Origin of the sequence: Collinsella sp. OM08-14AT, from assembly GCF_003438115.1 — a bacterium.
Lineage (GTDB): Bacteria > Actinomycetota > Coriobacteriia > Coriobacteriales > Coriobacteriaceae > Collinsella.
Genome location: NZ_QSTE01000007.1, coordinates 1 through 56,629 on the forward strand (window position 1 = coordinate 1; position 56,629 = coordinate 56,629).

Annotated in this window: 55 protein-coding genes and 6 tRNA genes (1 of these 61 cut by a window edge); 45 read left to right on the forward strand and 16 right to left on the reverse strand. The window is 58.4% G+C overall.

Annotated elements, in window-relative coordinates; translation table 11 throughout:
* The first annotated feature begins 331 nt into the window (after positions 1-331).
* The 14 genes from DXC18_RS05060 to folB all read left to right on the forward strand — a co-directional run bounded on the left by DXC18_RS05060 (position 332) and on the right by folB (position 12,082).
* Positions 332-421 (forward strand) — tRNA-Leu (locus tag DXC18_RS05060).
* A gap of 59 nt (positions 422-480) precedes the next feature.
* Positions 481-2,826, forward strand: a complete 2,346-nt coding sequence (locus tag DXC18_RS05065) for a GAF domain-containing SpoIIE family protein phosphatase (protein ID WP_117716535.1) — start codon at positions 481-483, stop codon at positions 2,824-2,826.
* Positions 2,827-2,904: 78 nt separating this feature from the next.
* Entirely contained in the window at positions 2,905-3,651 is a 747-nt protein-coding gene (locus DXC18_RS05070; RefSeq protein ID WP_117641081.1) for an anti-sigma factor antagonist, read from the forward strand.
* A gap of 105 nt (positions 3,652-3,756) precedes the next feature.
* Positions 3,757-3,832 (forward strand) — tRNA-Gly (locus DXC18_RS05075).
* 34 nt (positions 3,833-3,866) lie between these two features.
* Positions 3,867-3,940, forward strand: a tRNA-Cys gene (locus tag DXC18_RS05080).
* Between the two features lie 42 nt (positions 3,941-3,982).
* Positions 3,983-4,058 (forward strand) — tRNA-Gly (locus tag DXC18_RS05085).
* A gap of 335 nt (positions 4,059-4,393) precedes the next feature.
* Positions 4,394-6,127: a glycoside hydrolase family 13 protein gene (locus DXC18_RS05090; RefSeq protein WP_233509014.1), complete on the forward strand. Its 1,734-nt coding sequence runs from the start codon at positions 4,394-4,396 to the stop codon at positions 6,125-6,127.
* Positions 6,128-6,268: 141 nt separating this feature from the next.
* Positions 6,269-6,344: transfer RNA gene (locus DXC18_RS05095), tRNA-Gly, on the forward strand.
* 3 nt (positions 6,345-6,347) lie between these two features.
* A tRNA-Val gene (locus DXC18_RS05100) sits at positions 6,348-6,422 on the forward strand.
* A 692-nt stretch (positions 6,423-7,114) separates the two neighbouring features.
* Positions 7,115-9,337, forward strand: coding sequence for an anaerobic ribonucleoside-triphosphate reductase (nrdD, locus tag DXC18_RS05105; protein WP_117583876.1), 2,223 nt, complete (start codon positions 7,115-7,117; stop codon positions 9,335-9,337).
* Between the two features lie 426 nt (positions 9,338-9,763).
* The gene (gene nrdG / locus DXC18_RS05110; protein ID WP_117635452.1) at positions 9,764-10,345 is read left to right on the forward strand and encodes an anaerobic ribonucleoside-triphosphate reductase activating protein; all 582 of its coding nucleotides are present in this window, start codon (positions 9,764-9,766) and stop codon (positions 10,343-10,345) included.
* A gap of 66 nt (positions 10,346-10,411) precedes the next feature.
* Complete coding sequence (folE, locus tag DXC18_RS05115) at positions 10,412-10,969, forward strand: GTP cyclohydrolase I FolE (protein ID WP_022094399.1); 558 nt, start codon at positions 10,412-10,414, stop codon at positions 10,967-10,969.
* 2 nt (positions 10,970-10,971) lie between these two features.
* Positions 10,972-11,553, forward strand: coding sequence for an HD domain-containing protein (locus DXC18_RS05120; RefSeq protein ID WP_172622418.1), 582 nt, complete (start codon positions 10,972-10,974; stop codon positions 11,551-11,553).
* A gap of 43 nt (positions 11,554-11,596) precedes the next feature.
* Positions 11,597-12,082, forward strand: coding sequence for a dihydroneopterin aldolase (gene folB, locus DXC18_RS05125; RefSeq protein WP_055251396.1), 486 nt, complete (start codon positions 11,597-11,599; stop codon positions 12,080-12,082).
* A 6-nt stretch (positions 12,083-12,088) separates the two neighbouring features.
* Here folB and DXC18_RS05130 read toward each other — a convergent pair whose 3' ends face one another.
* Positions 12,089-12,865 (reverse strand): M48 family metallopeptidase, encoded by a 777-nt coding sequence (locus DXC18_RS05130; RefSeq protein ID WP_158551976.1) that lies wholly within the window; start codon positions 12,863-12,865, stop codon positions 12,089-12,091.
* An 86-nt stretch (positions 12,866-12,951) separates the two neighbouring features.
* Positions 12,952-13,965 (reverse strand): dipeptidase, encoded by a 1,014-nt coding sequence (locus DXC18_RS05135; protein ID WP_117716537.1) that lies wholly within the window; start codon positions 13,963-13,965, stop codon positions 12,952-12,954.
* Between the two features lie 120 nt (positions 13,966-14,085).
* Between DXC18_RS05135 and DXC18_RS05140 the strand changes: the two genes are divergently transcribed.
* The 3 genes from DXC18_RS05140 to DXC18_RS05150 all read left to right on the forward strand — a co-directional run bounded on the left by DXC18_RS05140 (position 14,086) and on the right by DXC18_RS05150 (position 15,977).
* Positions 14,086-14,514, forward strand: a complete 429-nt coding sequence (locus tag DXC18_RS05140) for a peptidylprolyl isomerase (RefSeq protein WP_035138874.1) — start codon at positions 14,086-14,088, stop codon at positions 14,512-14,514.
* A 3-nt stretch (positions 14,515-14,517) separates the two neighbouring features.
* A complete protein-coding gene (locus DXC18_RS05145; RefSeq protein WP_117716538.1) occupies positions 14,518-15,096 on the forward strand; it encodes an urease accessory protein UreE in 579 nt (192 codons plus the stop codon).
* 83 nt (positions 15,097-15,179) lie between these two features.
* A complete protein-coding gene (locus tag DXC18_RS05150) occupies positions 15,180-15,977 on the forward strand; it encodes an HAD-IIB family hydrolase (protein WP_118094503.1) in 798 nt (265 codons plus the stop codon).
* 15 nt (positions 15,978-15,992) lie between these two features.
* Here the strand turns inward: DXC18_RS05150 and DXC18_RS05155 are convergent, their stop codons facing one another.
* From DXC18_RS05155 to DXC18_RS05175, 5 genes are all read right to left on the reverse strand, one after another.
* Positions 15,993-16,373, reverse strand: a complete 381-nt coding sequence (locus DXC18_RS05155) for a Fur family transcriptional regulator (protein ID WP_199407998.1) — start codon at positions 16,371-16,373, stop codon at positions 15,993-15,995.
* 61 nt (positions 16,374-16,434) lie between these two features.
* Entirely contained in the window at positions 16,435-16,845 is a 411-nt protein-coding gene (locus tag DXC18_RS05160; RefSeq protein ID WP_117716540.1) for an acylphosphatase, read from the reverse strand.
* 2 nt (positions 16,846-16,847) lie between these two features.
* Positions 16,848-17,954 (reverse strand): Gfo/Idh/MocA family protein, encoded by a 1,107-nt coding sequence (locus tag DXC18_RS05165; protein WP_117716541.1) that lies wholly within the window; start codon positions 17,952-17,954, stop codon positions 16,848-16,850.
* A gap of 74 nt (positions 17,955-18,028) precedes the next feature.
* Positions 18,029-18,514 (reverse strand): ribonuclease HI, encoded by a 486-nt coding sequence (gene rnhA / locus DXC18_RS05170; RefSeq protein WP_117564440.1) that lies wholly within the window; start codon positions 18,512-18,514, stop codon positions 18,029-18,031.
* A gap of 99 nt (positions 18,515-18,613) precedes the next feature.
* A complete protein-coding gene (locus DXC18_RS05175; RefSeq protein WP_117716542.1) occupies positions 18,614-19,516 on the reverse strand; it encodes a LysR family transcriptional regulator in 903 nt (300 codons plus the stop codon).
* A gap of 273 nt (positions 19,517-19,789) precedes the next feature.
* Between DXC18_RS05175 and DXC18_RS05180 the strand changes: the two genes are divergently transcribed.
* From DXC18_RS05180 to DXC18_RS05190, 3 genes are all read left to right on the forward strand, one after another.
* On the forward strand, positions 19,790-21,100 hold the full coding sequence (locus DXC18_RS05180) for an O-acetylhomoserine aminocarboxypropyltransferase/cysteine synthase family protein (protein WP_117716543.1): 1,311 nt from the start codon (positions 19,790-19,792) through the stop codon (positions 21,098-21,100).
* A gap of 312 nt (positions 21,101-21,412) precedes the next feature.
* Positions 21,413-22,189 carry a hypothetical protein gene (locus DXC18_RS05185; protein WP_117716544.1) on the forward strand — a complete coding sequence of 259 codons (777 nt, stop codon included), beginning with the start codon at positions 21,413-21,415 and terminating at the stop codon, positions 22,187-22,189.
* 187 nt (positions 22,190-22,376) lie between these two features.
* A complete protein-coding gene (locus DXC18_RS05190; RefSeq protein WP_117716545.1) occupies positions 22,377-22,583 on the forward strand; it encodes a hypothetical protein in 207 nt (68 codons plus the stop codon).
* A 107-nt stretch (positions 22,584-22,690) separates the two neighbouring features.
* Here DXC18_RS05190 and DXC18_RS05195 read toward each other — a convergent pair whose 3' ends face one another.
* Positions 22,691-23,605, reverse strand: a complete 915-nt coding sequence (locus DXC18_RS05195) for a ketopantoate reductase family protein (RefSeq protein ID WP_233509015.1) — start codon at positions 23,603-23,605, stop codon at positions 22,691-22,693.
* A gap of 261 nt (positions 23,606-23,866) precedes the next feature.
* Between DXC18_RS05195 and DXC18_RS05200 the strand changes: the two genes are divergently transcribed.
* The 5 genes from DXC18_RS05200 to DXC18_RS05220 all read left to right on the forward strand — a co-directional run bounded on the left by DXC18_RS05200 (position 23,867) and on the right by DXC18_RS05220 (position 29,269).
* On the forward strand, positions 23,867-25,054 hold the full coding sequence (locus DXC18_RS05200; RefSeq protein WP_117716547.1) for an aldo/keto reductase: 1,188 nt from the start codon (positions 23,867-23,869) through the stop codon (positions 25,052-25,054).
* A gap of 97 nt (positions 25,055-25,151) precedes the next feature.
* The gene (locus DXC18_RS05205; RefSeq protein ID WP_117716548.1) at positions 25,152-26,018 is read left to right on the forward strand and encodes a deoxyribonuclease IV; all 867 of its coding nucleotides are present in this window, start codon (positions 25,152-25,154) and stop codon (positions 26,016-26,018) included.
* A 147-nt stretch (positions 26,019-26,165) separates the two neighbouring features.
* Complete coding sequence (locus DXC18_RS05210; RefSeq protein ID WP_117716549.1) at positions 26,166-27,026, forward strand: ABC transporter substrate-binding protein; 861 nt, start codon at positions 26,166-26,168, stop codon at positions 27,024-27,026.
* A 116-nt stretch (positions 27,027-27,142) separates the two neighbouring features.
* Positions 27,143-28,504, forward strand: a complete 1,362-nt coding sequence (locus DXC18_RS05215) for an ABC transporter permease subunit (protein WP_233509016.1) — start codon at positions 27,143-27,145, stop codon at positions 28,502-28,504.
* 12 nt (positions 28,505-28,516) lie between these two features.
* Positions 28,517-29,269: an amino acid ABC transporter ATP-binding protein gene (locus DXC18_RS05220; protein WP_055251428.1), complete on the forward strand. Its 753-nt coding sequence runs from the start codon at positions 28,517-28,519 to the stop codon at positions 29,267-29,269.
* A gap of 114 nt (positions 29,270-29,383) precedes the next feature.
* On the opposite strand, the gene DXC18_RS05225 is transcribed toward DXC18_RS05220, so the two are convergent.
* Together DXC18_RS05225 and DXC18_RS05230 are read right to left on the reverse strand one after the other, a co-directional pair.
* Entirely contained in the window at positions 29,384-29,803 is a 420-nt protein-coding gene (locus tag DXC18_RS05225) for a flavodoxin (protein WP_117716550.1), read from the reverse strand.
* A gap of 46 nt (positions 29,804-29,849) precedes the next feature.
* Positions 29,850-30,554, reverse strand: a complete 705-nt coding sequence (locus DXC18_RS05230; RefSeq protein ID WP_117716551.1) for a DUF3793 family protein — start codon at positions 30,552-30,554, stop codon at positions 29,850-29,852.
* A gap of 174 nt (positions 30,555-30,728) precedes the next feature.
* Between DXC18_RS05230 and DXC18_RS05235 the strand changes: the two genes are divergently transcribed.
* A complete protein-coding gene (locus tag DXC18_RS05235) occupies positions 30,729-31,112 on the forward strand; it encodes a heavy-metal-associated domain-containing protein (RefSeq protein WP_117716552.1) in 384 nt (127 codons plus the stop codon).
* Positions 31,113-31,138: 26 nt separating this feature from the next.
* Here the strand turns inward: DXC18_RS05235 and DXC18_RS05240 are convergent, their stop codons facing one another.
* Together DXC18_RS05240 and DXC18_RS05245 are read right to left on the reverse strand one after the other, a co-directional pair.
* Positions 31,139-31,561 (reverse strand): hypothetical protein, encoded by a 423-nt coding sequence (locus DXC18_RS05240; RefSeq protein WP_233509017.1) that lies wholly within the window; start codon positions 31,559-31,561, stop codon positions 31,139-31,141.
* Positions 31,554-33,071 carry a DNA repair protein gene (locus DXC18_RS05245; protein WP_233509018.1) on the reverse strand — a complete coding sequence of 506 codons (1,518 nt, stop codon included), beginning with the start codon at positions 33,069-33,071 and terminating at the stop codon, positions 31,554-31,556. Before DXC18_RS05245 ends, DXC18_RS05240 begins: the two co-directional genes overlap by 8 nt.
* 172 nt (positions 33,072-33,243) lie before the next feature.
* Between DXC18_RS05245 and DXC18_RS05250 the strand changes: the two genes are divergently transcribed.
* The 15 genes from DXC18_RS05250 (at position 33,244) to DXC18_RS05320 (ending at position 49,055) form a co-directional block, all read left to right on the forward strand.
* Positions 33,244-33,819: an iron-containing alcohol dehydrogenase gene (locus tag DXC18_RS05250; RefSeq protein ID WP_117640802.1), complete on the forward strand. Its 576-nt coding sequence runs from the start codon at positions 33,244-33,246 to the stop codon at positions 33,817-33,819.
* Between the two features lie 199 nt (positions 33,820-34,018).
* The gene (gene pgi / locus DXC18_RS05255) at positions 34,019-35,713 is read left to right on the forward strand and encodes a glucose-6-phosphate isomerase (protein ID WP_117716555.1); all 1,695 of its coding nucleotides are present in this window, start codon (positions 34,019-34,021) and stop codon (positions 35,711-35,713) included.
* A 237-nt stretch (positions 35,714-35,950) separates the two neighbouring features.
* A complete protein-coding gene (locus tag DXC18_RS05260) occupies positions 35,951-36,793 on the forward strand; it encodes a Cof-type HAD-IIB family hydrolase (RefSeq protein WP_187361818.1) in 843 nt (280 codons plus the stop codon).
* Positions 36,794-36,856: 63 nt separating this feature from the next.
* A complete protein-coding gene (locus DXC18_RS05265) occupies positions 36,857-37,516 on the forward strand; it encodes an HAD family phosphatase (RefSeq protein WP_316242585.1) in 660 nt (219 codons plus the stop codon).
* 150 nt (positions 37,517-37,666) lie between these two features.
* Positions 37,667-38,410 (forward strand): GntR family transcriptional regulator, encoded by a 744-nt coding sequence (locus DXC18_RS05270; protein ID WP_117716558.1) that lies wholly within the window; start codon positions 37,667-37,669, stop codon positions 38,408-38,410.
* 218 nt (positions 38,411-38,628) lie between these two features.
* Entirely contained in the window at positions 38,629-40,092 is a 1,464-nt protein-coding gene (locus tag DXC18_RS05275; RefSeq protein WP_117716559.1) for a YfcC family protein, read from the forward strand.
* A gap of 9 nt (positions 40,093-40,101) precedes the next feature.
* Positions 40,102-41,685: an amidohydrolase gene (locus DXC18_RS05280; protein WP_117716560.1), complete on the forward strand. Its 1,584-nt coding sequence runs from the start codon at positions 40,102-40,104 to the stop codon at positions 41,683-41,685.
* A 1-nt stretch (position 41,686) separates the two neighbouring features.
* A complete protein-coding gene (locus DXC18_RS05285; protein WP_117716561.1) occupies positions 41,687-42,538 on the forward strand; it encodes a sugar phosphate isomerase/epimerase in 852 nt (283 codons plus the stop codon).
* Positions 42,539-42,600: 62 nt separating this feature from the next.
* On the forward strand, positions 42,601-43,569 hold the full coding sequence (locus DXC18_RS05290) for an SIS domain-containing protein (protein ID WP_022094440.1): 969 nt from the start codon (positions 42,601-42,603) through the stop codon (positions 43,567-43,569).
* 14 nt (positions 43,570-43,583) lie between these two features.
* Positions 43,584-44,447 (forward strand): PfkB family carbohydrate kinase, encoded by an 864-nt coding sequence (locus DXC18_RS05295; protein ID WP_117716562.1) that lies wholly within the window; start codon positions 43,584-43,586, stop codon positions 44,445-44,447.
* A gap of 121 nt (positions 44,448-44,568) precedes the next feature.
* Positions 44,569-45,369 (forward strand): fructoselysine 6-kinase, encoded by an 801-nt coding sequence (frlD, locus tag DXC18_RS05300; RefSeq protein ID WP_117637477.1) that lies wholly within the window; start codon positions 44,569-44,571, stop codon positions 45,367-45,369.
* Positions 45,370-45,396: 27 nt separating this feature from the next.
* Positions 45,397-46,257 carry an amidohydrolase family protein gene (locus tag DXC18_RS05305; RefSeq protein ID WP_233508867.1) on the forward strand — a complete coding sequence of 287 codons (861 nt, stop codon included), beginning with the start codon at positions 45,397-45,399 and terminating at the stop codon, positions 46,255-46,257.
* Between the two features lie 2 nt (positions 46,258-46,259).
* Positions 46,260-46,688 carry a secondary thiamine-phosphate synthase enzyme YjbQ gene (locus tag DXC18_RS05310; protein ID WP_006234356.1) on the forward strand — a complete coding sequence of 143 codons (429 nt, stop codon included), beginning with the start codon at positions 46,260-46,262 and terminating at the stop codon, positions 46,686-46,688.
* A gap of 33 nt (positions 46,689-46,721) precedes the next feature.
* Positions 46,722-47,531, forward strand: coding sequence for a BtpA/SgcQ family protein (locus DXC18_RS05315; RefSeq protein ID WP_233504093.1), 810 nt, complete (start codon positions 46,722-46,724; stop codon positions 47,529-47,531).
* 6 nt (positions 47,532-47,537) lie between these two features.
* The gene (locus tag DXC18_RS05320; protein ID WP_117716565.1) at positions 47,538-49,055 is read left to right on the forward strand and encodes an FGGY-family carbohydrate kinase; all 1,518 of its coding nucleotides are present in this window, start codon (positions 47,538-47,540) and stop codon (positions 49,053-49,055) included.
* 81 nt (positions 49,056-49,136) lie between these two features.
* Here DXC18_RS05320 and DXC18_RS05325 read toward each other — a convergent pair whose 3' ends face one another.
* Both DXC18_RS05325 and DXC18_RS05330 read right to left on the reverse strand, forming a co-directional pair.
* Complete coding sequence (locus tag DXC18_RS05325) at positions 49,137-49,919, reverse strand: TatD family hydrolase (RefSeq protein ID WP_117716566.1); 783 nt, start codon at positions 49,917-49,919, stop codon at positions 49,137-49,139.
* Positions 49,920-49,933: 14 nt separating this feature from the next.
* Positions 49,934-50,731, reverse strand: a complete 798-nt coding sequence (locus DXC18_RS05330; RefSeq protein WP_117716567.1) for a ThiF family adenylyltransferase — start codon at positions 50,729-50,731, stop codon at positions 49,934-49,936.
* A 299-nt stretch (positions 50,732-51,030) separates the two neighbouring features.
* Between DXC18_RS05330 and DXC18_RS05335 the strand changes: the two genes are divergently transcribed.
* The 3 genes from DXC18_RS05335 to ettA all read left to right on the forward strand — a co-directional run bounded on the left by DXC18_RS05335 (position 51,031) and on the right by ettA (position 53,870).
* On the forward strand, positions 51,031-51,309 hold the full coding sequence (locus DXC18_RS05335) for an autorepressor SdpR family transcription factor (protein ID WP_117776433.1): 279 nt from the start codon (positions 51,031-51,033) through the stop codon (positions 51,307-51,309).
* A complete protein-coding gene (locus tag DXC18_RS05340) occupies positions 51,302-52,006 on the forward strand; it encodes an SdpI family protein (RefSeq protein WP_117716569.1) in 705 nt (234 codons plus the stop codon). The genes DXC18_RS05335 and DXC18_RS05340 overlap by 8 nt, the downstream gene beginning before the upstream one ends.
* Positions 52,007-52,190: 184 nt before the next feature.
* Positions 52,191-53,870 (forward strand): energy-dependent translational throttle protein EttA, encoded by a 1,680-nt coding sequence (gene ettA, locus DXC18_RS05345; RefSeq protein WP_055251458.1) that lies wholly within the window; start codon positions 52,191-52,193, stop codon positions 53,868-53,870.
* A gap of 103 nt (positions 53,871-53,973) precedes the next feature.
* Here the strand turns inward: ettA and DXC18_RS05350 are convergent, their stop codons facing one another.
* Both DXC18_RS05350 and DXC18_RS05355 read right to left on the reverse strand, forming a co-directional pair.
* Positions 53,974-55,269 (reverse strand): hypothetical protein, encoded by a 1,296-nt coding sequence (locus DXC18_RS05350; protein WP_117716570.1) that lies wholly within the window; start codon positions 55,267-55,269, stop codon positions 53,974-53,976.
* 136 nt (positions 55,270-55,405) lie between these two features.
* Positions 55,406-56,359, reverse strand: a complete 954-nt coding sequence (locus tag DXC18_RS05355) for a hypothetical protein (protein ID WP_117716571.1) — start codon at positions 56,357-56,359, stop codon at positions 55,406-55,408.
* A gap of 171 nt (positions 56,360-56,530) precedes the next feature.
* Here DXC18_RS05355 and DXC18_RS05360 point away from each other — a divergent pair, with 171 nt between their 5' ends.
* Positions 56,531-56,629: the 5' end (the start) of a hypothetical protein gene (locus tag DXC18_RS05360; protein WP_055251482.1), read on the forward strand. 123 nt of this gene lie beyond the right edge of the window; the window shows 99 of its 222 coding nt (coding positions 1-99); it begins with the start codon at positions 56,531-56,533; its stop codon lies beyond the right edge, outside the window.

Genomic DNA, 56,629 nt, shown 5'->3' on the forward strand with positions numbered 1-56,629 from the left:
CCACTAAATTCTTATCAGCCCCAGAATATGTTTAGGAACTTTGCCTGGAGCATGTTAACGTAGGTTCGGAATGGGGGCAGCTTCCCAGCGCATTCCGCAGGGGGCGGTACATTTTGTAGCGCGAAGCGCGGATCAAAATGTACCGCATGCCCGAGGACGCGCTGGGAAGCTGCCCACATTCCGAACCGGATATACAGATCTACCTGCGCATTTACAAATTCGTAAACTTTTTTCAAAAAAGTGCTTGCACAGTTCTCGAATCATAGGTTATTATCTTCCTCGTTGAACGCGCGGGTCCAACAAAACGAACCGCGAATCAACAACATAGCATGTCGGAGTGGCGGAATTGGCAGACGCGCTAGCTTGAGGTGCTAGTGACCGCTTTTTGGTCATGCGGGTTCAAGTCCCGCCTCCGACACCATCGCATTTGAGAAGCCTCTTCGGAGGCTTTTTTGTTACCGATAGACGGTGAGGTCCACGATGGAAACGCTTGAACGCAACGAGTGGGCAGACGTTGCCCAACTAGTCGAGATCACGAGCGATGCTGTCATCATCTGCGAGCTCGACGGAACCATTCTGCATGTGAATAATCGCTTACTTGGTTTGATGTGCGAGGAACGCGCCGACGTCATCGGCGGAGATGTTAAAGACGTCCTGTACTCGTCCGCTTTTGAACGTGCGACGGAACATCGTCTGCCATTTGAAACTGATGGCTCCGAGAACGAACTGATGCTCAAGCTGAGTGACGGCTCTTTTATTCCCGTCTTGGTTCGTGCGGGCTCCGTAACGCCTCCACACATCTTTGGGCGCCGCGCACCACGTGTCCTGGTGGCGCTTCACAGTATCGAGGAACAGTATTCTCACGACCGGCAACTCAAGCGTGCGCTTTCGGAGCTTAGAGTGGCGAACAAGCGCCTCTCTGGCACGCTCTCGGTCATTATGAGTACCGTGGGCTCCGATGAGCTGCCCAGCCTACTTGATACCGTTTTGAACCAGCTTGTAGGAACGCTCGATGCTTCGGGTGCCGCTATCTATTTTTCTGAGAGCGGTGGTTTTAAACTTCGCGGTGTTTCCAAGGAGCTGTACGACAGCTACCTGCCTGAGTTTTTGCCGTATGGCGCTGGCATTCCGACGTATGTTCTTCGTGAGTCGCGTGCCTGTCGCTTGTCGATTCAACAGGACCTTGAGGGTGATAAGGTCGCCTCCGGTATGTTCATGGATCTGGACAATCGTTCTAAGCACCTGTTGCGCATGCAGGATATGCCTCCGTACCGCAGCGAGATCTGTCTTCCCGTTTTTTACGGTACGCAGATCCTTGGCGTGCTGGAAGTTGGTTGGAAACGCCCTCAGGCACCGCTCGCCTATGACGTTAATGTGCTCGAGGTCATTTGCGATTACCTGTCTATCCAGCTGGTCGGCATGGCATCGAGCCTTCGCTCCCGTCGCACGGCCGAGCTTGGCCGCTCGCTCAATGTCTTGCGTGACGAGTTGTTTACCTTTCTAGACGATTCCGCCGCGGCTACCCAGGCGGTATCGTCCGAGATCTGCAATATGCTCAACTGCCATTTTTGCCCTATTGAGTATGACGCCAGTCTGGATTCCTACGTCATAGATTTTGAAGGCGGCAGTCGCGTTGCTTTGCCGGACGATCCCGAGAAGCTTTTCTTTTCCACGACGGCGCCAGCGGCACGTCTGGGGGCTGCCCCTGATGGCTTTGAGGCATCTGTTTTGGGCGGCACGAGTGCCGAGGACCTTAAACACGTCCGTATAACTCGCGTTGACGAATCGATGCCTATGGGAGGCTGGCTTAGAGCGCATGGCCTGCCTTGCCAGGGTCTCTACGTCGACGCCGGCATCGAGGCGGGGCGCCCACGCCCTGAGGGCGATGGCAAGCACAGTAACGACGCAATCGTTCCTGCTTCTGTTGCGAAGGGGCCGACGACGCGTGCGCTGCTGCTTCGTGATGGTAGCCAAGAGCCGATTGATGACCTTGAATATGACTACTTGGTGCACTTGGCTCATGACTTTGAACTGATCTATGAAGGCGAATCTCAAAAGCGTGAGGAGCGCCATATCGCTCAGACCCTCCAGATTGGCATGAGAAATTCACTGGGGGATGTTCCGGGAATCGCCGCCGATTCGGTGTACCTGTCGGCCACGAACTCGGCGTTGGTCGGCGGCGATTTCTATACGCTCATCCGTCTTCCCGACGATTGCGCCGTCATGATTCTGGGCGATGTGTCTGGCAAAGGCATTGAGGCTGCATCGATGTCCGCACTCGTCAAGACGGCCCTGACGGCATATGCCTGGGAGGGCGCTGGACCGGCCCGCATGGCACGCTCCCTTAACAGCATGCTTATGGGCTTTTCGAGGGTCGAGACGTTCGTGACGGCCTTTATCGCCAAGATTGACCTTAAAGCCGGACGCGCAACGTATTGTTCGGCGGGCCATCCTCCGACCATGGTCATCAGGCCAGAGTCGATGCCGCTGGGTGGCGGCGAGGCTCGTGGGGGAGAGGTCGAGCTGCTTGGATGCCAATCGGGGGTAATCGGTGCCTTTGAGAGCATGGTGTACGAGACAGGCGTGTTTACGTTCGCTCCTGGTGACATGCTATTTATGTACACCGACGGAACAATCGAAGCGCGTGACCGCTCGGGTGCTTTCTTTGGCGAGCAGCGCCTTCGCGACCTTCTGCTCTCTGTCTCGGGTGAGGGCGTGTCGGGCATTTGCGGCAAGGTCTTGGGCGAGCTTGACCGATTTACCGAATCGGCGCTGGACGATGACATTGCATTGGTGTCCCTTGAGTTTTTACGGGGTCGTTCATAGACGACGCTGGTCGGGCTGAATCCGTACGGTTGGGGAAACGAATGCATCGAGTGGGCTTTTTTGGGGAACCATGGTCGTATGAATGAGTGGAATGACATAGCGGTTTTGACGCCACCAGGCGATATCGACATCGCCACGGTGCCTGCGCTGCGTCGGCGGTTGGATGCTTTGATTGGCCGCGGCGTGCGTCGTGTCGTCATCAACTGTCAGGCTGTTAGCTTTATCGATTCGACGGGCTTGGCATTCCTGCTTACGCGCGCTCGTGAGCTCATGAGGCGAGAAGGCCTGCTTTCGCTCGTCAATGCATCGGGTGAAGTTGTTCGCTTTTTGGAGATTGCTCGTCTTGTCGATATTCTTCATGTCGCGGGGCCGACACGGGAGTCTATTCCCGCCATTCCGGTGGGGGAGCTGCCTCGCTGGAGTAAGAGCGTCGAGGTCCGTCAGGGTATCGAGAATCTTCCATACTACCGACATCGCATCGCCGAACTCCTTGAATCGCTTCCGTTGCGCCGTGACGAGCGCTACGATGTCGCATTGGCGTCGGGGGAGGCGCTGGGTAATGCCTATGACCATGCGGGCGGTATCGGGTGCGTCCTGACGGTTCAGGCCTATAGCGATCGCGTTGTGGTTGAGGTGCTTGATCGAGGTGCCGGCTATTCTATCGATGAAACGAGCGAACCGGTCGCATCAGAGGAGCGCGGCCGTGGTATCAAGCTTATGCGTATGCTCGTCGATAACGTGGAGGTTGCTCGTCGTACGGACGGCGCCGGCACGCGCGTGCAGATGGTGAAGCTGTTTAGCGGAGCGCTGGAATCGTGTGCCTAGCCAATCGCTTTAGCGCGTTTAGCTACTAAGAACATGCGGCAGACAAGTTTTTTGAAAAAAGTACTTGCGTCTTTTGGACAACTCGCGTAAATTAATAACCCGCAAGCGGACATGGCTCAGTTGGTAGAGCACAACCTTGCCAAGGTTGGGGTCGCGGGTTCGAGCCCCGTTGTCCGCTCCATTGCATTTCCGGACCGTTTAGGCGGTCCTTTTTCGGCGAAGTGGCCAAGTGGTAAGGCAGAGGCCTGCAAAGCCTTTACCCCCGGTTCGAATCCGGGCTTCGCCTCCAGGCAACATCCGGGCGCTCCGGCGCCCGTTTTGTTTTACATATGCGGACATGGCTCAGTTGGTAGAGCACAACCTTGCCAAGGTTGGGGTCGCGGGTTCGAGCCCCGTTGTCCGCTCCAACTATCTTACGCGGTTCTAACGAACCGCGTTTTTTGTTGACGCTGCGCGGGCCCCGGGCACCCCATCTTGCCCCTCAATCGTCGGTCGCGTACATAAAGTACGCTTCCCTCCTCTTTCGCGGCAACCTGGGGCACCCGGAGCCCGCTCGCTGTCGTGGCCGGGGGAGTAAGTCTTCCGTTCTTTTCACTAATCGATCGATTCGTCCCAGGAGGCTCGAGCCCGAGAGGGGGCGAGCGTTTGGGGCGTGGCTGCGGCGTTGTTTGCCGTGAATGTCAGCTTTGGGCGTATCATCGTGGGCATCTCGCAAAACCTCGTTGCAAGGGAGATTCATCCCATGGCTACAGAAAAGTCCTCTTCGCGCTCATGGATGTCCGATGCCGCGATTTATCAGATCTACCCGCGCTCGTTTAAGGATTCGACTGGTTCGGGTCTGGGCGATATCGCGGGCATTACCCAGCAGATGGACTATCTTGAGCAGCTGGGCATCGAGGCTATCTGGCTGAGCCCGTTTTACCCATCGCCTCTTGTCGATGGCGGCTATGATGTGGCGGACTACTGCGATGTCGACCCACGTCTCGGCTCGCTTGACGACTTCGATGACATGATCGCTGCGGCTCATGCGCACGGCATCAAGGTTATCGTCGACATCGTGCCCAACCATTCGTCCAACCAGCACCCCTGGTTCAAAGCCGCTCTTGCCGCCGGCCCCGGATCACCCGAGCGCGCCCGTTATATCTTCCGCGATGGTCGCGGCGAGCACGGCGAGCTGCCTCCCACCAATTGGAATGCCAACTTTGGCGGCCCCGCCTGGACGCGCGTCGCGGACGGTCAGTGGTATCTGCACATGTTTACGCCCGAGCAGCCGGACTTTGACTGGTCGTGTCCCGAGGTTCATGCGTTCTTTTGCGACGTCCTGGCGTTTTGGAGCGATCGAGGCGTCGATGGCTTTCGCATTGATGTGGCGCACGGTCTCGCCAAGGATCTCGACCGCGATGACCTCGACCGGTGGCATCTCGCCGAGGGCGATGACATGGTTGAGGACGGCACCCATCCGCTGTGGGACCGCAACGAGGTCCATGAGATCTATCGCGAGTGGCGCCGCGTGTTCGACCGTTATGATCCGCCGCGCAGCGCCGTTGCCGAGGCGTGGGTTCTGCCCGAGCGCCAGTATCTCTACGCACGCCCCAGCGAGCTTGGCCAGACATTCAACTTTGAGTTCGCCAAGGCCACTTGGACCTATGATGACATGCACGCTGCAATCGAGAAGGGCTTGAAGGCGGCCATCGAATCCGATTCCGCCTCGACCTGGGTACTCTCCAACCACGACGTGCCGCGCGTGGCGACACGCTATGCCCTGCCGCAAATCAAGGCGACGCGCTACCATCAGATTGCGCTCGACTGGCTCTTACGCGACGGGTCGTCTTATGACGAGGACCGTGAACTCGGCGAGCGCCGCGCGCGGGCAGCCCTTTTGCTTGAGTTGGCGCTTCCGGGCTCGGCATACGTGTATCAGGGTGAGGAGCTCGGCCTTTTTGAGGTGGCTGACATCCCGTGGGCTGCACTCGAAGATCCCACTGCGACCAATACGCACGGACCGAAGCGCGAGAAGGGGCGCGACGGCTGTCGTGTGCCCCTGCCGTGGGTGGCAGCGGACGATCCCGCGCAGGGCGGATCGTTTGGGTTTTCACCGGCGGACGCCGATGCGGCGCCCCATCTGCCACAGCCTGCATGGTTTTCCGATTACGCTGCCGATAGGGAAGAAGCGGACCCGGCATCGATGCTTGCGTTCTATCGCGACGCCCTCTGGCTGCGGCGCAAGCTGCGCGGGTGCGCCAACGATCTTGCGTGGCTCGATCTTGACGGGCGCACCGGCCTTGCGGATGGCGCCGAGGGCGCTGAGGGCGGCGTCATCGCCTATCGCCGCGACAACGGCTGGGCGTGTGTGACGAACTTCGGTGCAGCACCCGTGGAGCTGCCGGCGGGTAGGGTCCTGCTCACCTCATCACCGCTTGTAGACGGTAGGCTCGCGCAGGACAGCTCTGCCTGGATCATGCTCGGTGAGATGTAAGGGCCTCTTGTGGCGAGCTTGCGTTTGCCTACACCTTCCGTGGCGGCTGATGTCTTCGCGAGGTTCGCGAGGGCGTCGCAAAACTTTTCAAAAAAAGTTCTTGCATAGGATGCGGGCATCACGTAAGATTAATCCTCGTAAGCGGACATGGCTCAGTTGGTAGAGCACAACCTTGCCAAGGTTGGGGTCGCGGGTTCGAGCCCCGTTGTCCGCTCCATTTGGGCGTTTAGCTCAGGGGGAGAGCGCTTCCCTGACACGGAAGAGGTCAGAAGTTCAAATCTTCTAACGCCCACCAAATGTTCGCAGTTCAGAGGCTTAGCCTCTGGGCTGTTTTGTTTTGGTCGCCAAATGGGTCGCCAAATACGTCACCAAATATCGAGTTTTAATATCGAGTTTTTGATCTTCCGGGATGCTTCTCAGTAGTCATCCGAGGAAACTCTCATCTTCTCCGTTTGCATACACATATCTTTCAAGGATTCGTGCCGCGGTTGCATGAGGCTCAGCAAGGCACGACCGCTACATGTTGGTCAAGCATAATCTTTTGGATTCTTTTGGCGTGAGCGGCTTGGTTTTGGTAGGATTTGTCAGCGGCTTGACTAAGGGGGTTTTATAACTGCCATGCAGGTAGCCGTGTTGGTAACGTTTTACCGACTTACCAAGAACCCCTCATAATTAATGCGTCTGCAAAATGACCAATTGCTTTGACCTGCTGAAACACTATATGTTGTGTTTGAACTAAAAAAAGAATACAGGATATAGATGCCTCTTTGTCGTATGATAGATGGCGGACAGAGAACGAGGACCTTATTTGCCCCATTTGGATAGATCTTTGAGCCGCTTGATCGGCCGCGAGGATTGTCCGCATGAGGACCTATGGTTTATCGAGAACACAGATTGCGCGACGGCGCCGCAAGACAGGGGCAAGCCCTGCCGGGCATCGTTTGGCTCTGAAGCGCAATGAGACTACGACGCGAAAGAGGCAAGAGGATGAAGATCATCAAGCGCAGCGGCACCGAGGTTGTCTTTGACATCGATAAGATCGTCAATGCGATTCGCGCCGCAAACTTGGAGGTCGAGGAGAGCTCTCGTCTAACCGACCGCCAGGTGGTTTATGCGGCGCAAAACGTCGCCGAGGCATGCGAGAACGCGGGCCACACCGTTTCGGTCGAGGAGATCCAGGATTTGGTCGAGGACGAGATCATGCGTCTCGACTGCTACGAGGTCGCCCGCCACTACATCATCTATCGCTATGTTCAGAGCCTGAAGCGCCAGAAGAACACGACCGATGACAAGATCCTGTCGTTGATCGAGTGCAATAACGAAGAGGTCAAGCAGGAGAACTCTAACAAGAACCCGACCGTCAACTCCGTTCAGCGCGACTACATGGCCGGCGAGATTTCCAAGGACCTGACTCAGCGCGTGCTGCTGCCCCAGGAGATCGTGGATGCCCACAACGAGGGCCTGATCCACTTCCACGATTCCGACTACTTTGCCCAGCACATGCATAACTGCGACCTGGTGAACCTGGAGGATATGCTCCAGAACGGCACCGTTATCTCGGGCACGCTGATCGAGAAGCCGCATAGCTTCTCGACTGCCTGCAACATCGCGACGCAGATTATCGCCCAGGTTGCTTCTTCCCAGTACGGCGGCCAGTCTATTTCGCTGACCCATCTCGCCCCCTTTGTTGAGGTGAGCCGTCAAAAGATTCGCGGCGAGGTTGCCCGCGAGCTCGAGGAGCTCGGTGTTTCGGCATCTGCCGAAAAGGTCCGTGAGGTCGTTGAGGACCGTCTGCGTGACGAGATCCGTCGCGGCGTCCAGACGATTCAGTATCAGGTCGTGACCCTTATGACCACCAATGGCCAGGCGCCGTTCGTGACGGTCTTTATGTATCTCAATGAGGCCCGTACGCCCCAGGAGAAGCACGACCTTGCCATGATCGTGGAGGAGACGCTTCGTCAACGCTATGAGGGCGTTAAGAACGAAGCCGGTGTGTGGATTACCCCGGCATTCCCCAAGCTTATCTATGTACTCGAGGACGATAACGTTCACGAGAATTCCCCGTACTTCTACCTGACCCAGCTGGCTGCCAAGTGTACCGCCAAGCGCATGGTGCCCGATTACATCTCCGAGAAGAAGATGCGCGAGCTCAAGCTGTCGAAGGGCGAGACCGCCGGCAACGGCGATTGCTACACCTGCATGGGTTGTCGCAGTTTCCTGACGCCCGACCGCTCGGGCAACGGCTTTAACAATGTCGCCAACGCGCTGAACTATGACCCGACCAAACCCAAGTACTATGGCCGCTTTAACCAGGGTGTTGTGACCATCAACCTGCCCGATGTCGCGCTGAGCTCGCATCAGGACATGGACAAGTTCTGGAAGATCTTCGACGAGCGCCTTGAGCTGTGCCACCGTGCTCTGCTGTGCCGTCATGAGCGCCTGATGGGCACGCTTTCGGATGCCGCGCCGATTCTTTGGCAGTACGGTGCCCTAGCGCGTCTGAAGAAGGGCGAGACGATCGATAAGTTGCTCGTGGGCGGATACTCTACCATCAGCCTTGGCTATGCCGGCCTGTATGAGTGCGTCAAGTACATGACGGGCCACAGCCACACCGAGAAGGAAGGCACGCCGTTTGCCATGGCCGTCATGCAGCGCATGAACGACAAGTGCGCGGAGTGGAAGGCCGAAAGCGATATCGATTTCTCGCTGTACGGTACGCCGTTGGAGTCGACGACCTACAAGTTCGCCAAGTGCCTGCAGCGCCGTTTTGGTATTATCCCGGGCGTGACGGACAAGGGCTACATTACCAACAGCTATCACGTCCACGTGTCCGAGGAGATCGATGCCTTCGATAAGCTTAAGTTTGAGGGCATGTTCCAGCAGCTTTCGCCGGGCGGTGCTATCTCTTACGTTGAGGTTCCCAACATGCAGGACAACCTCAAGGCTGTCATTCGCGTGATGCAGTACATCTACGACAACATCATGTACGCCGAGCTCAACACCAAGAGCGACTACTGCCAGGTGTGCGGCTACGATGGCGAGATCAAGATTGTTGAGGACGATGGCAAGCTGGTGTGGGAGTGCCCCAACTGCGGCAACCGCGACCAGGAGAAAATGAACGTCGCTCGTCGTACGTGCGGCTACATCGGTACCCAGTTCTGGAACCAGGGCCGAACCGAGGAGATCCGCGACCGCGTGCTGCATCTCTAATAACCATCCCAGGCTGCCCTGTAGCGAGGCCCCGGACCTTTACTCGCTATTTCGGACAGTCCTGGCTCACGACGGAGGCGCCACTGGCGCCTCCTGTTCGTGCGGAACTCATATCGAGCAAAGGTCCGGGGCCTCGCTACAGGGCAGCCAAGTTGATGTAGCTGAGATGCAGCGCGCAGTCTGCTCACTCCTCGAAGTTCTTAGCGGAAATAAGTCGAGTTGCAGCTGCGATTTACTTGCGATGGTGGTTGAGCCGCAACCCAGTTTTTATTGGACCTCGAACCCTATGCTCGATGTTCGCTTCGTTCATTGAGTTACCCTTTGCATGAGGCCGGGACATATCGTCCCGCCCGCAGTTTCGCAGGCCGCAGGCCGAGAATGTTTGAGGACGGGATGATATGTCCCGGCCTCCCGGGAGAGTTACCTATGAACTACGCGAACATTAAGTATTTCGACATTGCTGATGGAGAAGGCGTTCGTACTTCTCTGTTTGTAAGCGGGTGCCGTCGTGGGTGCAAGAATTGCTTTAACTCTGTTGCGTGGGACTTTGCTGCGGGTGAGCCGTTCGATCGTGCCGTCGAGGACAAGATTATCGAGAGTCTCGATCATCCCTTTATCGATGGTCTGACGATTCTGGGCGGCGAGCCCATGGAGCCCGAGAATCAGGCGGGGCTCGTTGAGTTTGTCGAGCGTGTTCGCGCGGCCTATCCAGTGGGGTCGGGAAAGACCATTTGGTGCTTTACTGGCGACGTACTCGAGGAGCTTATGCCGGGCGGTCGTCATCATACCGAGGTGACGGACCGCATCCTTGCCTGCCTTGACATGCTGGTGGACGGCCCGTTTGTTCAGGACCTGTACGATATCTCGCTGCGCTTTAGGGGTTCGAGCAACCAGCGCGTGATCGATATGAACGCTACGCGCGCCCGTGCTGAGCGCGAGGGCGTTGCGCTTTGTGATGCGGTTGAACTTTGGCGTGATGATCCGGTCTATTCGACCCATACTATGTAGCTTGTGGTCGATGCCGGAGGGCGTGGTACCATAGCGCGAACGTGAAATCGGAAAAGTGAGGCCCAGATGGTCGATCAGGAAAAAGTCGAGGCCGCCATTAAGCTGTTGCTTGAGGGCATAGGCGAGGACCCAACTCGTGAGGGCCTGCTGGAGACCCCGGCGCGCGTTGCCCGTATGTATGGTGAGATCGCCGGCGGTATGGACCAGAGTGCCGAGGAACACCTGTCCAAAACCTTTGCCGTCGCTTCGAACGATTTGGTTATCGAGCGCGACATCACGTTCTACTCGCTGTGCGAACATCATCTGCTGCCGTTTTATGGCAAGGCCGCCATTGGTTATATCCCTAACGGTCGGGTGGCTGGGCTTTCCAAGCTCGCCCGCACGGTTGAGGTTTATGCCCGCCGTCTTCAGCTGCAGGAGCAACTGTGCGCACAGGTTGCCGATGCCCTCATGGATTATCTCGCTCCCCAGGGAGCGATTGTGTTGATGGAGGCCGAGCATATGTGCATGACGATGCGTGGCGTGCAAAAGCCCGGCACCAAGACCGTGACGCTTGCTCGCCGCGGCGTCTTTGAGACCGATCCCGCGCTCGAGGAGCGTTTCTTTAGGATGCTGGGCCGCTAACCATGAGAGTCGTCAACGACTTTACATCGAAGACCGATGAGGGGACGTCGCGTCGCGGCTTTATGGCTTCGGGCCTGGCCCCCTTTGGTGCCATGCCTCGCATTGATTACATTTGTGCCAACGGGCTGTTCCGGCGGCACCTGGGCAACATCGTACAGTTGGAATCGGGGCGCATCTTCTGCCGCCACGGTATTGACCATCTGCTCGATGTCGCGCGCATTATGTGGATCAAGAATCTCGAGGAGCAGCTCGAATTTGACCGCGAGGTCATCTACGCCACAGCACTTCTTCACGATATCGGCAAAGATGAACAGTATGAATCGGGTATATCCCATGATGTTGCAAGCGAACGCGTCGCTGATGCGATTCTCGGCGGCATGCCCGATGACGTGGCGTTTGAGCCGGCCGATGCCGCAGCCATTAAGACGGCCATTCTGGGCCATCGAAAGCTGCGCGTGAACAGCCAACCGCTTGAGCGTCTGCTCTATGCAGCCGACAAAGCGTCGCGTGCCTGCTTTGCATGCCCCGCGCGCAACGCTTGCAACTGGAGCGATGATAAAAAGAACCTGTCGATTCGCGTGTAGTTAGTTTGCGCGGTCGGGGTTCTAAACGAAGGAGACGATCGCGTTGAGTAACAAGAAACTGCCCGAGAATGCAACCAAGACCGAAGGCGCCGAGCTCGCCCGCCGTGGAAGGGGCGAAATATCCACCGCAACGGCGGTGCCTCACGTGAGCTATGACGATTTGCGCCATGCCGATCGTATTGTCATTGACGGCCTGGAGGTTTTTGCCAACCATGGCGTGTATCCCGAGGAGAACGCGCTGGGTCAGAAGTTCATCGTTTCTCTGGTGCTCTATGCCGACCTGCGCGCGGCGGGGGAGCACGATAACCTGGACGCCTCGATTGACTACGGCTCGGTGTGCCACGATGTCGATGGCTATCTGCGCGAGCATACGTTTAAGCTCATCGAGGCGGCAGCCGAGGGGACAGCCCAGATGCTGCTGCGCCGTTATCCCTCGCTGCTTGGTGTGCGCATAAAGCTCGATAAGCCGTGGGCTCCTGTTGGCCTGCCCCTGGCAAGCTGCGGCGTCGAGATCGAGCGCGTGCGCTAGTCGACGCTAGAGCTTGTTGAGGGGTGGCTGCTTGAGCCGCTGAGACAGTGCTCTATTGTTGGGACAGTACGTGTCGAGCAGGGCGTGAAAGCGCTGATTGTGGCTCGGCTCGAGCAGATGGACGAGCTCGTGGGCGACAACCATGTCGAGGCATTCGACAGGGTAGGCGGCGAGCTCGCGCGCGATGCGAATGGCGCCGGTTTTGGGTGTGCAGGAGCCCCAACGCGTTTTCATGCTGCGCACGGAGACGCGGGCCACGGTGACGCCCATTGCGATTTCGTACGCGTGCACGATGTCGCGTAGCGCTGCGGTGACCTCGGACGCGTAGAGCTGGTCGATGTGGGCTTGGAGCTCGTCGGACGTTAGGCCGTCGAGGATTGCGCGCCGCTTGGCCTGTGGGCTTTCGTCCGATTCGTCGGTACCCATAAAACTTGCGAAGGTGGCCTGCTTGGGTCGCGGTGCGGGCGATGCAAAGTTGTGATCGAGTGCGTCCTGTACCGTGATGGGCTTGCCCCAAAGTGCAATGATGGACGAGGGGCTGAGCGGCTCTCGCGCTGTCGCCTGACGTTGCTCACGTTGGGCAAGTCGGCTGATAATCCAGGCGCTGTTGCGCTTCACAAACGCTTCGATGCGCTCGTGGCTGGCGCCGAGCGGTGCGCTGGCGTGGACCTCGCCGCTCGATGTGACGCGTAGGTTAAAGTTCTTGACGCGCTTTTTGGTAACGACGACGGGGATGAGCGTTCCATCCGGTCGGGGTACGGAAATCGTAAATTGCTGCGTCAAATGTGATCCTTCAGATTGGGGACGGGCCGGCATGTCGACCGCTCGGCATGCCGGCCCGCTCAAGGGATGCGAAATTAATTGCGCTCTTAATAGCGCTCGAAGAAGGCGAGCGCGTTGTCGCTGCAGAGCTTCTGCATCACGGTCTTGCCAAAGTGCTTGGAGAGCATGTTCTGGAATTCGGGCATCTTGCTGGCATCAGAGAGGAAGTCGGGTACCTTGGCGCCGTCCCAGTCGCCGCCGAGTGCGATGACATCTTCGCCGCCCAGGTCGAGCCAGTGCTCGATATGTGCCGCCAGCTGGTCGAAGGTGACGTCTGCGGCGGTTTCGTCGGTTGCGTCGTTGGAAAGGAACTCGCTGCAGTAGTTGAGGCCGACGATGCCACCCATGTCGCGAATGGTGCGGAACTGGTCGTCGGTAAGGTTGCGTTTGACGCCGCAAACCGCACGGGAGTTGGAGTGGCTGGCGACGAAGGGACGCGTGGCGTGGGCGACAACCTCGTCAAAGCACTCATCGTTGAGGTGGGAGACATCAAGTACCATGCCGGCGTGCTCCATCTGCGTAAGTGCCTCGATGCCGGCGGCGGTGAGACCGGCGTGGGTGTCGTGGCCGCTCGCGAGCGGTCCCTGCGCGTTCCAGCTGAGTGATGACATGAGTACGCCCAGGCTCTTGAGCACCTCGATCAGCGCGGGGTCCTCGGCAAAGAACGTGGCGTTTTCGATGGTGTGGATGCAGGCGACCTTGCCGTCTTTGAGCGCGGGGCGAATGTCTGCGGCGTTGCGTACGTTGACCATGCGGTCGTGGTTGAGCATTGCTTGGCCGCTCATGTGTGCCATGATCTGCGCCTGGAAGCGCGCGGCGTGGGCGGTGGGAATCTCGTCGGGGACAAACGTGGCGAAGCACTGTGCCCACGGCGTGTTGCCGATCTTTGCGAGCGAGATGGCACAGGCGTTACCCTCGATGAGGTCGAAATCTTGCGGATGCGTTTCGTCGCCGGGGAAATAACCGTCGGTGCCGGCGGTAAAGCGCAGGTCGAGATCGAGCGTGGCCCAGCCGATGCGGTCGGCAGTGTCGCAGTGTAGGTCAAATACAGGATATGCCATGGTTCCTCCGGTTGCAGCGTTTCTTTGCAAACTGTCATTGAATTGTATGACTAGGGTATAGTTAGCGCCATATGTTCACGGCGGCCCGCGTTGTGCGCCGCCCTTATCACGGAGGTTACCATGTCCAACCAGGGCAAGAAGGTCAAGACCCATTATCGTGGCACGCTCGACGATGGCACGCAGTTCGATAGCTCCTACGATCGCGGCGAGCCGCTGGAGTTCACCTGCGGCGCCGGCCAGATGATCAAGGGCTTCGACGCCGCTGTTGTCGACATGCAGGTGGGCGAGAAGAAGACCGTGCACATTCCTGCTGCCGATGCCTACGGCGAGCACAATCCCGAGATGGTTCTGACCTTCCCGGCCGAGCAGGTTCCCAACATCGAGCAGATCGAGAAGGGCATGAAGCTCTTCCTGTCCACGCCGAGCGGCATGCCCGTTCCCGCCGTCGTCATTGACGTGACGCCCGAGGCTGTGACGCTCGACGCCAACCACGAGTTGGCCGGCAAGGACCTCAACTTTGATATCGAGCTCGTTGAGGTCGAGGGTTAGAGTATGCCTGAACGCCTGGTTTCGACGACATGCTTGGGAAATCTCAACGATCCGTCCTATGAACTCCTGCTTCGCCGGAAGTTGGGCGGCGTCTTTGAAGTTGACGAGCTGCTGCTCGATTGGGACCAGGCCGATGTATGCGCGTTTGTGGGCGTGACGGAGCTGGGACGCACGATTGATGTTCGGCTGGATGCTACCGACGGCGGTCGTCTTGCCGATGGCGACGTGCTCGCCATTGACCGTTCGGGCATGGTGCCCGTGGCGGTTGTCGTGCGCCTGCGCAGCGCCGAGGTTTATTTGGTCGAAGTCGACCGCATGGATCCGATTGCGCTCGCGCATGCGTGCTGGGAGATCGGCAACATGCATGCGCCGCTCTTCCGGGGCGACTCGGACGAGCATACCGTGCGCATGTATACGCCGGTGCAGCCTGTTTTGGGCCGTATGCTCCGGGGTGTCGAGAGTGTTCGGCTCTCGGTGGTTACCCGCGAACTCGATGCGGACCGACGCTTTGCATCGAGCGCGGCGGATGTCGTCGTGAGCATGGCTCCCGACTTTACCATCGTAAAAAAGACGCGCGGCTAAGCGCGCGTATGCGCAAGACGGGCTTTGAGGGGCGACCAATCAAAGTCCGTCTTGCTGTTGATAGGAGGCTTTGGGGGAAGCATATGGGTCTTGAGGGAATCAAGCTGATTGCATGCGATTTGGACGGCACGTTGCTGCATCCGGGGGAGCGCGAGCCGCGTTCCGAGGCCTTTGAGCTCATTGATGAGCTGCATCGTCGCGGTATCGTGTTTATGCCGGCGAGCGGCCGTCAATATGCGAGCTTGCGCTACCTGTTTGCCCCGGTGGCCGATGAACTCGCCTATGTATGCGAAAACGGAGCCCTGGTGATGAGCGAGGGGCGTGCCGTTGTCAAGCGTTCCATGGAGCGTAGCCTTGCTATGGATATCGCGAATGCCGTGGTTGCGTATCCCCATGCCGACGTGACCCTTTCGTGTGAGGGGCACCTCTACACCATGGGCGGCAACGATGCGTTTGTTGACCACCTGCGTTATGAGGTCCACTGCGATGTGGCGGTAGTCGACCGTCCCGAAGACATCGACGAGGACGTCATTAAGATTGCCTTCCAGACGCCCGAGGCGGAGCAGCAGGCGGCGCTGGAGTATTTCGAGCGCCACTTTAGCGATCGAGTCGATGTCATGACATCGGGAACCGAATGGACGGACTTTATCGGTTTCGATTCGGGCAAGGGCTCCGCGCTTGCCGATTACGGTCACGCCCTGGGGATTTCGCCCGATGAGATGATGGCGTTTGGCGACAATGAGAACGATCGTGACATGCTCAACGTGGTGGGCCATCCCTATCTGATGGAGAGCTGCAACCCCAGCATGCGCGGCATCAACGACCGCGTCCGCTACGCGCGCACGGTCGAAGAAGAACTGCGTCGTCTACTTGCTGTGTAGGCATGTCCCAAACATCTACCGGCAGTTGGGGCAGAGGCCCTCGAAGATGGTGTAGTGCGAGGTGACGTCCCAGCCGATTTGCTCGGACGCCTTGTCGTCGAGTTGGGCATCGAAGGGGAGCGGCACGTCGATGACGCGGCTGCACGAGGTGCAGATGATATGTGCGTGCGGCTCGATGGTGCGATCGAAGCGGCTGCCGCCCGGCGTCTTAATAGAGAGAATCTCCCCTGCGTCGGCTAAGAGATTGAGGTTGCGGTAGACCGTGCCGCGGCTGATCTTGTCATCCTGTTCGCGTACGGCGTTGTAGATTTCGTCGGCGGTGGGATGGTTATAGCTTTGGCGCACAGCGTCAAGAACCAGCTTTCGCTGCTTGGTATTCCTTCTTTGCACCGCCATGCGTCTCGCCTCTTTTCTATCAACGGTCGTAGGTAAATGATACCGTATTTAGCACACAATACTAATAACGAGGAATGAAACCGTCTTCATTGGCAAGTGGGGCTCGGGTCTGGGCGTCTACGAGGCGAAAACGCGTTCCCATGCGCTCATAGGAGGCATGAAGCGCCTCGAGATGAGACAGGATGTTTGCCGGAGCTCCCTGTATCTCCATCTCGACTGACCCGTCTTCCATGTTACTCACCCAGCCGGTGAGTGCGCGTGCCTGTGCGAGGTTGGTGTTGGTAAAGCGAAAACCAACGCCTTGGACTTGCCCCTCCCAGCGTAGGAAATAGCGCAGGGGAGTGTCTTGAGTGGCCTCGTCGCTTGCGAGCACAGTAAGCCTGCGGCGCAGCTCGAGCTCGACGTTTGATGGTTTTTGAGGCTCTCGACTGCCGACGGTGACGCTGGAGAAGAACGTATCGAAGAAGCCCATCGCTAGGCCTGCTTGACTGAATCAGCGGGGAAGGTAATGCCGGCCTGCTGGCGCACGGCATCCATGATACGCAGCGAGACAAGCGTGACATCGCGATAGTGGCCAAGCTCATGGCGCCCGGCAGGCGTTTCCCAGATCTCGTCCTTAATGCTATCGATGCCGACGATGGCGGTGATAAAGTCGGCGAGCTCGTACTCCATGGTGTTGCTCGATTTGGGAAGGTCGAGCGCGCGTCCGTTGTCGCCTTGCTCGCGCGGCGCCTCGGTCGCCGATCCGCGCACGACGTCGCCGCGATAATCGATGCGTACGTTGCGGGGCGTGGACAGATGGTCAATCTGGATGGTGCCACGCTCGCCTTCGATCTGCGAGGGCAGCAGGTCATTCGTAATTTTGGAGTGCGCGAGCTCGACGGAGATACGGCCACCGCCGTAGCTGGCGAGGACGGAACCGCAGCCGTCGATGGGGCCGTGCGTGAGCTGTCGCGTGGTGGGGTCGAGCAGGGTAGTCATGCTCGTAAGGCCGGAGGGCATGCCGAAAATCTCGACCATGGGCTCGACGGTGTAGACGCCAATGTCCATGAGGGAACCCGATGCCATATTGCAGTCGAAGATATTGGTGGCGCGTCCCGCGAGAATCTCGTTGTAGCGCGAGGAATATTTGCCAAAGCGCAATGAGGCGCGGCGGATGGGGGCAATCTCGCCCAGGGCGTCCTCGATGGCGTGGAAGGCGGGATCGTGGAGGGGACGCATGGCCTCGAGGGCTACGACACCTGCTGCCTCGGCAGCGCGGAAGACTTCCAGCGCCTGCGCTTCGGTGGCGCAGAAGGGCTTCTCGACGATGACGTGCTTGCTACCGGCGATGCAGGCAAGGGCCTGTTCGTAGTGAAGTGCGTTAGGGCTGCCGATATAGACGGCGTCGACGTCGGCGGCTGCCGCGAGCTCATCGAGTGAAGTAAAGTTTCGCTCGCCACCGCGCTCGGCGGTAAAGGCAGCACCGCGATTGGCGTCGCGTGAAAGCGTGCCCACAAACGCGGCTTGGTCGTTGGCGTTGACGACTTGGATAAAGTCGTCGGTAATCATGGATGTGCCGATGGTCGCTATACGCAGCATGTATCCCCCTCGTACCGTTCGGTTTACAGGATGAGTGTAGCGCGAGGGGAACGCAAAAGCGTGCGAAAACGCCGCTACAGGTCGCTCTCGTTAAAGCCGGTATCGATATCGAGGTTGCTGCCGTCGGCCGCCGTGGTGGCGAGCTCATCGCAGCGCTCATTGAGCTCGTGACCGGCGTGGCCCTTAACCCAGATGAATTCAACCTTGTGCTTGCTTTTGGCGGTGAGCAGGCGCTCCCACAGGTCGCGGTTCTTGACGGGCTGCTTGTTGGCGGTCTTCCACCCGCGCTTTTTCCAGCCGTCGATCCAGTGCTTGTTAAAGGCGTTGACGACGTACTGCGAATCGGAATGGACTTCGACCTCGCAGGGGCGGTTGAGTGCCTCGAGTGCCACGATGACGGCCATGAGCTCCATGCGGTTGTTGGTGGTCTTAGCGTAGCCGCGCGAGAGCTCGGAGGTGAAGGTCTTGCCGGCGGGGTTGGTATATTTGAGTACGGCGCCGTAGCCGCCGCGTCCCGGATTTGATCGGGCCGAGCCGTCGGTATAGATGATGACCTTCACGGGCTTCCTTTCGTTGAGTGCGTTTCATGTGAGTGACCATTGTAGCGCCATGCCCGCCGGGGGCTAGCAATCTATGATTTCTACCCTGTCTTCCGACGGCTAGTTGGCATGGATGATGCGGTTGAGCTCATCGAGGTATTGCTGCAAGAGGGGAGAGGGCTTGCGCTCGTCGTGCATGATGTAGCCCACGCGCATCGTCGGGGCGTCTGCCAGCGGGATCGATGCCATACCCCACTGCATTTCATTGGAGAGGACACCGGTCGACAGGGTGTAGCCGTTCGACGTGATAAGCAAGTTAGTGAGCGTTCCGCGGTCCGAGATTCGTATGTTGCGGTCGCAGGGGATATAGCTAAAAGGTTCCTCGGCGTAATAGAAGGAGTTTGAGGTTCCCTGCTCAAAGCTGTAGCGCGTATAGGGCGTGAGGTCGGCAAGGGACAGCTGAGGGCGGCGTGCGAGCGGGTGGCGCTCGCTCACGAAGACGTGGACCGTCGCGTCGAAGAGGGGATGGAAGCTTGCGCGGGCATCGGTGAAGGCCTTCTGCAGAACGCGGGCGTTAAAGTCATCCAGATACAGAATGCCGATATCGCTGCGAAACGCACGGACGTCATCGATGATCTGCGCTGTGGTGGTCTCGCGCATGATGAACTCGAACTTGCTGTCGCGGCAGCGCTCGACCACGTTGACAAAGGCCTCGACCGAAAAGGCGTAGTGCTGGGCGGAAATGGCGAGGCGGGCTTGCGGGGTGCCGCCGTCCTCGTAGCGCGCCTCGAGCATGTCGGCCTGCTCTACGACCTGGCGCGCATAGCCCAAAAGCTCGGTGCCGTCGTTGGTGAGCGTGACGCCGCGGCTGGAGCGCGTAAAGATCTCCAGATGGAGCTCCTGTTCCAGGCTTTTGACGGCGTTTGAGATATTGGACTGTGCCGTATAGAGGCGCTGGGCTGCGGCGTTGATCGATCCGGACTCTGCCACGGCGATCAAAAAGCGAAGCTGCTGGAGGGTCATTGGCGCCCGTCCTTTCGATAGCTATCTAAAAAACCGATAACAGGTTAGCGCTTTTAAGTGATTGACCCGGGGAGACGATGTTCGTACTATTCAAAACACACAAAGGCGGTAGGTAATTAAGCCGACCACGGAACCGGGATGTCAAAAGGAGGACCGCATATGAATTGCTTGCTAAGACGAATGCCGGGCTCCTGTTTGCGCCCGTCGGCGTGATCAGGAGACAGCGACTTACTTCTCTCTATTTTTTACTTTCGTTCGATCAAGGAGATCATCATGAGCCAGTTCATCAACAACCCCGAGCACACCTTTGGTTTCGATACCCTGCAGCTGCACGTTGGCCAGGAGAGCGCCGATCCCGCATCCGACTCCCGCGCCGTGCCTATCTACCAGACCACGAGCTATGTGTTTCGCAACTCCCAGCACGCCGCCGACCGCTTTGGTCTTGCCGACGCCGGTAACATCTACGGCCGTCTGACCAACTCCACCCAGGGTGTCTTCGAGGACCGTATCGCCGCACTCGAGGGTGGCGTGGCAGGTCTTGCCGTCGCCTCCGGCGCTGCTGCCATCACCTATACCCTGCAGGCGCTCGCTCAGGCCGGTGACCACGTGGTGGCTCAGAAGACCATCTACGGTGGCTCCTACAACCTGCTGGAGCATACGCTCTCCCAGTTTGGCGTCGAGACCACGTTTGTCGATGCCCATAACCTGGAAGAGGTTGAGGGTGCCATCAAGGATAACACCACGGTCATCTACCTCGAGACGCTCGGCAACCCCAACTCCGATATCCCCAACATCGACGCGATCTCCGAGATCGCCAAGAAGCACGGTCTGCCGGTTGTTGTCGACAACACCTTCGGCACCCCGTATCTGTTCCGTCCGCTGGAGCATGGTGCCAACATCGTCGTTCATTCCGCAACCAAGTTCATCGGCGGCCACGGCACCTCGCTGGGCGGCGTGATCGTCGACGGCGGTAACTTCGATTGGAAGGCGAGCGGAAAGTACGCGCAGATCGCCGAGCCCAACCCCTCCTACCATGGCGTCTCGTTTGCCGAGGCTGCCGGTCCCGCCGCCTTCGCGACCTATGTCCGCGCCATCCTACTGCGTGACGAGGGTGCCTGCATCAGCCCGTTCAACGCCTGGGTCCTGCTCCAGGGCACCGAGACTCTGTCGCTGCGCGTCGACCGCCATGTCGAGAACACCAAGAAGGTCGTTGAGTTCCTTGCCGGCGACAGCCACGTTGCCAAGGTGAATCACCCGAGCCTGCCTGAGCACCCCGATCACGAGCTCTATCAGAAGTACTTCCCCCGTGGCGGCGCCTCGATCTTTACCTTTGAGATCAAGGGCGGCCAGGAGGCTGCATGGAAGTTCATCGATCACTTGCAGGTGTTCTCGCTGCTCGCCAACGTGGCCGACGTCAAGTCGCTCGTCGTACACCCGGCTACCACCACGCACTCCCAGCTCTCTGCTGAGGAGCTCGCCGAGCAGAACATCACACCCTCCACGATCCGTCTTTCTATCGGTACCGAGAACGCCGAGGACATCATTTGGGACCTGAAGCAGGCCTTTGCCGCACTGGACGAGTAGGGCGACTTGTGCAAGGACCTCTTTCGACTCGATAGGTATAACTGCATAAAATGCCTGCTCAAGGCGTCTGCGCAAGCAATGGTTGCACAGACGCCTTTTTTGCATAGAGAGGGTGCAAAAACAGGGTTTTTGACACGCTTTATGCATTCGAGTTATGGAAAACTCCTGTTGAGAGGATGTGAGTTTTACGCAATTGACGTGCACCTTTTGAGAAAAACCGCAGGTCGCGATTTGCTCGGGGTACTATGCAGCGCGATCGAATCACACGCAGCTTAAACGCAGCAAAAACGTACTACGGAGGTTTCCAGCTACATGAGGATCGATTCACGAAAACCGAAAGCCGCCGCCCTTTCCGCCGCTCTGACCGTGGCACTTTTGGCGGGCGCCGGCGCAACTGATGCCCACGCGACGACACTATCCGATACGGTCGGATCTACGTCGTCCGAGGCGACGCTGGTGCAGCCCGTCGACTACCGCGGCGACGGTTATGGCTCTATGCAGGAGTGGAACGCCTCGATGGGGGCAAAGCGCGATTCCCTGGAGATGCGCGCTCAGATCATTATGAACATGTACGGTGACTATGCCACCGATGACGAGCGCGCTGTACTACAGGGTTGCATCGACGGTGCGGGCAGTCTTTTGACGATGGATGAGGTCGACGCCAAGTCGACCGAGCTCGACGAGCTTCGCTCCACGCTTGAGGATGCCAAGCGCGAGGCGCTCGAGGCTGCCGCAGCCGAAGCCGAGGCCGCTGAGGCCGTTCAGGCTTCGTATTACAACGCCGGCTCCGGCTCGTCTTACACGTCTGCTGCGTATTGCGCGAACGGCTCGGGTCTGACGCGCTCGAGCGGCGTCAATAACTATAACGGCCGCCGCGAGACTTATTACAGCAGCAACGTGTTGTATCACCACCGCACGGGCGAATGGACGCAGGATTCCGAGGGCTTTTGGCGCGATTCCGATGGCTACTACGTCGTTGCCGCGGGCGATAAGGCCCAGGGCTCGACTTTTACGGGCTCTAAGGGCGAGTGCAAGGTCTATGACTCCGGCTGTGCTGCCGGAACCACCGACTACTATACCGGTTGGTAATCTGCCATAAGCCAATAGGACATGACGGGCGGGCGTCTTTACCGAGCCTTTGGGCAACGTAAGGGCGTCCGTTTTTTGTGCGTGCTTGAGTTAACAGAGCGCTTACCGTGGCCGTACGCCGCGCATATGGGCGCGGGGCACACTAAGTCACGAGAAACAAAGTCGTTCTCGTGGAGGAAGTGGTCTTGTGAACGCTCGAGATATCGCCGTTGCCGCCGTTGCATTGACGCTTGGCTGCCTTGGTCCTACGGCCGCGCTCATTGCGGGCGTGCAGGGGTCATGCGGGGCTGCTCCAATCGTGGTCGGCGCGCTGATTGCGGCCGCGCTGCTGGGAAGTGCGGGTGTAGTCCTTTGTCGCGACGATGAGGGCCAGGCCTCGGAGTCGCAGCTCTGACCGTCGGGACATCGACTACTGGTTATAGATGAAGATGAAAGCCGCCGTAAGGGGAGTGCCCTTGCGGCGGCTTTGCTGTTGAGTCTGTTGACGTGGTGAGTCGGGCGCTACCAGCTTGCCTCGATATCGCGAATGCGCTGATAGAGCCATTCGTTCTGCGGTGCCTGGATATCGTGCTTGGCCGCCAGACGGCAGATGATGCCGGCGAACTCCTCGACCTCGGTTTTGCGCCGCGCGACGCGGTCTTGCGCCATCGAGGGCATGCCGGCGGGATCGATTCCTTCGATGAGGTGCACCATCTGCGTCAGGTCTGCCTCGGTCAGCTCAACGCCCTCGGCGTTGGCGACCGCAAGCGTTTCGCGCATGGCGGAAACAAGGCAGCGACGCTGCTCGGAGCCCGGCTCTGTGGCACTTCCGTACGTGCCGCCGTAGGCCATGCAGGTCTGGTTGATGCCGTCGTTGAGCATGAGTTTGGCCCACATGCGGTGCGCAATGTCGCTCTCGACGGTGTGTGCGATGCCGCAGCGCGTGTAGAGCTCGTCGATTGCGGTGATGGCTGCGGGATCCGTACCGGCCGCCGCGCCAAAGCGGATTTCGCCCGTGTTGGTAAAGGTGAGCTCTCCGTTGAGAAACACAGCGTCCATGCCCTGGCAAATACCAAGAACGGTATGCTCCCAGCCAAAGCGCTCGGCAATCTTTTGCTCGCTCGTGATGCCGTTGCACAGCGAGGCGATGAGCGTATTGGGTCCCACGACGCGCTCCATAGTCTTGAGTGCTTGGTCGAGACCGGTGGTCTTGACCGTCAGGATGACCAGATCGGCGGGCGTTGCCTTGCTGGCGCGGACGGACTTGAGCGCACAGGGCTTGCCGTTGACGGTGAGCGCATCGTTTGCGTGACGCTCAAAACGGGCGTCATCCATAACGTATTCGACGGCGTCATTGCCGAGGGCCTTGGCAATCATGCTGCCGTAGAGCAGGCCGACGCCGCCCTTGCCGATAAAGGCGATCTTGTTGATCTGCATGCGAATCATCTCCCCATATAAAAGGCGCCCGCGTAAGGGGCGCCTGATGGATTGTATGCCGCCGGACCATGCTGCGTGCACCGGATGGCCGTATTTGTTTGTTGCTCCTTTCATCGGGCTTTTTGCTGATGTTAAAGCGGTGTCGTGACGGCTCGATTTCTGCTGCGTTACGATACGTTCTCGATTGCGATTCCACGATGTTTCGGTCGCGTGACCATTGTGTTTCGTCTTGCCGGGGCGCTGATGGCGAAAGGAGGGGCCGTGCAATACCGCGTTGACCCCAAAAGTGGTAACCGAATATCTGCTCTGGGTCTGGGCTGCATGAGATTTCCCGGTGCGCCGGGACACCCCGATGCGAAGACGGCCGATGCCATCATTTCCCGTGCGGTGGAACAGGGGATTAATTATCTGGATACTGCGTATCTTTATCCCGGTAACGAGGTGTGCGTGGGCGCCTCAATTGAGCGCTTGGGGCTGCATGACCGGGTGTTGCTGGCGACTAAGTTGCCGCACGCTTCGTGCAAATGTGCGGAGGATTTCGACCGCTTTTTTGACGAGCAACTGCACCGTTTGCGGACCGACCATATCGACTACTACCTTATGCACAACATCACCTCGCCCGCCCAGTGGGAGCGCGTGGTGGCGTTGGGCATCGAGGACTGGATTGCGCACCAAAAGGCTGCGGGGCGTATTCGCAAGATAGGTTTTTCGTATCACGGCAGTGCGGCGGACTTCCTCACGATGCTTGACGCGTATGACTGGGATTTTTGCCAGATCCAGTACAACTACGCTGGAGAGCGCTACCAAGCGGGGACGGCGGGACTCATGGCGGCTGCGGAGCGCGGGCTCGCGGTGTTTGTGATGGAGCCGCTGCTGGGCGGGCGTTTAGCGGGCAAGCTGCCGCCGCGGGCCCGCGCTGTGCTCGATGGCGCCCCTGACCCGCATTTGCGCACTCCTGCCGCCTGGGGCCTTTCGTGGGTGTGGAACCATCCTCAAGTCACGATGCTGCTTTCGGGCATGACCGATACCACGCAGGTGGACGAGAACGCGGCATTGGCGGATCGCGCACTGCCGAATTCGATGACGACAGAGCAGCTCGATACCATCGCGCGTGTGCTGGGAGAGTTTGAGAAATCGAATCGCGTGCCCTGTACGGGCTGCGGCTACTGCATGCCGTGTCCCAAAGGCATCAATATCCCTGGGTGTTTCGCCGCCTACAACGCAAGCTATGCGCACAGCTGGTTTACGGGCCTGTCGCAGTATTTTACGGCGAGCGCGGTGCGGACGAGTGAGCCCAAGTTGGTGAGCAATTGCGTCAAATGCGGCAAATGCGCACGTCACTGCCCGCAGCACATCGATATTCCTGAGCGTCTCGACGATGTGCGCCGACGTTTCCAGCCTGGCCCCGTAACGGCCGCGCTTAAAGCCTTTTGCAAAACGCGTTCCTGATGCCCCTTTATAAGTTGCGGTGGAATAGTTCCTGTTTGCGGCAGAATAGGGCATCGACAGGAACTATTTCACCGCAACTGATGAGGGGGAGCTGGAGATGCTGACGATTGGGTGTCATCTTTCGACGACGAAGGGCTATCGGGCGATGGGGGAGACGGCGCTATCCATTGGCGCCAACACCTTTGCATTCTTCACGCGCAACCCGCGCGGCGGCAAGGCGAAAGATCTTGACATGGATGACGTGGCGGCCCTGCGCGAGCTTATGGAGAAAAACGACTTTGGCCCGCTTGTGGCTCATGCCCCCTATACCTACAACCCCTGTTCTGCCAAAGAGCGGGCACGCGAGTTTGCCTTGGAGGCAATGGCCGAGGACTTGCAGCGTCTGGAAGCGCTGCCCGGCAACTACTACAACTTCCACCCCGGCGCGCATGTGGGGCAGGGGACTGATGCCGGCATTCAGATGATCGTCGACACCTTGTGTCAGGTGATGTTTGAGGGGCAGCAGACGACGGTGCTGCTCGAGACCATGGCGGGAAAGGGTACCGAGGTGGGCCGTAGCTTTGAAGAGCTGGCGCGCATTATCGAGGGTGCTGCCGCCAGGCGTCCAGAGCTATCGGACAAGCTGGGCGTGTGTCTGGACACCTGCCATGTGAGCGATGCCGGCTACGACATCATCCATGATCTGGACGGCGTACTCGACGAGTTCGACCGCGTGGTGGGTATCGACCGCTTGCGTGCCGTACACATCAACGATTCGAAGAACCCCAGTGGTGCCCATAAAGATCGTCACGAGTGCATCGGCAAGGGCTACCTTGGCAGCGAGGAGTTTGGCGGCGGTATGCAGGTTATGCAGAATATTGTATCGAATGGCCGCTTGCGCGCATTGCCATTCATTTTGGAGACACCGAACGAACTTGCAGGTTATGCGGCTGAAATCAAACTGTTAAGGTCATTGCAGCAGTAATAACTGTCATAAAGTGGAGTGTTCCATTCACGTTATGGGTTTGTTTCAATCAGTTTTCTAATTGCGGATTCTTCCAAACGGGCGCATAATATCCAACAGTTTTTGCAGACCTCTGAATCAAACGGGGTCACCGGAAGGAGACTGATTATGAAGCTGAAGAAGCTTGGCGCATTTGCCGCCACGGGCGCCATGGCACTCGCCCTCGCACTGACGGGCTGCGGCTCGTCCAACGCCACCTCTGGTTTTGATGCCGGTTCCAGCAGCTCTGACGACGCTAAGGTCGAGAAGGTCGACGGCTCCAAGGAGTACGCGCTCGTCAAGGACGGTACGCTGACCGTCGGCACCTCTGCCGAGTACGCTCCGTTTGAGTACAAGGATGACAACGGCGATTATCAGGGCTTTGACCTTGAGCTTATCAAGGCTATCGGCGACAAGCTGGGCCTGGATGTCGAGTACGTCAACAATGACTTTGACACGCTGGTTCCGGGTGTCGCTTCGGGCGCCAAGTATGACGTTTCCATCGCGGCTATCACCGACACGCCCGAGCGTGAGAAGGAAGTCACTTTCTCCGATTCCTACTACATGGACGATCAGGCTATCGTGACCAAGGTCGATAACACCGACATCACGGCCGACAACTACAGCGAGAAGCTCAACAACGCCGACGCTACCATCATCGTCCAGTCTGGATCGACCGCCGAGGCCTTTGCTCAGGAAAACTTCCCCAAGGCTAAGATCGTTCCCTACAAGGACGCCACCGAGTGCTTCAGCGCCCTGCAGTCCGATAAGGGCGATGCCGTAGTCACCAACCGCTCCGTTGCCAGCCAGCTGACCGCCGAGCAGTTCAACACCTGCCAGACCATCAAGCAGGTCAGCACCGGCGAGGAGTACGCCATCGCCATCAACCAGGGCAACACCAAGCTCAAGGACGACATCAACCAGGCCATCAAGGACCTGACCGACGACGGTACCGTTGACGCCCTCATGGCTAAGTACAACATCAAGTAAATTAATGCTTGATTACGCGCGGGCCCTTTCCGTTTTGCGGAGAGGGCCTTTGCGCCTCTCTTGACGGAGAGCGTTTCCGTCTCGTTTTGTCGGCAACTTCTACGATAGGAGCCACCTTGTCTCGACTGAACAAAGGGGCCACGGAGCAGCGTTTTTCACTGCCCGCCTTGCTCCAAAAGCTATCCTGCGTCATGGCCGTGGCGCTCGCGCTGGTGTGCGCGGGGGCATATGCGCCCACGACCGCCCAGGCGCTTGAGACCGCAAAGATTACTGCCCGACCCAACACCGGTTCGGGCAGCGCTGTGGTCGGCGGCACCGAGACGCGCATTACCTGGGAAGTTCAGGCCGATGCCGACGAGGAGCTGAGCGGTCTTTCGCTGACGTTTGTCGACGGCACGACGTTTGGTACCGATGACACGCGATTGACGATGCTCTCGGGCGAGGACCTCATGGATCGTACGCCCATGAAGCCCACGTGCAAGGCTGACGGCCAGACGCTCAAGATCGACTTTGGCGAGACGGCGCCTGCCGGAGGCTTTTTCCGTGTCGAGGTTTACGGCGTGACGTTTCCCGTCGAGGGCGGCGATGAGGCCTTCAGCGGCACCTATACGCTCGCCGACGATTCGACCAAGAAGATTTCTAAGATTCCTTCCGTCGAGATTAAGGGCGTGACGGCATTCGATAACTTCCTGGCCGACCTTAAGGAGCAGCCGTGGGTCGAGGCATGGAATTCCAACATGTTCCTTCGCCTGTTCCTGAACCCGGTCATTTTGGTCCAGAGCCTGCCGATCGTCTTCAAAGGCTTCCTCATGTCGCTCTCGATCGTGCTCGTGGCGTTTCCGCTGGCAATTCCCTTTGGCTTTGCCTTGTCGCTCATGCGCATCTCCAAGTCGCGCATCCTGCGTTGCCTTGCCGGCATCTATGTGAATATCATCCGCGGTACGCCGGCGTTCCTGCAGATCTACATCGCGTTCTTCTGTCTGCCGCTGGCCGGCGTCAAGGTTGACGACTATGTGCTGGGCGTCATCGTCATGGCCATGAACTCGTCCGCCTACCTGTGCGAGATCTTCCGCGCCGGTATTCAGTCGATCCCCAAGGGCCAGAACGAGGCCGCGCGCTCGCTGGGCATGAACGCCTTCCAGACGCTGCTCTACGTTATGATTCCGCAGACGTTCCGCAATGTCCTGCCTACGCTGACCAGTGAGTTCATCCTGCTTTACAAGGATACGTCGCTGCTCGCGGCCGTGGGCGTGGTCGAGATCGTCATGAACGCCCGTACCATCGTGGCCACGACGGGTTCCATTACGCCGTATGTGGTTGCCGCCCTGTTCTACCTGGTCATCACCCTGCCGCTTGCTCGCTTGGTGAGCGGTCTTGAGGCGAGGCTTCTGGGGACGGCCGAAACCAAGAAGAAGCGTCCCGCCAAGAGCGCTGGACAGGTCGTCGCGACGCCCGCCGACCACATCGCCGGTCTGTAAGGAGGTCCTATCATGAGCGAAACCAATAACTCGAACGAGGTCGTCGTCAGCATCAAGAACCTCCAGAAGGCCTTCGGCGATAACGTGGTCCTGCGCGATATCGATCTGGATGTGCACAAGGGCGAGGTCGTCGTAGTCCTGGGTCCTTCGGGCTCGGGCAAGTCGACGATGCTTCGCTGCATCAATCGTCTGGAGCATCCCACGAGCGGCTCGATCGTCGTTGAGGGCGTGGACGTTTGCGCCAAGGGCGTCGACCTTAACAAGGTACGTACGCATCTGGGTATGGTGTTCCAGCAGTTCAATTTGTTCCCGCACCTGTCAGTCAAAAAGAACGTCATGCTTGCGCAGCAAAAGGTACTCAAGCGCAGCAAGGAAGAGGCCGAGAAGATTGCCGTTGAGGAGCTGACCAAGGTTGGTCTTGCCGAGCGCATCGACTTTATGCCGAGTCAGCTTTCGGGCGGCCAGCAGCAGCGCGTGGCCATCGCCCGCGCCCTGTCGATGAATCCGCACGTGATGCTCTTTGACGAGGCCACGTCGGCACTCGACCCCGAGCTTGTCCGCGACGTCCTTGGCGTTATGCGCGATCTGGCCCGCGACGGCATGACCATGATCGTCGTGACGCACGAGATGGGCTTTGCCCGCGACGTTGCCGATCGCGTCGTCTTTATGGACGGCGGCGTTATCGTGGAAGAGGGCACGCCGAGTGAGGTCTTCGACCATCCCAAGAGCGAGCGCACCAAGGCGTTTTTGGGCAATATCTCATAGTCGGTTAACGCAATTTGCGTTACAGGAAACGGGGACTGGATGTGATCCAGCCCCCGTTTTTGTTAGGACACGTATGCGTATTGTCGTGACTCGGCTTTGTCGGCCCGTGGCGTGTTAAGCCAGCTCAGCTCCGAGGGCGCGACAGGCGGCCTCGCCCTCATCGTCGGGCGCATCGTAGCAAATAACGGAATCGACGACGTTGACACCTGCCTCGTCGGCGTCTGCCTTCCAGTTGTCCATCCATTCGCCCTCGGCCCACGAGTAGGAACCAAAAAGGACGACCTTCTTATCGCCGAGGACTTCCTTGACTTCGTCCCACATCGGCTGGAACTCGTCGTACTCAAGCTCTTCGGAGCCCATGGCGGGACAGCCGAAAGCGATAGCGTCATAGTTGGCGACCTTGTCGGCGGAGAAGTCGGCGCAGGAGATGACCTCTGCCTCGGCGCCGGCACCGGTTGCGCCCTCGGCAACGAAGTTTGCCATGGCCTCGGTGTTACCCGTGCCGCTCCAGTACACGACTGCGATCTTGCTCATATGTTTTCCTTTCGGTTGTGCGGCGTGCGGCCGCGTTTTGTATGCTCTATCGGGTTGCCTGGACAAGTTGTCCCAGGGTGCAGCCCTGTTGATAGATGTAGGTGAGGTATTGCGTGCATGCGCGATAGGAATCGAAGGTCGTGAGCGCCTGCTCAACGTTTGTGTATACCTTCCATGCGCCAAAGACCTTATAGTTTTCGCCGCGCTGGACGATAAACTGATGGACATCTTCGTAGGGATAGCCCAAAAAATAGCCAATTTCGTGGGGGAACTCGCACATGCACCCCGTATCGCAGTGCCTATTTCGCGCGAGTGCGCAGACGTTGCCGTCATAGGCGCTTTCTGCGGCATTGCTGCTTGCCAGCGTGATGCGCGCGGCGAGATGCACCAGGGACGCGGACAGGTTGTGGACATCGTAACCTTCGGCGGCAAGTGCCGTCGTAGCGCGGGGGTCGGAGAGGTATCGCATGAGGTCCGCAGGGCGGTACACATAGATGAGCGCTCCGCAGGGGCGCCAGACCAAAACGCTCATGTGGATCCCGAGTGGCTGGAGCTCGCGGTTGCATTGGGCTATGACGGCGAGCAGGCGAGAGCGTCGCTCTTCGATATGGGCGGCGCCGGATTTTCCGTTTTGGTTGGCGTAAACGCCGGGATAGGTAAAGAGCGAAGCCGGCTTGATACCTGCGAGCGTAGGGGAGCAGTTGCGCACGACAGCCGTTTGGTATGTTGGGATGTCAATGGTTCGAGTCACGGCGCTCCTTACGGATCTAAACTGTTAGCCTAGGAAAACTTATACACGAAAGTAAGCCCTGGTCAACTAAAAAGTAAGAAAAGGGAAACTAATTGATCGAACGGACATGGTTTTGGGTTAAGATGGGGACACCCCATGGGGGTATCTAGATAGGGCTACTTGAAAGGGGAACGCATGAGTGACTTGCTCAACCCTGCGAATCTCATCGTGCTGGCCGTCATTGCCGTCGGCATGTTTTTTGGACTGCGTCGCATTGCCGCTTCGACACACGGGAAGAGTTGTTGCAGCGATGGTGCGAGCGGCAAGAAGGCCAAAAAGGTTGTTGTGACGGATACCGATGCGTCACACTATCCCTATAGCGATGAGCTGCTCATCGGCGGCATGAGCTGTGACGGCTGCGCTCAGAACGTAGCCAATGCCCTCAATGCGCTGGATGGCGTGTGGGCAACGGTGACGTATGCGGACCACACGGCACGCGTGCGCTCTAAGCGTCCGGTTGATCGCGGTGTCCTCGAGACGGCCGTGAAAGACGCGGGCTACTACGTCATGACGTTGTAAGCGCCGCCCTGGATGCGCTTCCTTGGCTAGGCTCGTCCGCGCAGTTCGATGTCTTGGATGTCGTCGAAGTCGATGGCGATATCCTTGAGCTTGAGCAGTTTGAAGGCGGGGAGCACTTCGTCAAGGATGCCCGTGCGAGCGCGATAGCCGTACGTGTCGTAATAGGTGACGCGGACCAGGTCGCCACGTTTGAGGCCCTCGAGCTTTTTCGAAAGCTCGAGGGCTTTTTCTTCCGTGAGCTCGCATTTGGGCTCGGCGGTGATTTCTTGCTTACGTACGAGCTCGTAGTATCCCGTGAGGGCGGCAAAGGGCATAAACTGCGCGGCGCGTCCGGCGCGAACGGCGCCGTTGGCGGTGAGCTTGGGATCGGCGGCGCGATGCCTTCCCTCGGGGTCCGCCAGGCGCTCGAAGGCGGTGGGTGGGCGCATAGGTTGCTTGGGTTTAGGCACGGTGTCCTCCTACCTGGTCGTTGCGTTCGCGTGCAGTGGCGCCGGCGGTAAAGCTCAATCCTTTAACTAGGGCGTTCTTGCCGTATTTGCCTTTCACGGCCAACACGGCGCGTGCCAGGTCGCGCTCGCGCTCATCGGCCTCGACATCGCTGAACAGATCGACGGTGGCAAATTCCTCGGGCATGAGGTTGCCAAAACCCAGGTTGATGCGCTTGACCGGTCGTTTAGGATCGACCGTCTGCGCCCAGAGCTCATCGAAATAGCCCATGATCTTCTTAAATGAATTGGTGCGCTCGGGCAGTTTTCGCGAGGCGTTGGAGTGCGCGAAGAGCGCGGCATAGCCGCCACGTGGTTTGCCGCCATGCTCTCCCACAAAGATGCCATCGATTGCCTGTGCCTCGCGCACCAGACGGCGTCGTTCGTCATCGCGCTGGACGGGCTTGGGCGCACGGGGAGCGAGTTCGGGACCGGCGGTCGCGGCGGGTTCGATGCTCGACGTGCTCGAGCGCAGGTGTCCGCATCCGTCCACATATTGCGCTGTGCCGCTGGCATCGAGTCGGCGTATGTCGGCTCGCTCGCTCGCGTAGCCAACAAACAGCGAGATACTGTCACACACCACGTGCTTATCGACCAAGTCCAGCACGGCGTTGTCGACCATCTCGCGCAAGACGGTATAGGCCTGCTCGTAGGCATAGCCCTTCGAGAGCACCTGCCCTGTGGTAGTTGAGGTCGCCTGCGGGCGATAGACTTGGATATCGGCGATGGTTGTCGGCTCTCGCCCGAAGGCGTGGTCGATGAGATACTCGGCATTGACGCCGAGCTCGTCATAGAGCAGGTTTTCGTCGAGCGCGGCGACGCCCATCAGGTCGTAGACGCCGTACTTTTCGAGCCGCGCCGCCACGCCGGGGCCTATGCCCCAGATGTCGGTGATGGGACGATGGGGCCAGATTTCCTTGCGAAAGGTCTCGTCGTCGAGCATGCCGATGCGGCTGGGTACGTGCTTGGCGGTAATGTCGAGCGCCACCTTGGCCTGGAATAGGTTGGGGCCGATGCCGACAGTTGCCGTGATGCCGGTGCGCGCGAGGACCTCGTCGCGTAGCATGCAGGCGAACCCTTCGGCATTGGTGTGGTAGAGGTCTAGATAGGGCGTCACGTCGATAAAGCATTCGTCGATTGAATAGACGTGAATGTCTTGCGGGCTCACGTATTCCAGATAGATGCCGTAGATTTGCGCCGACACCTCCATGTAGTGCTGCATGCGCGGCACGGCCTTGATGTAGTCGATGCCGTCGGGTATCTCGAACAGACGGCAGCGGTTGTGGATGCCGAGGTCCTTCATGGCTTGTGTGATGGCGAGGCAGATGGTCGTGCGTCCGCGCGATTCGTCGGCAACGACCAGGCACGTAGTGAGTGGGTCGAGTCCGCGGTCGACGCACTCGACGCTGGCGTAGAACGTCTTAAGGTCGATGCAGATATAGGTGTGACGCTCGTGCCCCACGCGTCCTCCCATCAAACACATGTTCTTATCGAATACATGTTCGATAATACCCGCTTGCGCGGACATCGTCAAAACCTGCCAAAAAGGGACTGGTTTGTTTTGGTAGGTATGGTCGTGCGGCTGGATCGGGTTTTAACGCAGCTCTAAAGAGCGCGAAACAGCTCGGAAAAGCTCGCTTCGTAGCATGAGGCTAACGATTGATACCACCATAAAGCACGGAAGGGTTGTGGGGATAATGGTCAACTATGGGTTTGGTATGCCGACGCGCTTGGTTGCGGATGGGGATGTGGCTCGCTGGTGCGGGCGATTGGTTGCCCACTATGGCGGCACCAAGGCACTGGTCGTGCTGGGAGGCGACAAGCACACGCGTGATGAGCTCGTTTCGGCGGCGCTGGGCTCGCTCGATCGCGCCCTGCTCGAGCGCGTGCTTTTCCGCTGCGGCTCGGTTGAAGGCGACGGAGGAGACGAGCTGATCGACGAAGCCGTGGCCCTGGCGACCGACGAAGGCGTGGACTTTGTCTTGGCGATTGGCGATGCCGATACTGCCGGCTTTGCGCGCGAGCTCGCCCGTCGCATGGCGGCGCTCGATGTCGGCGAAGACGGTTTTGTCCCTTATGGATGTATCGTCTCGGAGGGCAAGGTGCCTGCCGTCGTGGGGGCCGGCGAGGTTCCCGTTTTTGCCATCATCGCGCCCGAACTGCTGGAGGGCATCGGGTCTCCTCTGCGTGAGTTGCTCGGTAGCGTCTGCGCTGCGGCCTAATATTTGGCATAAAGGGATAGGTTATTTTTGATTGGTAAAGCGTTTGACCTGCCAAATTAAACCTGTCCCTTTTTGGTCGGTTGCCGTTTGGGGGCCGATTGGCAACGCTCGCTGATTATAGTCTTGACCTGCGCTAGAATAGTGGCATCTGAATGTCCGGGCGCATGGAGGCGTGCGCCCGTATGCTGAGGAGGACTCTATGGCAACTGTTGCCGCACCTATCGATGCTACGTCGACTGCCGCTTGGAAGGCGCTCGAGGCCCATCAGGAGAAGCTCGAGGCCGAGGGTATCGACCTCAAGGCCTGGTTCGCCGCCGATGCCGAGCGCGTGAACAAGCTGAGCTTTGACGCCGGTGACCTGCACTTCGACCTGTCCAAGAACCTGGTGACTGATGAGACCGTCAAGCTGCTGTGCGATCTTGCCCGCGAGGTGAAGCTCGAGGAGCGCCGCGACGCCATGTTCTCCGGCGAGCACATCAACACCACCGAGGACCGCGCCGTCCTGCACACCGCGCTGCGCCGTCCGGCAAGCGAGAAAGGCCAGCTTATCGTCGACGGCCAGGATGTCGTCGCCGACGTGCACGAGGTCCTCGATCGCATGTATGCCTTCGCCGAGCGCGTGCGCTCCGGTGAGTGGAAGGGCGTTACCGGCAAGAAGATTGAGCACCTGGTGTCCATCGGCATCGGCGGCTCCGATCTGGGCCCGGTCATGGCTTACGAGGCCCTGCGTCCCTATGCCGACGCCGGTATCGACTGCCGCTATATCTCCAACATCGACCCCAACGACCAGGCCGAGAAGCTCAAGGGTTTGGATCCCGAGACCACGCTCGTGATCATCGTCTCTAAGACCTTCACCACGCTCGAGACCCTCACCAACGCCCGCGAGGTCAAGACCTGGATGCTCGAGCAGCTCAAGGCTCAGGGCGCCATCGATGGCTCCGATGAGCAGAACGCCGAGGCTGTGGCAAAGCACTTCGTCGCCGTTTCCAACGCACTCGAGAAGGTCGAGGCTTTCGGTATCGACCCGGCTAACGCCTTTGGTTTCTGGAACTGGGTCGGCGGCCGCTACTCCGTCGACTCCGCCGTGGGCCTGTCGCTGATCGTCGTGCTCGGCCCCGAGCGTTTCCAGCAGTTCCTTGAGGGCTTCCACGCCATCGACGAGTACTTCTGCAACACGCCGCTCGAGAACAATGCCGTCGCGCTGATGGGTTTGTTCAACGTCTGGTACGTCAACTTCTTCGGTTCCAAGAGCCACGCCGTGCTTCCGTACTGCCAGTATCTGCACCGTTTCCCGGCCTACCTGCAGCAGCTCACCATGGAGTCCAACGGCAAGCATGTCCGCTGGGACGGCAGCGCTGTGACCTCCGATACCGGCGAGATCTTCTGGGGCGAGCCCGGCACCAACGGTCAGCACGCCTTCTACCAGCTGCTGCACCAGGGCACCGTGGTGGTCCCGGCCGATTTCATCGCCTTTGCCAATACCGCCAACCCTGCGACCGACAGCGGTCAGGACGTGCACGAGCTGTTCCTGGGCAACTTCCTGGCCCAGACCAAGGCGCTCGCCTTTGGTAAGACGGCCGATGAGGTGCGTGCCGAGGGCACGCCCGAGCAGATCGTCCCGGCCCGCTGCTTTGAGGGCAACCGTCCGACGACCTCGATTTTTGGCGACACGCTGACCCCGTTCGCGCTTGGTGAGCTCATCGCCCTGTACGAGCACATCACGTTTGTCGAGGGCACGGTCTGGGGCATCGACTCCTACGACCAGTGGGGCGTCGAGCTTGGCAAGCAGCTTGCCAAGCAGATCACCCCGGCCTTCCACGACGACGCCGCCAAGGCCGAACAGGACGCTTCGACCCAGGCGCTCATCGAGTTCTACCGAGCTCACCGCAAGTAGGATTCGCTGCGAAAACTAACGCATAGCCGACAAGGGCCCGTATCCGTTGGGATGCGGGCCCTTTGCTATTTGGATAGGATGGAATGTATCGGGAGGCGCCTCGACGGGCATCGCAATCGTCGAAGGCGCGCCGTTCATGTTTGGGACAATATGACATTTTTCCCGTTGCAAACAACGCCGCCGTGGGTGTTCTGTATGATGGCTCAGACAAGGTTGTTCAATGTCAGGGAGGCATATATGGCAATCAAAGCCATCGCAATGGATATCGACGGTACGCTCACCAACGACCAAAAGGTCATCAGCCCGCGTACGCGCGAGAAACTGCTCGCGGCGCAGGAGTCGGGCATTAAGCTTATCTTGGCTTCGGGTCGTCCCGCATGGGGGCTGCATGCCTTGGCGCAGGAGCTCGACCTTCAGAACCATGATGGTCTGCTAGTTGCCTTTAATGGCGCGCACGTCGTCGATGCTCAGACCGACGAGGTGCTGTTCGATCAGGCTATGCCTGCCGACGAATTGCATCGCCTGATTGATCACCTGCGTAATTTTGACGTGATCCCCATCATCTCGCTCGGTCGCGATTTGCACGTCGAGGACTCGTACCATTGCATGATCACGCTGCCTGACGGCTCGCAGAAAAACATCGTCAAATACGAGCGCGATGCGTGCGACCTTAAGATTCGCGAGGTCGAGAGCCTGCATGAGGTCGTGGACACTTATCCCGTGGACAAGCTGCTGACGGCGGGCGATCCGGCCTACCTGCAGGCGCATTACGAGGAGATGTATGCGCCCTTTAAGCAGACGCTTTCGGGCATGTTTACGGCCGACTGGTACTTTGAGTACACGGCGCCCGGTATCGATAAGGCCCGTGCGCTCGAGGGTGCCCTGCCCAAGCTCGGCATCGATGCCAGCGAGGTCGTATCGTTTGGCGACGGCCAGAACGACAAGTCTATGATCGAGTGGGCTGGTACCGGCGTCGCCATGGGTAACGCTGTCGATGAAGTCAAGGCCGTGGCCCAGATGGTGACCGCCAACAACAACGAAGACGGTATCGCGGTAGCACTTGACCAGCTGCTGGGTTAGAATCGCCGATAGTGCATGGTTCGGGCGTCCGCTTGCGGGCGCCCTTTTGTTAGGGAGGGTGCCGTGTCCGCATTTCCGTTCGACGCCGTTATCTTTGACATGGACGGCGTCATTGTCGATACCGAGTATTACTACCTGGGGGAGACTGCCGCGTTTGCCAAGGAGCTTGGGTTGAATCTGACCCAAGAGGAGTTGAACGGGCAGGTTGGTACCTCACATCAGTTCTTCCTGCATATGCTAGTCGATTGGTTTGAGCGCGCCGGTAAAGGGCACTTCACTGGCGAGGAGGCATTGGCCCGTTGGGACGAGTGGGCGCATAAGCGTCCGCGTGACTACCAGGCTTTGATTAACCCGGGCGCTGTGGATACGATTCGAGAGTTGCCGCGCCGCGGCGTTCGCGTGGCGCTGGCGAGCTCGTCTCCCATGGACAGCATCGAGGAAGTACTCGATGCATGTGGTCTGTCGGATGCCTTTGAGTACGTGGTGAGCGGCGAGCAGTTTAAGGAGAGCAAGCCCGAGCCCGACATCTACCTGCATGCGCTGGACCTGTTGGGGCTGCCTGCGGTCCGTTGCTGCTGCGTTGAGGATTCGGTGCCTGGCATCACTGCCGGCAAGCGAGCGGGTCTGACGGTAATCGCCAAGCGCGAGGAGCGGTTTGGCTTTAGCCAGGATGCTGCGGACAAGATCATCGACCAGCTGCCGGAACTGCTTGAGCTTTCTTAGGAGCGCGGTAGTTGCGCGTTTTTCGGGTCTGATGAGTAAATAGCCGACATTTTGGTGCGACACCTAGCATACTTTAAGCTAATGCGGGCTTAAGGACTTGTTGAATGCCCCTAAGTCCGTTTTAGGCTTAATTGTGCTTGGAGAGGGTATATGCCACCGACTGAAGGGCTAACTGACGGTAAAGCAGCGATACCGCTGTACCAACAGGTTATCGATATCATCAAAAACGAAATCAACTCCGGTGCCTACAAGGCAGGTGCGCGGATACCCAACGAATTCGAATTGGCTGAGAGCTATAAAGTTGGCCGCGTTACCGTGCGACGCGCTATTGAGGAGCTCGTCCAACAGGGCTATCTAACGAAGCGACAGGGGAAAGGCACGTTTGTCAATGCCCCCAAGCTCAAGCGCAAGATTCGCCAGAAGGATGACGTCCAGAGTTTTTCGGACGCATGCCGCGTTAACGGAATGGAACCGGGGGCGCGTGTCATTTCGAGAAAGATGCTGCCGGCGGATTCCACCGAAGCACAGTTCTTTGGTGTTCCCGTTGGAACTGACTTGATCTGCGTTGAGCGCGTGCGTACTGCCGATGGCGTCCCTGTCATGCTCGAGAACAACATATATGTTTACGAGGACAACGCCTATCTATCAACGGCACCTCTATCTAACCAATCCATTTTTGAGTTCGTGCGCAACCTGACTGGCCGCACGCCCGCGTTTACCGACCCATGCACGCTTGAGATCGCGTGTGCGTCGCCCGAGGTCGCTCGGTTGTTGGCAGTTCCCGTTGGCGAACCCTTGTTTTATATGGAAGCCTTCTTTTTCGATGAGCAGCGGCGGCCGTTTATCATCGGTCGTCAGCGGATCGTTGGGTCTCGCTACGTTTTTGACATCTAGGACATTGCGTATGAAAGCGCCCGGTGGATCATCTCACCGGGCGTTTCCATACCGTTCACGGCGCAAACGCAACCGTTCAACCGCGTTGCGGCAATCAGTTTGAAATTATCTTGATGGCGAGAAAAGCTGCTGGTAACCTATAGAACGTCATAGAACGTTTGCCTTGTGCAAACGTTGAAGCGAGATGCGATGCAGTCTCGAGTTCTTTGGAGGTATCTATGTCAGATACGAAGGCGAAGAAGACAAACAGACGTTTTAAGTTCAAATTACCGCATGTCTATACGATCATGTTCTTGCTGATCGTTGTCTTTGCGGTCTTGACTTGGATCGTTCCCTCTGGTCAGTATCAGCGCAAGACGATTTCGACAGCGGCGGGCGAGCGTGAAGTCGCCGTTGCTGGAACCTATGAACAGGTCGATAAGAACTACACCGATTCCGAGACCGGCGAGACCATCAATCTGGGGCAGGATATCTTCGCGGTCCTGCAAGCGCCCACTAAGGGCATCCAGGAGGCTGCCGACGTCGTTGCGTTCGTCTTATTGATTGGCGGGTCGTTCGCAATCATCACCAAGACCAACGCTTTGAATGCCGGCATGAGCCGCGTGATTAAAAAGCTCAAGAACAAGGACATCCTCATCATTCCCATCACGATGACGTTGCTGTCCATTTGCGGCACCACGTTTGGTATGTCTGAGGAAGCCCTGCCGTTCTATGCCATCTTCATTCCCATCATGATGGGTATCGGTTATGACTCGATGACGGCATTCATCATCTGCTTCCTTGGTCCTAACCTGGGATATTGCGCTTCGACCATCGATCCGTTTAATGTTTTGATCGCCCAGGGCATCATTGGCATCGAGGGCAATCCGCAACTGTGGCTGCGCGCCGTTTCTTGGGTCATCTTCACTGCCGTCGGTATCGCATGGGCCATGCGCTACGCCATGCGCGTCAAGAAAAACCCCGAGTCGTCCATTACGTACGAGGACGATAAGCTCAAGCGTATCGAGTTTTCCGTGACCGATGCCTCCATCGAGGAAGAGTTCACTACCCGTCAGAAGCTCGTGCTTATCGATTTTGCTTGCGGTATGGGCATTATCGTCTGGGGTCTTGTTACCCAGGGTTGGTACATGAATGAGATTTCCGCCGTGTTCCTTGGCATGGGCTTGCTTGCCGGTATCCTGGGCGGTCTTGACCAGCAGACGATTGCTGAGGAGTTCGTTAAAGGTCTCGCCGACTTTGCGTACGCCGCCATCGTTATCGGTATCGCTCGCGGTATTCTGGTCATCGCCGAGGGCGGCATGATCATCGACACCATCCTCCAGGCGCTCGCTACTGCGCTCGCCGGTGCGCCCGCCGCCGTCTACACCACGTTTATGTATATCGTCCTTGGCCTGCTCTCTTTGCTGGTTCCCTCGAGTTCTGGCCTGGCGGCACTCACCATGCCCGTTATGGGCCCCCTGACCGAGCTCATGGGCCTCAATCCCGAGGCGGCCGTTACCGCGCTCCAGTTTGCCAACCAGACCATCAACACCATCAGTCCCGTGGCGGGCATGACGGTTGCCGGCCTTGGCGTGGCTAAGATTTCGTTTGGCCAATGGTGGAAGACCATTTGGAAGTTCTTCATCTTCATGGTCGTCTTTGGCCTGATCGTAACGGCAATTTCTGGCATGCTTCCGGCGTAGGTGGTTGTGATGTCTGATCGTTTGACGGTCCTGACGTCTAAGAGCGTCTTTACCGGTACGGGGGACCTGCCGTTTGAAGGTTTCGTAGCGGTCCGTGGCAATCGAATTGAGGCTGTTGGCACCAAGTGTGAGCTAGCTTCGTATTTGACCCAGGCGGACGAGGTAGTTGACCTGGGCGACCGCACCGTCATGCCTGGCCTGATCGATGTGCATACCTTCTATACAGGCTGGGCGCTGCGGACGTTGGGGCCTGATCTGTCCGGCATCGCTGATGCCAAAGAGGCCGTGTCGCTCTTGCGTGCATGGAAAGAAGATCATCCGGATTGCGCGGCGGCTTTTGGCCACAACCTACCCGAAACGTTGGCATCGGATGCCGAGAACGCAAATACGGCGGCTGTGTTTGACGATTGTTTTGGCGATATCCCTGTCGTCTGCTTTACACCGGGTGCGGAGACCTGCGTTCTCAATGCTGCCGCCAGTGCGCGATACGGCTTCACACCCCAGGCGTGCTATGCCGAGAAGATCTGGCGCATGATGAGCGATTTCCTCGCGCTGCCCGAGGTACGTGCGGGGTATTCGGACTACATGAGCATGCTTAACGAGCGCGGCGTTACCGCCATCAAGGAGATGGCGTTTGATGACTACTACGGTTTTGCCGACGAAATGGCTCGCCGTGAAGAATCTGGTGAGCTGACGGTTCGCGTCTCTATGATGTCGCAGCCGGTGGGTGCCGGTGCAAATCTGTCGTATGCTCGCGAGGCACGAGAGCGCTTTCGGGGACCGTTCGTTCGTTTTTCTGGCTTCAACCGTATGACCGATCGCGGCGTATGGGCGGGGCTTGCCGAGATGATTGACCCCTATGAGGACACGGCCGATGCGGGAGCTGCCGGCAAGACGGTTGTCGAGGAGCCCGAGTGGGATCTGATTGAGAACGAGCTGCGCGCAATTGATGCTGACGGCTTCCGATATTCCTTGCATTGCCAGGGCGATGGCGCCGTTCGTCGCACCGTGGCGCTCTATGCCTCGCTGCCTCGAGACGAGCATGGACGGTTGCTTCGCCGCCATGCGATTACCGATCTCGAGAACTCTGATCCGACCGATCTTGTCGAGTTTGGCAAGTTAGGTGGAATTTGCGAGGTCTATCCGCAGATTTTGACGCTGGACCGGCGCGAGGATTGCCTGTCGATGATGCGTCGACAAATTGGCGAGACGCGACTTTTGCACAGCTGGAATCGCCGCGGCATGGAAGATTCCGGATGCACGGTGTGCTGTGGTACGGATTTGCCACTGCTGATTCCGAGCCTGGGCGAGTCAATCTACAGCGCGTGCGGTGGATACTTCGACGATGGGCTGCCCGTGAATGAGGCCAACGCGCTGACGCTTGTCGAGCTCTTGCGTGCTTGGACTGCCGGGGGCGCGTACGATCTGATGCGCGAAGACGAACTGGGTACGCTTGAGGTCGGCAAGCTTGCCGATATCTGCGTGCTCGATCGGGATGTGTTCGACCTCGATTATCGCGACGCACGCGATCTTTCGGTTGATATGACGATGTCGGACGGACAAATCGTGTTCGATCGAAATAAGGAGGCATAAGATGTCTGAATCCAAACCGACGCTGCGCCGCGAACAGATTGCGGGCATGAATATCCACTACATCATGTGGTCGCTCGATTACTTCCTTGATGTGCAGCAGCGTTTGGGCTTTGAGTCCATTGAGCTGTGGTGTGCGGAGCCGCATGTGACGCTCGACCACACGGGCTACTTTGAGGCTGAGGTCCTGGCGAAAAAGGCTGCAGACCGTGGGCTTAGGTATCGTACTCTGTGCCCCGAGAATGTTGTCTATCATTGGCAGTACTGCGCACGCAAACCGCTGCATGAACAGCGCAGCCTGGCGTACTTTAAGCACGGCATTGAGCTTGCCGAGGTACTTGGGTGCGACCGTATGTCCGTCAACTCGGGCTGGGGCGACTGGGACGAGGACCGCGAGGAAGCCTGGAAGCGCAGCCGCGAGCACTTGTCCATTCTGGCGGAGTATGCCGGTGAGCACGGTCTGGTGCTTACGATGGAAAGCCTGCGTCCCGAGGAGAGCAACCTTGTAACGACGGTTTCCGATGCGAAGCGCATGATTGACGAGGTCGCGAGCCCGTACTTACAGCCCATGGTTGATACAACCGCGATGGGCGTTGCGGGCGAGACGCTCGAGGACTGGTTTGCCGCCTTTGGTGATGGGGCAATTCACGAGATGCACTTTATCGACGGTGACCCGTATGGCCATCTGGTGTGGGGCGATGGCAAGCACGATATGGACGCCTTCGTCGCTACGCTTAATGCCCATGGTTTCGATGGCATGCTGGGCCAGGAAATCACGGACGGGCGTTACTACGATGACCCGGCGGCGGCAGATGCCAAGAACATGGCCGCATTCGAGAAATATCTGATTGACTAAACCAACTATCGGCCACGCAGCCAACGTCATTGATTGCGGACCAAACAAGAAAGGAACTGGATATGAACGCACACGATCTGATCAAAGAGGCAATTGCCGAGAAGGGCAAGTTCGACAGCGTCTACTGGATTGCTTGCGGTGGCTCCATGATCGATTTGATCCCGGCTCATGAGCTTCTGCAGCGCGAGGCAACCACCTTCACTTCGTATATCTATACGGCTCGCGAGTTTGATATCATGCGCCCGCGCCGCTTGGGTGAGAAATCCCTGGTCATTGCTTGCAGCCACAGTGGCAACACCCCCGAGGTCGTCGAGGGCTGTGAGATTGCCCTTGCTGCCGGCGCTACGGTGATCGCCCAGACCGACAACGCTGGATCCAAGATTGACTCCGGCAAGTGGACCACGTGGGTCTACCCGTGGGGCGAGGGCGTGCCGCAGGCCGAGGTCCCCGCTGGCATTTCGCTGTCGCTTGCGGCCGAGCTGCTCGATCAGCAGGAGGGCTACGCCGATCTTGCCGATATGTATGCCGGTATCGCCGAGATGGATAAGATTCTTCCCCCGGCACGTGAGAAGGTAAATGCCGAGCTAGGCGATCGTTTTGCCAAGCTTTGCCAGGAGCACGAGTTCTTCTACATTCTGGGCAGCGGTCCCAACTTTAGCCAGACCTACGGTTTCGCTATCTGCTCTCTTATGGAGATGCAGTGGCAGCACTGCAGCTACATCCACTCTGCCGAGTACTTCCACGGCCCCTTCGAGGCTACTCAGGATGGCGTTTTTTACTTCCTGCAGATGGGCTCCAGCGAGTGCCGTGCCATGGACGAGCGCGCCCTTGCGTTCCTTAAGACGCATACCGATACGCTGATGGTGCTCGATGCCAAGGAGTACGGTATGGAAGCCGTGCCGGCGAGCGTCCGTGCCTATCTGGACCCGGTGCTGTTCTACGCCATGAACTGCGAGCTGCGTGCTGCACGCGGCAAGGTGTTTGATCACGATCCCGATTTCCGTCGCTATATGGGTGTTGTCGAGTACTAGAAGGGGCAAAGGCCATGGCATTTAACGTTAACGCGCTCGGATTTGGCGACAACGTCGTCGATCGCTACGAGCATATCCACACCATGTATCCCGGCGGCAATGCGGTGAACTTCGCCGTTTATGCCAAGAAATGCGGTGCCGCACGCTCTGCATACATGGGCATTTTTGGCAATGACGCCGCTGCCGAGCATGTCATTACAAGCCTCGAGGATGAGGGTATCGAGCTTGACAAGTGCGAGCAGATGATTGGCGAGAACGGAGCGGCTCGCGTGACCGTCGTTGACGGTGACCGTGTCTTCCTCGGCTCCAACGAGGGCGGTATCCGTGGCGATGCGCGCTATGTTCTCGATCGCTTTGACCTTTCGTACATGAAGCAGTTCGATGTGGTTCATTCGGGCAACTATTGCTTCACCGAGCGCGAGCTGCCCAAGTTGAAGGCTGCGGGCGTCACGGTCTCTTTTGACTTTTCGGACGACTCCACCGACGAGTACTACGAGCAGATTGCGCCCTATGTCGATTTTGCTTTCTTTAGTGCGGCGGATGCCGCGAGTGAGGACGAGATTCGCGAGCGTCTGGCATGGGTGAAGGATCTGGGTCCGCGTTTTGTGTCGGCTACGGCGGGCGCCGAGGGCTGCATCGCTTACGACGGCGAGCGTTATTACCGCCAGCTGGCTAAACCGGTAACGGACATGAAGGACACCATGGGGGCGGGCGACTCGTTCCTCACCTCGTTTTTGATGTGCTATCTCGATTCCGCCAAGCGTGGTGAGGGTGGCGCCGAGGCCATCGAGCGCGCGCTCGACTTTGCTGCCGGGTTTGCCTCGACCGTGTGCGGCATGGAAGGTTCTTGGGGCCACGGAGCACCAATCGTCGAATAGCTTAAGAAAGCGTACGGCGGTCTGGCTATGAGGCCTTGGACAGCCGATGCAAAACAATAAGCGAAACGCGAAAAGGGGGCTCGCCATGTGGTGGGTCCCCTTTTGAACATTGGAGAAGACCATGGGTATTAAAGCGTGTGCGGCTGGTTTTTGCTGTGCGGACGTCTATCAAAACATCGGCGTGTTCTATCCGACTGGTAATGGCATTGACTGGGGTATCCATCTTGCACGAATGGGCGTTTCGGTATCCGCCGTGTCGGTTGTCGGCAAGGACGAGTACGGAGACAAGATGAGAGAGGCGCTGGCCGCCGAGGGGTTTGATATCTCTCATCTGCGGGTGGAGGATGGCGACACCTCGGTGATGCTCATGGCATTGAAAGACGGCGTCGATCGCGTGCATCTCGAGGCAATCGATGGCGTAATGGAGACATATCGTCCGAATGAAGATGACCGGGCGTTTATCCTAGAGCATGACATCATTCATACCGACCTGTTTGGCAATTGTTTGGACCTCCTGCCCGAGTGGCATGATGCGGGCAAGACGGTGGTTATGGACTTCTCGGTGTTCAGCCAGGATCCCGAATATGCCTGCGAGAATCATTTTCCCTACGTTGACTACGCATTTATGTCGTTTGAAGATGACACTCCGGAGCTGCGGGACTGGGTACGTCACGCGCAGGAATTGGGGCCGCGCGTTGCGGTTGCCACGCTTGGCGAGAAGGGAAGCATTGCCTATGACGGTGAGCGCTTCTATGAGTGCGGGATCGTGCCGGCGGAGAAGGTCGTTAATACCGTGGGTGCCGGCGACTCGTATATCGCCGGGTTTACCAAGGGCGTGATCGATGGCCTTGATATTCCGGCGTGTATGAAGGCGGGCGCTGAGCTGTCGTCCCGAGTGATCGGTTCGTTTGAGCCGTACTAGGGTCAAATGCCTGGAAAGGAGTACGAAATGGTTATCGACATGTTGGTCCATCCTATGCTCTACGGCGAGATCTGTACGCCGGGTGATGAGCCTGATGGATTCGGTTTTTGGTCACGAGAATTTGGTATGGGGCATATGGGCCCCATGGATTGGGATGAGCTTCAAGTCGAGATGGACGTCTGCGATGTGCAGAAGAGCGTGCTCATGCCGCTCGATGTAACCACGGCATGCGGAGGGCACTTTGGCACCAATGACCAGATTGCCATGCTGGTTGCCGCACATCCCGATCGTCTGTGGGGATTTGCGAGCGTAGACCCGCAGGTGAGCGGTGCCGCAGACGAATTGGAGCGCGCCTTTACCGAGTTGGGGGCAAAGGGGCTTTGCCTGCATCCTGCAAAGCAGGGTTTTGCCCCCGATGATGCTGTGGCCGAGCCGCTTTACGAACTGTGCGAGCGCTATAACAAGCCGGTGGTTTTCCATGCCGGTATGTCTTGGGAGCCGGGCGCAGAGCTCTCGCGCAGTAACCCGCTTGCATTTGAGCACACAATCGCAACGCATCCAAATGTGCGTTTTAGTTTGACCCATTTTGGCTGGCCCTGGGTGCGCGAGACCGTGGCGATGCTGCTCAAGTATCCCAACTGCTACGCGGACACCTCTATCACTTACATCGATTCGCCCGAGGAGATGATGCAGCGTCTTTTCACGGTCGATATGGGGCCGCTGTGGTATGAGCGCGCGCTATCGCACCAAGTGATGTTCGCCAGCAATACGCCGCGCTTCCGTGCATTCAAACTCAAGCGGGCGCTCGATACCGTGCCCATGCGCGATGATGCGCGAGAAAGGCTCTACTGGGGTAATGCCCTGCGTTTTCTTGAAGGGGATGAGTGAACATGGTGACGCTCGAGACATTGAGCTATCTATCGACTGCTCCGGACCAGTTCATCGATATTACCGAGGACGTGCACGCTGCCATCGAACGCAGCTCGGTGACCAATGGCTTGGCGGCGATTATTTTGTCGCATACGACCTGCGGAATCGTGGTAAACGAGGGGCTGCCCTGCGTGGAGACGGATCTTATGGAGACGCTTGATCGCATCGCCCCACTCGATGCCCCCTATGCGCATGCACACTTCCTGCCGAGCTATGGAGCCACCGGTAACAACTCCTGTGGGCATATCAAGAGCATGATTTGTGGAAACAGTTGCTTCTTTCCCGTCCAAGATGGCCACATCGTGTGCGGAAGTGCCCAGAACATCTATCTTGCGGAGTTTGACGGTCCGCAGAAGCGAAAAGTGTACGTCGAGGTGCTGGGGGAGTAACGTCCCTGCAATAATCCTATGAAGGAGCACGTTATGTCGTTTCTAACTTCGATGTTCAAGAACGAAAAGCCGGTTATCGGAATGCTGCACCTGCGTCCTCTGCCGGGCGATCCGCTGTATTACCCGGGCGGAAGCGTATCGCAGGTCGTGGAAGCCGCCAAGCGCGATCTCGAGGCGTTGCAGCAGGGCGGTGTCGATGGCATTTTGATTACCAATGAGCTCTCGATGCCCTATGAGCAGCATGTTTCTCCCTCAACCCTTGCATCGATGGGCTATGTAATCGGGGCTCTGTCCCATGATCTGTCGACTCCTTGGGGAGCTGAGGCAATTTACGATGGTGATGCCACAATCGAGCTGTGCGCTGCCGTCGACGCGCAGTTCACGCGCTGCAATTTTTGCGGTGCCTGGGCCGGTGATCTCGGGCTGATTAACCGAGATTTCGCTCACACCATGCGTCGCAAGGCGGCGCTGCGCTTGGACGACCTCAAGCTTTTTCACTTCATCACGAGCGAGGGCGAGGTTTATCTCAACGACCGCACGACCGCGGACATTGCCGATTCACTTCTCTTTAATTGCCTACCGGATGCGATAGTCATCGGCGGTTCGGCTGCCGGTCGTGGCGCTTCGGGCGAGCTTGCCGACGAGGTCCGCGAGCGTGTTGGCGAAGTGCCCGTGGTATGTGGCACCGGTTGTCGCGAAAATACCGTGGCTGACGTATTTGCTCACTACGATGGCGCGTTTGTCGGCACGTGCTTAAAGCGCGACGGAAAGCTGGATGCCCCGGTTGATGTTGAGCGGGTGGTTCGTTTTATGGCTGCCGCTCGTACGGCGCGAGGGGAGTAGGCACCTATGGCGCTCTATCTGGGTATTGATATTGGGACAAGCGCCTCTAAAGGCGTTTTAATCGATGATCGATGCAACATCGTTTGCCAAGCCTCTTGTGGACATGAGACGGACAACCCGTGTGATGGATGGTACCAGCATGATGCTGAGGCAGTTTGGTGGGGCGATTTTTGCCGCTTGTCGCGCGAGCTGGTGATGCGATCGGGGGTTAACGCGGCGCAGATCGGATGCGTGGGCCTTTCCGCATTGGGTTGCGACTGTGTGCCGGTCGATACCGAGTGCAACGCGCTGGCGCCCGCGATTTTGTATGGAGTCGATGCACGTTCGAAGCCGCAGATTGACGAGCTCCTTTCCGAATATGGGTCAGGTCGCGCACGCGAACTTTTCGGGCACGATCCCTGCTCATCAGATATTGCTCCCAAGATCTTATGGTTTAAGGAGAATATGCCCGAGGTGCACGAACGTGCCGCGAAGTTCCTGACGGCATCATCGTTTCTATGCGCAAAGTTGACGGGGCGTTTTACGGTGGACCGTTACTTGGCGGAGGATTTTCTTCCCCTATACGACCGCTACACTTGGAGGGTTGATGCTCGGGAATGTGCTCGTTTCTGCCGGCCTGACCAGATGACGGAGGTAATGTCGGCTACCGATATTGCCGGGGTGATTACGCAGCGCGCGGCTGAGGCGACAGGGCTCGCGGCAGGGACACCTGTCTTAGTGGGAACGGGCGACTCTGGTGCCGAGGCCATTTCGACGGGTGTATTTCGTCCCGGCGATATGATGGTTCAGTTGGGGAGCACGGCGTATTTCATCTACCTAGCTGATCATATGGTCGATGATGCCCGCCTGTGGCCAGGGACGTTTATCATTCCCGGAACTTACGGGATCTGTGCGGGGACCAATACGGCGGGTGCACTCACATCGTGGCTGCGCCAAGAGCTGTATCGCGACGCCGTGGAGGCCGAGGGCCACGGTGGCCCCGATGCATATTCGGTCATGGCGCATGATGCCGCCGATGTGGCGCCGGGTGCCGATGGGCTCCTGTGCCTGCCGTACTTTGCGGGGGAGCGTACTCCGCTCAACGATCCCGAGGCACGTGGCGTCTTCTTTGGCCTGACCGGAAGGCATACGCGAGCCCATATGGTTCGCGCCGCCTTGGAAGGCGTCGCGTATACCGTTGCATCCCATGTCGACATTATCGAGCGAGAGCATGGACTGCCAATTGGGCGCATTATGCTTGTCGGAGGTGGAACCAAGAATCCAGTTTGGATGCAGGCTATCGCCGACGTATGCGGGCGCGAGGTCTCGGTTGCCAAGGTTACGGTGGGCGCATGCTTCGGTGATGCCATCATGGCAGCTCTCGCAGGTGGCGCCTATGCATCATGGGATGAACTCGCCCAAGTCCTTGGCGTTGCACAAACAATCGTGCCCGATATGGCTGCCCACGAGCTATATGCGTCGCGTCGTCATATCTTTGACGAATTGTATGCACGCAACCGTGATCTCATGCACGAATTGGTGTAATGCTGCCGAATTGTACTGCCTTCCAAAATAGGGACTGCGTTGTGCGATTCGCATGTCCCTTGGCATTTTTGCCCACAGTGGTTAGCGAAGGTCAAAAACAGAGTGCGCATTTGCTAAAACTACCGACTCGATGCGCTTTGCGTCACAGTTTTTGAGTGAGGCAATGCGCATCGAGGTCCTTGCGAGCGATTTGATGAGCGACTGCGCGCTTGTTTCTGTGTTTGGCTCGGCCGGCGCATCGGTCTCGAGCAGTAGACGGTCGAGTGGAATCTGTCGTGCGTATTCGCGTCCTCGTTTGGACGCGAGCATGCGTTCGTTGACGGAAAAATAACAGCCCGCATTACGCGCGCGGGCGAGTTCGTCCGAAGTACCGCTAAACCAGTGGAAGATGATAACGGGGGAGTCGGAGTTTGGGATGAGTGGTCCATGCGATTCGAGGACGTTCAGTACGGTTCCTGCCGAACGAACAGCGTGAATTGATATCACGCGCCCGGCAAGAGGGTGCTGCGCGAGTGCATCGCAGAGCCGGTCAAATGCCTGTGCTTGTAGCGGCTCGCTTCCGGCAAAACGAGCGGAAAAGTCGAGCCCGACCTCGCCGATATAGCGCTCTTGGGCAGCAACTTCGCAAAGCAGATTGATTTCAGCGTTGCCACATCGTCCGTCGGCGAGCCACCAGGGATGGAGGCCGATGCCGGCAAAGATATTTGAACGGCCGCAGGCGCGCTTCTTGGCGCGTGCAAAGTCGTGCGGATCGACGCCGCAGTCAAATAGAATCAGGCCCAGCGCCGTTGCCTCATCGGCAACGGCGTCCGGGTGAGCCATTAGATCAAGATGGCAGTGTGCATCAAATAACCGGGGCTCCATCTCGGCGCGCTCCGCTAGTCTAGGCGCTGGCCATCGGCGCGCACGCGCTCGGTGCCGCGGCCACTGATCTGACGGATAACCTCGCCGGCGATCATCTGGCCCATGATGGGCGGCATAAAACTGGCAGTTCCCAGCTCGGTGCGCTCGTGGATGTTGAAAGGATCGCGGGGCTGTGTCTTAACCGATTCCTCGCAGCTAAACAGTACGTGTAGGCTCTTGATTCCGCGCTTCTTACATTCTTTGCGCATAATGCGGCTCATGGGGTCACGTACCGTATCGAAGATGTCGGCAAAGCGGAGGCACTCGGGATGGAGTTTGTTGGCCCCGCCCATGGAGCTAACCAAACGGATGTCATGGTCCTGAGCATATTTGGCAATGGTGAGCTTGGCCGAGATGGTGTCGATGGCGTCGATGACGTAGTCTAGCTTGCCACCCGTCTGCTCAGAAACGCTCGCGAAGAACTCGTCGATGTTGTCGCTCAGCAGGTATTCGGTGCGCTTGATAACGCTGGCGGCGGGATTGATGTCGTGGATCATGGCTTCCATCACGTCAACCTTGCGCTTGCCGACGGTGCTGTGAAAGGCGATGGCCTGTCGATTGATGTTGCTGGGCGCGACGATATCCTTGTCCAGAATCACAAAATGACCGATGCCGCCGCGGACAAGTGCCTCGCAGCAGTTAGAGCCCACGCCTCCGCAGCCGAGCACCAGCACCGTGGCGTTGGCGAGTCTATCGAGTGCCTCACGGCCCATGATGATCTCGAGTTTGGTGTCGCGTGTCTCGACGGGAGCTGCGGCTGCGGTTTCGGTCATAGATGTCCTCCGATGGGGAAGCGGATCGTGTTTGGGCTATCGCCATTATAGGGATTATCACGATTCCATTTGAGCCCTAGGGGCTTGTTGAAATGAGATCGGGATTCGCATAAGATGAAGCAGATGGCACCCGTTGCCGCGGGTTAGCCAACTCCGAAACACGTTTATGGCGTGAGAAGTGGCCGTCTTCGCATTACGCGGGGGCGGCTATTTTTTTGAGTACAAGATTAGACAGTTAGACAAACATCTAAATATCGAGTATAGTGTGCGCGTCATGAGAGATGATGAGAGGAGGTCTTATGCCGGGAGAGGGTTTTAAGGCGCTTGCCGATCCAACGCGACGGCGCATTTTGGAGTTGCTGCGCGAGGGCAATTGTACGGCCGGGGAGCTTGCCGAGCATTTTGACATCAGCAAGCCGTCATTGAGCCATCATTTGGCGACGCTCAAAAACGCCGGGCTGGTGACCGACGAGCGCCATGGCCAAAACATCGTTTACAGCTTAAACACCACCGTCATGCAGGACTTGATTGGCTGGTTTATGGGCTTTACAGACACTGAAGGTGATGAGGATGAATAACGAAAACAAGGGCATACACGCCACGGGGGTATCGCCGCGTGTATGGGCCATGCTTGTTGTGGTCTGCGCTATTAATGTCGCGGCGCACCTTATGGTGATGCCGAGCTTGCCTGCACAGATTCCTACGCACTGGGGAGCGAACGGCGCCGTCGACGGTTGGGGCCCTAGCTGGATGGCCTCCGCGCTCGGCGTGCTGCCTCTGGCACTTCTTGCAATGTTCTACGTGGTGCCACGCATTGACCCCAAAGGTGAGGCATATCGAACCTCGGGCAAGTTCTATCAGGGCTTCGTAATCGCCTTCACCTTGTTAATGTGTGCCATAAGCTGGTTGGGTGAGCTTACGGTCTGGGGCGTGGTGCCGGCGGTCGGTTCGGTCAACGTGCTGATTTCCGGTGCTATCGGTTTGCTGTTCATCGGCGTAGGCAACTACTTGCCGCGTGTGAAGCAGAACTATACGCTCGGTATCAAGACGCCTTGGGCGCTTGCCGATCCCGAGAACTGGCGCCGTACGCAGCGTTTTGGCGGCGCCTGCTTTATGGTGCTGGGTGTTGGTTTGATTGTGATGGGCGTGGCGGGTAGCGTGCTTTCGAGTGAAGTCGTCGCCGCGGTGATTGCGGTTCTGGCGTTTGGTTCAGCTGGAGCTGCCTACGTCTATTCGTATCTGCTGTGGCGCAAATCGCAGCGAGCCGCTCGTTAAGGTTGCGGAAAACTAGCGTACGCAGTTCATAGTGTGTTAAGGGGGACTTTTCCCAGGTAGTATTAGGGGGTGTGGGCAACCATGCCCCTTTTTCGTTAAGTTTCAGAGCTGGTTTCCTCATTTCGTTTCCACTAAAGCGAATCAAGAATAGGGAAACAGCAGGTAGAAAGGATAAAACAGGCAAATGGCAGAGTTTATCTACCAGATGTATCAGGCTCGCAAGGCCCATGGCGACAAGGTAATCCTTGACGACGTGACCCTGAGCTTCTACCCCGGTGCCAAGATCGGTGTCGTGGGCCCCAACGGCATGGGCAAGTCGACCCTGCTCAAGATTATGGCCGGCATTGAGGAGGTCTCCAACGGCGATGCCAGGCTCACCCCCGGCTACACCGTGGGTATCCTGCAGCAGGAGCCGCCGCTCGACGACGACAAGACCGTCATCGAGAACGTGCGCATGGCGTTTGGCGACATGATCGCCAAGGTCGATCGCTTCAACAAGATCGGCGAGGAGATGTGCGACCCGGACTGCGACATGGACGCCCTCATGGCCGAGATGGGCAAGCTTCAGGACGAGATCGATGCCGCCGATGGCTGGGATATCGATTCCAAGCTCGGCCAGGCCATGGACGCCCTGCAGCTGCCCGATTCCGACATGCCGGTCAACGTGCTTTCCGGCGGCGAGCGCCGTCGCGTGGCCCTGTGCAAGCTGCTGCTCGAGGCTCCCGACCTGCTGCTGCTTGACGAGCCCACAAACCACCTAGACGCTGAGTCGATCCTGTGGCTCGAGCACTTCCTTCACAACTACCAGGGCGCGGTGCTTGCCGTCACGCACGATCGCTACTTCCTGGATAACGTTGCCGAGTGGATCTGCGAGGTCGACCGCGGTCACCTTTATCCCTACAAGGGCAACTACTCCACGTATCTGGAGACCAAGGCCGCCCGTATCGAGGCGCAGGGCAACCGCGACGCCAAGCTCGCCAAGCGCATGGAGGCCGAGCTCGAGTGGGTACGCAGCTCGCCCAAGGCTCGCCAGGCCAAGAACAAGGCTCGTCTGGCTCGCTACGAGGAGATGGAGGCCGAGGCCCGCGCAAGCCAGAAGCTCGACTGGACCGATATCCGCATTCCCGTTGGACCGCGTTTGGGTAACAAGGTGCTCGAGGCCCATCACCTGCACAAGGAATTCGACGGTCGCGTGCTCATCGACGACCTTTCGTTCACCCTGCCGCGCAACGGCATCGTGGGCGTCATCGGCCCCAACGGTGTCGGTAAGACCACGCTGTTCAAGACCATCGTGGGCCTGGAGCCGCTGACTTCGGGCGAGCTCGAGGTGGGCGAGACCGTCAAGATCTCCTATGTCGATCAGAACCGTTCTGGCATCGACCCCGATAAGAACCTGTGGGAGGTCGTCTCGGACGGCCTGGACCACATGATGGTCGGCGAGACCGAGGTTCCGAGCCGTGCTTATGTGGCGAGCTTTGGCTTTAAGGGCCAGGACCAGCAGAAGCGCGCTGGCGTACTCTCCGGTGGCGAGCGCAACCGTCTGAACCTGGCGCTCACGCTCAAGCAGGGCGGCAACCTGCTGCTCCTCGACGAGCCCACGAACGATCTCGACGTCGAGACGCTGTCCTCACTCGAGGCGGCGCTGCTCGAGTTCCCGGGCTGCTCGGTGGTTATTAGCCACGACCGTATGTTCCTGGACCGCGTCGCCACGCACATTCTGGCGTGGGAGGGCACCGACGAGAATCCGGGCAACTGGTATTGGTTCGAGGGCAACTTCGAGGCCTATCAGGCCAACCGCATCGAGCGCCTGGGCGAGGACGCAGCCCAGCCGCATCGTATCCACAGGAAACTTACCAGGGACTAGTTTGATGTGGCAAAGGGACAGCCCCTTTGTCACACGAACTTATGCTCAACCTGGGAAAATAAAAAAATGCGGCGAACGTTTTTGTGACGTTCGCCGCATTTTGCTATTCGTTGGATTCTTCAACCTTGTCGACGGTCCAGGTGGCTCCGAGGCCTCCGGTGGTGTTGCGGCGGATGCGCACGGTGACTTCGCGGCGCTCGCCGGCCTGCGTGTAGTGCAGGGGGAAGCTTGCGCGGTTTCGCGCGGCCTCGATGGTACCGCGCTCGCGGGCGATCCAGTAGTACTCGCCGACAATGCCGAGGGTATCGGCGCCGTAGGGGAGATAGGTCGACAGCTGGTGCAGAAGCGGGCCGGGGCAGAAGACCTCGGTTGCGAAATCGACGGGGAAGTCCTCGGGGATGGCGGGCGTTGCGGGTGCGGGGGCCGGTGCTGCAGCGGGGACCGGAGCCGGTGCGGGAATCTGGTCATAGACAGGTTCGGATGCGGACTCGATGACGGGTGCAGACTCAGGCACCGGTTCCGGCTTAACTGCGGAATCTGTCGGTTCCACGGAGACGGATGTGTCTTCAGTCTCGGTTTCGGCGTCGGCTTGCGGGGCGTCCTCTGCCTCGACAGACGGCTTTGCCTCGATCGGTGTGGAGGCCATGGTGGTGATGCCGGCGTTGGCGTTCTCGGGGTCATAGACGACCGTGAGCGAGATGGCGGGCAGCGGCGTCTCGGGCTCCGGTGCCGATTCGGTGGCGCCTTGATCGGCGGGCTCGTCGGACTGATCGTCCTCGGCCTCGTTGCCAAAGACATCGCTGTTTTGGAACGCAGGCGTCTCGGGTTGGTCAGCGGCTTCTTCGGTTGTCGACTTGGGCGCTTCGTTGAGCTCCACAGTTGCTTCCTGCTCGGATATGACTTCGGGATCGGTCGTGGCGGCGATTTCGGTTTCGGCTTCTGCTGTTACCTCAATAGCGACTTCGATCTCTGTCTCGGGCTCGGGTTCCGGAGCGACTTCGGCCACGGGCTCGGGATGCTTAACGTGCTTGGGGCGCACAGCCTTGAGGTCCTTCTCACTGCGCTTTTTCTTTTTGTAGGACTGCTTAGCGCCCTTGGCGGTCTTGGGCTTGTCCTCGCCCTTGGCAAGTGCGGCATCCCAGGCCTCGTTGGCGATGACGGTGGCATACAGGCGACCGCCCTTAAAGACGGTCAGCTTAATGCAGTCGTCAAGCTCTTCGAGCAGCTCGCGCGTGGATTCGAAGCCCAGGTCATAAGCGGTCATGTCGCCAGCGGTGAGCGCCTCCTCGACCTGTGTCATAAACGTTTGCTTGCCACACCCAATCGCATCGCGCAGCAGGCGATACAGATAGATGTGGTTGCCCAGCGATAGCGTGGGCCTAACTATTGTCTTGCTCATGGCAAATCTCCGCTTTACACATGTAAAGCATCTTACCATCGCATGGCGCTCGCCATGACGGCGCCCAAGGCAAACGGGCGCGAACCGCTGTCGATTCGCGCCCGTTGTACAGGTTGCCTATCTGGGGATGCAGTGCCTAGTTGCCCGATGTCGTGCCTTGGCTCGAGCTGTCAGATGCCGTGCCGGACGCGGTTCCGCTCGAGCTGTTGGTGTTGCTGTTGTCGGTAGATCCCGTACTCGGTGTATTGCCATTCGCCTGGTCGCCCGTGCTCGGTTGAGAGCCGTCAGTCGTTTGGCTTGAGTCAGTCGTGCCGGATTGCGTGCCGCTGTTGTTCGCAGAGGAATCGACGCCCTGCGATTGGTTTTGGGTGTTCGAGGACGAATTGGCAGAGGTAGAACTGTCTTGCGTATCGTCCGTCTGTGCCTGCTGATCCTGCGACTGGGTGTTGCCATTTGCATCGCTCTCGGTCGTGCGCGACGACAGGATTGGCTCGGGACGCTCGCCCAGACCCTCACCGGCAGTGGTGATAAGGATGGAGCCGGCGCAGGCGATGACCGCGACGATGGCGATAGCGATCGAGAAGACGATGACCTTCTTTTGCGTCTGGCTGCGCTCGGCCGCCGCCTTGGCGCGCAGGCTGTTGGGAGCGACGCGCGCCGTGGTCGCGCGTCCCGCAACCTGGCGCATCTCCTGCGTGGTTGCGGCGCCACCTAGGTGCTCCTCGACATTGGGCTCAACGGGCTCGTAGGCGCCGGTAGGGTAGTCGACAGCGGCATGCGTGCCCTTGATTGCTTCGGCGCTGGCAGAGATAAAGTGGCGATAGACCTGCGAAGACACAACAGTGATGACTGAGCTCACAGCGGCACCAATCACCGAGCCGGCAATGCCGATCTTTGAAGCAAGCGCCACGCTCGTGGCGGCAGCTGCGGCGCCGGCGATGATCTGGGGAATGGAAATGTCATCGAACAGGCCCTTTTTGGGCGCGATGGCCATGGTCTGTCCGATGGAATGGTTCTCGTGCACGCCGTTGTTGAGCGATGCCGGCGTCATGACGCGCGTGCGCGGCGCGTCGGTGTACTTGGTTGTCATACGGGGTCCTCCCGGTGTAAATCTACTTCGTTTCGTGTAGCCATCAGGGTACCCACCAGATGTGAATCGTACGTGACATTTAACAGATACCATCAACTCATCAAGGGGGCTTGCTGTCTTTGGTGCGATAGCTTGATGCTAAACTGGATTTATGTTTGCGAGGTGGTTTACGTGATGTACCCGTATATGACATTCGAAGATGGAACCGAGGTCATTCATTCTGACCTGATTACAGATGGCGATATCGAAAAGGTTATCGTGCATTTTGAG

Excerpts from the sequence above, each read along its gene's own strand:
- DXC18_RS05275 (WP_117716559.1), top strand. The coding sequence starts at position 38,629 with ATGTCAGATACGAAGGCGAAGAAGACAAACAGACGTTTTAAGTTCAAA.
- DXC18_RS05340 (WP_117716569.1), top strand. The coding sequence starts at position 51,302 with ATGAATAACGAAAACAAGGGCATACACGCCACGGGGGTATCGCCGCGT.
- DXC18_RS05150 (WP_118094503.1), top strand. The coding sequence starts at position 15,180 with ATGGGTCTTGAGGGAATCAAGCTGATTGCATGCGATTTGGACGGCACG.
- DXC18_RS05285 (WP_117716561.1), top strand. The coding sequence starts at position 41,687 with ATGTCTGAATCCAAACCGACGCTGCGCCGCGAACAGATTGCGGGCATG.
- DXC18_RS05305 (WP_233508867.1), top strand. The coding sequence starts at position 45,397 with ATGGTTATCGACATGTTGGTCCATCCTATGCTCTACGGCGAGATCTGT.
- DXC18_RS05225 (WP_117716550.1), bottom strand. The coding sequence starts at position 29,803 with ATGAGCAAGATCGCAGTCGTGTACTGGAGCGGCACGGGTAACACCGAG.
- DXC18_RS05355 (WP_117716571.1), bottom strand. The coding sequence starts at position 56,359 with ATGACAACCAAGTACACCGACGCGCCGCGCACGCGCGTCATGACGCCG.
- DXC18_RS05350 (WP_117716570.1), bottom strand. The coding sequence starts at position 55,269 with ATGAGCAAGACAATAGTTAGGCCCACGCTATCGCTGGGCAACCACATC.
- DXC18_RS05070 (WP_117641081.1), top strand. The coding sequence starts at position 2,905 with ATGAATGAGTGGAATGACATAGCGGTTTTGACGCCACCAGGCGATATC.
- DXC18_RS05325 (WP_117716566.1), bottom strand. The coding sequence starts at position 49,919 with ATGGAGCCCCGGTTATTTGATGCACACTGCCATCTTGATCTAATGGCT.
- DXC18_RS05260 (WP_187361818.1), top strand. The coding sequence starts at position 35,951 with ATGGCAATCAAAGCCATCGCAATGGATATCGACGGTACGCTCACCAAC.
- DXC18_RS05090 (WP_233509014.1), top strand. The coding sequence starts at position 4,394 with ATGGCTACAGAAAAGTCCTCTTCGCGCTCATGGATGTCCGATGCCGCG.
- DXC18_RS05295 (WP_117716562.1), top strand. The coding sequence starts at position 43,584 with ATGGCATTTAACGTTAACGCGCTCGGATTTGGCGACAACGTCGTCGAT.
- DXC18_RS05330 (WP_117716567.1), bottom strand. The coding sequence starts at position 50,731 with ATGACCGAAACCGCAGCCGCAGCTCCCGTCGAGACACGCGACACCAAA.
- DXC18_RS05195 (WP_233509015.1), bottom strand. The coding sequence starts at position 23,605 with ATGCAGATCAACAAGATCGCCTTTATCGGCAAGGGCGGCGTCGGCCTG.
- DXC18_RS05210 (WP_117716549.1), top strand. The coding sequence starts at position 26,166 with ATGAAGCTGAAGAAGCTTGGCGCATTTGCCGCCACGGGCGCCATGGCA.
- DXC18_RS05135 (WP_117716537.1), bottom strand. The coding sequence starts at position 13,965 with ATGGCATATCCTGTATTTGACCTACACTGCGACACTGCCGACCGCATC.
- DXC18_RS05120 (WP_172622418.1), top strand. The coding sequence starts at position 10,972 with ATGAGAGTCGTCAACGACTTTACATCGAAGACCGATGAGGGGACGTCG.
- DXC18_RS05290 (WP_022094440.1), top strand. The coding sequence starts at position 42,601 with ATGAACGCACACGATCTGATCAAAGAGGCAATTGCCGAGAAGGGCAAG.
- DXC18_RS05235 (WP_117716552.1), top strand. The coding sequence starts at position 30,729 with ATGAGTGACTTGCTCAACCCTGCGAATCTCATCGTGCTGGCCGTCATT.
- DXC18_RS05270 (WP_117716558.1), top strand. The coding sequence starts at position 37,667 with ATGCCACCGACTGAAGGGCTAACTGACGGTAAAGCAGCGATACCGCTG.
- DXC18_RS05065 (WP_117716535.1), top strand. The coding sequence starts at position 481 with ATGGAAACGCTTGAACGCAACGAGTGGGCAGACGTTGCCCAACTAGTC.
- DXC18_RS05165 (WP_117716541.1), bottom strand. The coding sequence starts at position 17,954 with ATGCTGCGTATAGCGACCATCGGCACATCCATGATTACCGACGACTTT.
- DXC18_RS05320 (WP_117716565.1), top strand. The coding sequence starts at position 47,538 with ATGGCGCTCTATCTGGGTATTGATATTGGGACAAGCGCCTCTAAAGGC.
- nrdG (WP_117635452.1), top strand. The coding sequence starts at position 9,764 with ATGAACTACGCGAACATTAAGTATTTCGACATTGCTGATGGAGAAGGC.
- ettA (WP_055251458.1), top strand. The coding sequence starts at position 52,191 with ATGGCAGAGTTTATCTACCAGATGTATCAGGCTCGCAAGGCCCATGGC.
- DXC18_RS05335 (WP_117776433.1), top strand. The coding sequence starts at position 51,031 with ATGCCGGGAGAGGGTTTTAAGGCGCTTGCCGATCCAACGCGACGGCGC.
- DXC18_RS05175 (WP_117716542.1), bottom strand. The coding sequence starts at position 19,516 with ATGACCCTCCAGCAGCTTCGCTTTTTGATCGCCGTGGCAGAGTCCGGA.
- DXC18_RS05160 (WP_117716540.1), bottom strand. The coding sequence starts at position 16,845 with ATGGGCTTCTTCGATACGTTCTTCTCCAGCGTCACCGTCGGCAGTCGA.
- DXC18_RS05180 (WP_117716543.1), top strand. The coding sequence starts at position 19,790 with ATGAGCCAGTTCATCAACAACCCCGAGCACACCTTTGGTTTCGATACC.
- pgi (WP_117716555.1), top strand. The coding sequence starts at position 34,019 with ATGGCAACTGTTGCCGCACCTATCGATGCTACGTCGACTGCCGCTTGG.
- nrdD (WP_117583876.1), top strand. The coding sequence starts at position 7,115 with ATGAAGATCATCAAGCGCAGCGGCACCGAGGTTGTCTTTGACATCGAT.
- DXC18_RS05245 (WP_233509018.1), bottom strand. The coding sequence starts at position 33,071 with ATGGGAGGACGCGTGGGGCACGAGCGTCACACCTATATCTGCATCGAC.
- DXC18_RS05220 (WP_055251428.1), top strand. The coding sequence starts at position 28,517 with ATGAGCGAAACCAATAACTCGAACGAGGTCGTCGTCAGCATCAAGAAC.
- DXC18_RS05205 (WP_117716548.1), top strand. The coding sequence starts at position 25,152 with ATGCTGACGATTGGGTGTCATCTTTCGACGACGAAGGGCTATCGGGCG.
- DXC18_RS05310 (WP_006234356.1), top strand. The coding sequence starts at position 46,260 with ATGGTGACGCTCGAGACATTGAGCTATCTATCGACTGCTCCGGACCAG.
- DXC18_RS05145 (WP_117716538.1), top strand. The coding sequence starts at position 14,518 with ATGCCTGAACGCCTGGTTTCGACGACATGCTTGGGAAATCTCAACGAT.
- frlD (WP_117637477.1), top strand. The coding sequence starts at position 44,569 with ATGGGTATTAAAGCGTGTGCGGCTGGTTTTTGCTGTGCGGACGTCTAT.
- DXC18_RS05250 (WP_117640802.1), top strand. The coding sequence starts at position 33,244 with ATGAGGCTAACGATTGATACCACCATAAAGCACGGAAGGGTTGTGGGG.
- DXC18_RS05280 (WP_117716560.1), top strand. The coding sequence starts at position 40,102 with ATGTCTGATCGTTTGACGGTCCTGACGTCTAAGAGCGTCTTTACCGGT.
- DXC18_RS05185 (WP_117716544.1), top strand. The coding sequence starts at position 21,413 with ATGAGGATCGATTCACGAAAACCGAAAGCCGCCGCCCTTTCCGCCGCT.
- DXC18_RS05315 (WP_233504093.1), top strand. The coding sequence starts at position 46,722 with ATGTCGTTTCTAACTTCGATGTTCAAGAACGAAAAGCCGGTTATCGGA.
- folE (WP_022094399.1), top strand. The coding sequence starts at position 10,412 with ATGGTCGATCAGGAAAAAGTCGAGGCCGCCATTAAGCTGTTGCTTGAG.
- DXC18_RS05155 (WP_199407998.1), bottom strand. The coding sequence starts at position 16,373 with ATGGCGGTGCAAAGAAGGAATACCAAGCAGCGAAAGCTGGTTCTTGAC.
- DXC18_RS05140 (WP_035138874.1), top strand. The coding sequence starts at position 14,086 with ATGTCCAACCAGGGCAAGAAGGTCAAGACCCATTATCGTGGCACGCTC.